The organism is Patulibacter brassicae, from assembly GCF_033949425.1.
In the GTDB taxonomy this organism is placed as follows: domain Bacteria; phylum Actinomycetota; class Thermoleophilia; order Solirubrobacterales; family Solirubrobacteraceae; genus Patulibacter; species Patulibacter brassicae.
Map to the genome: position 1 here is coordinate 1 of NZ_JAXAVX010000003.1, position 57,066 is coordinate 57,066.

At 76.3% G+C, this 57,066-nt stretch carries 49 protein-coding genes and 1 tRNA gene (1 of these 50 only partly in view); 28 read left to right on the top strand and 22 right to left on the bottom strand.

The genetic code is table 11. From position 1 onward, the window contains the following. The first annotated feature begins 101 nt into the window (after positions 1-101). Positions 102-419: a nuclear transport factor 2 family protein gene (locus SK069_RS07740; RefSeq protein ID WP_319953631.1), complete on the top strand. Its 318-nt coding sequence runs from the start codon at positions 102-104 to the stop codon at positions 417-419. 62 nt (positions 420-481) lie between these two features. Here the strand turns inward: SK069_RS07740 and SK069_RS07745 are convergent, their stop codons facing one another. The 3 genes from SK069_RS07745 to SK069_RS07755 form a co-directional block, all read right to left on the bottom strand. Next, the gene (locus SK069_RS07745; RefSeq protein ID WP_319953632.1) at positions 482-868 is read right to left on the bottom strand and encodes a DoxX family protein; all 387 of its coding nucleotides are present in this window, start codon (positions 866-868) and stop codon (positions 482-484) included. A gap of 106 nt (positions 869-974) precedes the next feature. After that, complete coding sequence (locus SK069_RS07750) at positions 975-2,888, bottom strand: ArnT family glycosyltransferase (protein ID WP_319953633.1); 1,914 nt, start codon at positions 2,886-2,888, stop codon at positions 975-977. 102 nt (positions 2,889-2,990) lie between these two features. Further along, positions 2,991-3,659 (bottom strand): metal-dependent transcriptional regulator, encoded by a 669-nt coding sequence (locus tag SK069_RS07755; protein ID WP_319953634.1) that lies wholly within the window; start codon positions 3,657-3,659, stop codon positions 2,991-2,993. An 89-nt stretch (positions 3,660-3,748) separates the two neighbouring features. Here SK069_RS07755 and SK069_RS07760 point away from each other — a divergent pair, with 89 nt between their 5' ends. Further along, positions 3,749-4,969, top strand: coding sequence for an aminopeptidase (locus SK069_RS07760; RefSeq protein WP_319953635.1), 1,221 nt, complete (start codon positions 3,749-3,751; stop codon positions 4,967-4,969). A gap of 109 nt (positions 4,970-5,078) precedes the next feature. Here SK069_RS07760 and SK069_RS07765 read toward each other — a convergent pair whose 3' ends face one another. Continuing rightward, entirely contained in the window at positions 5,079-6,626 is a 1,548-nt protein-coding gene (locus SK069_RS07765; RefSeq protein ID WP_319953636.1) for an MFS transporter, read from the bottom strand. On the opposite strand from SK069_RS07765, the gene SK069_RS07770 reads away from it, so the two are divergent. Beyond that, the gene (locus tag SK069_RS07770) at positions 6,625-7,722 is read left to right on the top strand and encodes an Lrp/AsnC family transcriptional regulator (protein WP_319953637.1); all 1,098 of its coding nucleotides are present in this window, start codon (positions 6,625-6,627) and stop codon (positions 7,720-7,722) included. The two genes, SK069_RS07765 and SK069_RS07770, sit on opposite strands and share 2 nt — an antisense overlap. A 46-nt stretch (positions 7,723-7,768) precedes the next feature. Here the strand turns inward: SK069_RS07770 and SK069_RS07775 are convergent, their stop codons facing one another. Next, positions 7,769-9,226, bottom strand: coding sequence for a DHA2 family efflux MFS transporter permease subunit (locus tag SK069_RS07775; RefSeq protein ID WP_319953638.1), 1,458 nt, complete (start codon positions 9,224-9,226; stop codon positions 7,769-7,771). Then, a complete protein-coding gene (locus tag SK069_RS07780) occupies positions 9,223-9,840 on the bottom strand; it encodes an NADPH-dependent FMN reductase (RefSeq protein WP_319953639.1) in 618 nt (205 codons plus the stop codon). Before SK069_RS07780 ends, SK069_RS07775 begins: the two co-directional genes overlap by 4 nt. Positions 9,841-9,982: 142 nt before the next feature. On the opposite strand from SK069_RS07780, the gene SK069_RS07785 reads away from it, so the two are divergent. From SK069_RS07785 to SK069_RS07820, 8 genes are all read left to right on the top strand, one after another. Next, on the top strand, positions 9,983-10,657 hold the full coding sequence (locus tag SK069_RS07785; protein ID WP_319953640.1) for a TetR/AcrR family transcriptional regulator: 675 nt from the start codon (positions 9,983-9,985) through the stop codon (positions 10,655-10,657). A 46-nt stretch (positions 10,658-10,703) separates the two neighbouring features. Beyond that, positions 10,704-10,790 (top strand) — tRNA-Ser (locus SK069_RS07790). A 133-nt stretch (positions 10,791-10,923) separates the two neighbouring features. After that, positions 10,924-11,562: a TetR/AcrR family transcriptional regulator gene (locus SK069_RS07795; protein WP_319953641.1), complete on the top strand. Its 639-nt coding sequence runs from the start codon at positions 10,924-10,926 to the stop codon at positions 11,560-11,562. Then, positions 11,559-12,179, top strand: coding sequence for a histidine phosphatase family protein (locus SK069_RS07800; RefSeq protein ID WP_319953642.1), 621 nt, complete (start codon positions 11,559-11,561; stop codon positions 12,177-12,179). The genes SK069_RS07795 and SK069_RS07800 overlap by 4 nt, the downstream gene beginning before the upstream one ends. Further along, a complete protein-coding gene (locus SK069_RS07805; RefSeq protein ID WP_319953643.1) occupies positions 12,176-13,384 on the top strand; it encodes a CobD/CbiB family cobalamin biosynthesis protein in 1,209 nt (402 codons plus the stop codon). Before SK069_RS07800 ends, SK069_RS07805 begins: the two co-directional genes overlap by 4 nt. A gap of 655 nt (positions 13,385-14,039) precedes the next feature. Further along, positions 14,040-15,833, top strand: coding sequence for a cobyric acid synthase (locus tag SK069_RS07810; RefSeq protein WP_406628271.1), 1,794 nt, complete (start codon positions 14,040-14,042; stop codon positions 15,831-15,833). 571 nt (positions 15,834-16,404) lie between these two features. Further along, entirely contained in the window at positions 16,405-17,760 is a 1,356-nt protein-coding gene (gene trkA / locus SK069_RS07815) for a Trk system potassium transporter TrkA (RefSeq protein WP_319953645.1), read from the top strand. Beyond that, positions 17,757-19,295, top strand: a complete 1,539-nt coding sequence (locus tag SK069_RS07820) for a TrkH family potassium uptake protein (protein ID WP_319953646.1) — start codon at positions 17,757-17,759, stop codon at positions 19,293-19,295. The genes trkA and SK069_RS07820 overlap by 4 nt, the downstream gene beginning before the upstream one ends. Here SK069_RS07820 and SK069_RS07825 read toward each other — a convergent pair. The 6 genes from SK069_RS07825 to SK069_RS07850 all read right to left on the bottom strand — a co-directional run bounded on the left by SK069_RS07825 (position 19,267) and on the right by SK069_RS07850 (position 26,488). Next, entirely contained in the window at positions 19,267-20,805 is a 1,539-nt protein-coding gene (locus SK069_RS07825) for an MFS transporter (RefSeq protein ID WP_319953647.1), read from the bottom strand. The two genes, SK069_RS07820 and SK069_RS07825, sit on opposite strands and share 29 nt — an antisense overlap. After that, entirely contained in the window at positions 20,802-21,296 is a 495-nt protein-coding gene (locus tag SK069_RS07830) for a MarR family winged helix-turn-helix transcriptional regulator (RefSeq protein WP_319953648.1), read from the bottom strand. Before SK069_RS07830 ends, SK069_RS07825 begins: the two co-directional genes overlap by 4 nt. A gap of 91 nt (positions 21,297-21,387) precedes the next feature. Next, complete coding sequence (locus tag SK069_RS07835) at positions 21,388-23,013, bottom strand: FMN-binding glutamate synthase family protein (protein WP_319953649.1); 1,626 nt, start codon at positions 23,011-23,013, stop codon at positions 21,388-21,390. Between the two features lie 232 nt (positions 23,014-23,245). Further along, positions 23,246-24,805, bottom strand: coding sequence for an alkaline phosphatase D family protein (locus tag SK069_RS07840; RefSeq protein ID WP_319953650.1), 1,560 nt, complete (start codon positions 24,803-24,805; stop codon positions 23,246-23,248). Between the two features lie 141 nt (positions 24,806-24,946). Next, complete coding sequence (locus SK069_RS07845) at positions 24,947-25,729, bottom strand: S1 family peptidase (protein ID WP_319953651.1); 783 nt, start codon at positions 25,727-25,729, stop codon at positions 24,947-24,949. 132 nt (positions 25,730-25,861) lie between these two features. Continuing rightward, positions 25,862-26,488, bottom strand: coding sequence for a TetR/AcrR family transcriptional regulator (locus tag SK069_RS07850; RefSeq protein ID WP_319953652.1), 627 nt, complete (start codon positions 26,486-26,488; stop codon positions 25,862-25,864). 76 nt (positions 26,489-26,564) lie between these two features. Between SK069_RS07850 and SK069_RS07855 the strand changes: the two genes are divergently transcribed. The 3 genes from SK069_RS07855 (at position 26,565) to typA (ending at position 29,950) form a co-directional block, all read left to right on the top strand. Continuing rightward, a complete protein-coding gene (locus SK069_RS07855; RefSeq protein ID WP_319953653.1) occupies positions 26,565-27,053 on the top strand; it encodes a nuclear transport factor 2 family protein in 489 nt (162 codons plus the stop codon). Between the two features lies 1 nt (position 27,054). Then, the gene (locus SK069_RS07860) at positions 27,055-27,969 is read left to right on the top strand and encodes an alpha/beta fold hydrolase (protein ID WP_319953654.1); all 915 of its coding nucleotides are present in this window, start codon (positions 27,055-27,057) and stop codon (positions 27,967-27,969) included. Between the two features lie 136 nt (positions 27,970-28,105). Continuing rightward, on the top strand, positions 28,106-29,950 hold the full coding sequence (typA, locus tag SK069_RS07865) for a translational GTPase TypA (protein ID WP_319953655.1): 1,845 nt from the start codon (positions 28,106-28,108) through the stop codon (positions 29,948-29,950). A gap of 36 nt (positions 29,951-29,986) precedes the next feature. Here typA and SK069_RS07870 read toward each other — a convergent pair whose 3' ends face one another. Continuing rightward, positions 29,987-30,145 (bottom strand): hypothetical protein, encoded by a 159-nt coding sequence (locus tag SK069_RS07870; RefSeq protein ID WP_319953656.1) that lies wholly within the window; start codon positions 30,143-30,145, stop codon positions 29,987-29,989. A 123-nt stretch (positions 30,146-30,268) separates the two neighbouring features. Here SK069_RS07870 and SK069_RS07875 point away from each other — a divergent pair, with 123 nt between their 5' ends. The 8 genes from SK069_RS07875 (at position 30,269) to SK069_RS07910 (ending at position 39,153) form a co-directional block, all read left to right on the top strand. Next, positions 30,269-31,219, top strand: coding sequence for a GlxA family transcriptional regulator (locus SK069_RS07875; protein ID WP_319953657.1), 951 nt, complete (start codon positions 30,269-30,271; stop codon positions 31,217-31,219). Positions 31,220-31,490: 271 nt separating this feature from the next. Beyond that, entirely contained in the window at positions 31,491-32,363 is an 873-nt protein-coding gene (locus SK069_RS07880; protein ID WP_319953658.1) for an ABC transporter ATP-binding protein, read from the top strand. Then, positions 32,360-33,166: an ABC transporter ATP-binding protein gene (locus SK069_RS07885; protein ID WP_319953659.1), complete on the top strand. Its 807-nt coding sequence runs from the start codon at positions 32,360-32,362 to the stop codon at positions 33,164-33,166. Before SK069_RS07880 ends, SK069_RS07885 begins: the two co-directional genes overlap by 4 nt. After that, positions 33,163-35,022 (top strand): AMP-dependent synthetase/ligase, encoded by a 1,860-nt coding sequence (locus SK069_RS07890; RefSeq protein ID WP_319953660.1) that lies wholly within the window; start codon positions 33,163-33,165, stop codon positions 35,020-35,022. The genes SK069_RS07885 and SK069_RS07890 overlap by 4 nt, the downstream gene beginning before the upstream one ends. Then, on the top strand, positions 35,019-35,915 hold the full coding sequence (locus SK069_RS07895) for a branched-chain amino acid ABC transporter permease (protein ID WP_319953661.1): 897 nt from the start codon (positions 35,019-35,021) through the stop codon (positions 35,913-35,915). The genes SK069_RS07890 and SK069_RS07895 overlap by 4 nt, the downstream gene beginning before the upstream one ends. Before the next feature lie 29 nt (positions 35,916-35,944). Then, positions 35,945-37,021, top strand: a complete 1,077-nt coding sequence (locus SK069_RS07900) for a branched-chain amino acid ABC transporter permease (RefSeq protein ID WP_319953662.1) — start codon at positions 35,945-35,947, stop codon at positions 37,019-37,021. A gap of 47 nt (positions 37,022-37,068) precedes the next feature. Continuing rightward, positions 37,069-38,352, top strand: a complete 1,284-nt coding sequence (locus tag SK069_RS07905) for an ABC transporter substrate-binding protein (RefSeq protein WP_319953663.1) — start codon at positions 37,069-37,071, stop codon at positions 38,350-38,352. A gap of 174 nt (positions 38,353-38,526) precedes the next feature. Further along, on the top strand, positions 38,527-39,153 hold the full coding sequence (locus tag SK069_RS07910) for a DedA family protein (RefSeq protein WP_319953664.1): 627 nt from the start codon (positions 38,527-38,529) through the stop codon (positions 39,151-39,153). Positions 39,154-39,196: 43 nt separating this feature from the next. Here the strand turns inward: SK069_RS07910 and SK069_RS07915 are convergent, their stop codons facing one another. Next, on the bottom strand, positions 39,197-39,826 hold the full coding sequence (locus SK069_RS07915) for a TetR/AcrR family transcriptional regulator (protein ID WP_319953665.1): 630 nt from the start codon (positions 39,824-39,826) through the stop codon (positions 39,197-39,199). Between the two features lie 88 nt (positions 39,827-39,914). On the opposite strand from SK069_RS07915, the gene SK069_RS07920 reads away from it, so the two are divergent. Then, entirely contained in the window at positions 39,915-40,880 is a 966-nt protein-coding gene (locus tag SK069_RS07920; RefSeq protein WP_406628275.1) for a carbon-nitrogen hydrolase family protein, read from the top strand. Further along, entirely contained in the window at positions 40,877-41,296 is a 420-nt protein-coding gene (locus SK069_RS07925; protein ID WP_319953667.1) for a hypothetical protein, read from the top strand. Before SK069_RS07920 ends, SK069_RS07925 begins: the two co-directional genes overlap by 4 nt. A gap of 9 nt (positions 41,297-41,305) precedes the next feature. Here SK069_RS07925 and SK069_RS07930 read toward each other — a convergent pair whose 3' ends face one another. Together SK069_RS07930 and SK069_RS07935 are read right to left on the bottom strand one after the other, a co-directional pair. Further along, positions 41,306-41,722, bottom strand: a complete 417-nt coding sequence (locus SK069_RS07930; RefSeq protein WP_319953668.1) for a VOC family protein — start codon at positions 41,720-41,722, stop codon at positions 41,306-41,308. A 150-nt stretch (positions 41,723-41,872) separates the two neighbouring features. Next, a complete protein-coding gene (locus tag SK069_RS07935; protein WP_319953669.1) occupies positions 41,873-43,516 on the bottom strand; it encodes a VanW family protein in 1,644 nt (547 codons plus the stop codon). 534 nt (positions 43,517-44,050) lie between these two features. Here SK069_RS07935 and SK069_RS07940 point away from each other — a divergent pair. Then, positions 44,051-44,848 (top strand): SanA/YdcF family protein, encoded by a 798-nt coding sequence (locus SK069_RS07940; protein ID WP_319953670.1) that lies wholly within the window; start codon positions 44,051-44,053, stop codon positions 44,846-44,848. 72 nt (positions 44,849-44,920) lie between these two features. On the opposite strand, the gene SK069_RS07945 is transcribed toward SK069_RS07940, so the two are convergent. Continuing rightward, positions 44,921-45,985 (bottom strand): zinc-binding metallopeptidase family protein, encoded by a 1,065-nt coding sequence (locus tag SK069_RS07945; protein ID WP_319953671.1) that lies wholly within the window; start codon positions 45,983-45,985, stop codon positions 44,921-44,923. Between the two features lie 105 nt (positions 45,986-46,090). Here SK069_RS07945 and SK069_RS07950 point away from each other — a divergent pair, with 105 nt between their 5' ends. Next, positions 46,091-46,906 carry a crotonase/enoyl-CoA hydratase family protein gene (locus SK069_RS07950; protein ID WP_319953672.1) on the top strand — a complete coding sequence of 272 codons (816 nt, stop codon included), beginning with the start codon at positions 46,091-46,093 and terminating at the stop codon, positions 46,904-46,906. Between the two features lie 66 nt (positions 46,907-46,972). Here the strand turns inward: SK069_RS07950 and SK069_RS07955 are convergent, their stop codons facing one another. Together SK069_RS07955 and SK069_RS07960 are read right to left on the bottom strand one after the other, a co-directional pair. Continuing rightward, positions 46,973-47,188, bottom strand: a complete 216-nt coding sequence (locus tag SK069_RS07955) for a hypothetical protein (protein ID WP_319953673.1) — start codon at positions 47,186-47,188, stop codon at positions 46,973-46,975. Between the two features lie 37 nt (positions 47,189-47,225). After that, a complete protein-coding gene (locus tag SK069_RS07960) occupies positions 47,226-49,136 on the bottom strand; it encodes a hypothetical protein (protein WP_319953674.1) in 1,911 nt (636 codons plus the stop codon). A 161-nt stretch (positions 49,137-49,297) separates the two neighbouring features. Between SK069_RS07960 and SK069_RS07965 the strand changes: the two genes are divergently transcribed. Then, complete coding sequence (locus SK069_RS07965; protein ID WP_319953675.1) at positions 49,298-50,023, top strand: TetR/AcrR family transcriptional regulator; 726 nt, start codon at positions 49,298-49,300, stop codon at positions 50,021-50,023. Between the two features lie 60 nt (positions 50,024-50,083). Here SK069_RS07965 and SK069_RS07970 read toward each other — a convergent pair whose 3' ends face one another. From SK069_RS07970 to SK069_RS07980, 3 genes are all read right to left on the bottom strand, one after another. Beyond that, positions 50,084-51,787: a hypothetical protein gene (locus SK069_RS07970; RefSeq protein WP_319953676.1), complete on the bottom strand. Its 1,704-nt coding sequence runs from the start codon at positions 51,785-51,787 to the stop codon at positions 50,084-50,086. Positions 51,788-51,933: 146 nt separating this feature from the next. Beyond that, entirely contained in the window at positions 51,934-53,004 is a 1,071-nt protein-coding gene (locus SK069_RS07975) for an alpha/beta fold hydrolase (RefSeq protein WP_319953677.1), read from the bottom strand. Positions 53,005-53,135: 131 nt separating this feature from the next. Continuing rightward, complete coding sequence (locus SK069_RS07980; RefSeq protein WP_319953678.1) at positions 53,136-54,266, bottom strand: lysylphosphatidylglycerol synthase transmembrane domain-containing protein; 1,131 nt, start codon at positions 54,264-54,266, stop codon at positions 53,136-53,138. Positions 54,267-54,674: 408 nt separating this feature from the next. Here SK069_RS07980 and cobN point away from each other — a divergent pair, with 408 nt between their 5' ends. Next, a protein-coding gene (gene cobN, locus SK069_RS07985; protein WP_319953679.1) for a cobaltochelatase subunit CobN crosses the window boundary here: on the top strand, positions 54,675-57,066 show its 5' portion. Its footprint extends 1,793 nt past the window's final position; 2,392 of the gene's 4,185 nt are visible here — the first part of the coding sequence; the start codon lies at positions 54,675-54,677; the stop codon falls past the right edge of the window.

The following is a 57,066-nucleotide window of genomic DNA, read 5'->3' on the forward strand; positions in this document are numbered from 1 at the left end:
CCCGCTCCCGCCGCCCCCCCGCCCCCCCCCACGCCCACCGACCTCGAGCGCGAACGCGCCGATCCCCAGCACCGACCCCGGAGAGACCGAGCATCATGACCGTGCCCAACCTGCCCCAGGCCATCGCGGCGTTCATCACGAGCACGAACGCCCACGACGCCGACGCGATCCTCGCGACGTTCGCCCCCGGGGCGACCGTCGCCGACGACGGCAAGACCCATGGCACCGAGGCCGAGATCCGCGCCTGGATCGCGAGCCACCTGATCGAGCCGCGGGTCGTCATCACGCCGAAGACCTACGCGGACGGTCGCCTCGTGGCGTCCGGCGACGGCGACTTCCCGGGCGGCCCGCTCGACTTCGCGTTCGACTTCGAGACGCACGGCGACGCCATCACGAGCGTCTCGATCGCGCCCGCGTGACCGTCGCCCGGCCGGGGTGGAGCGCCTGCTCCGGCCGGGCGACGTCCCCGCTCGTCGCGGCGTCAGCGGCGCGCGTCGCCCCGACCAGCCGCGAAGGCCCAGGCGAGGAAGGCGAGCTGGAACGGCAGCCGCAGCAGCAGCGAGCGGCGACCGCCCGGGATCTGCGGGTAGCGCTCGGGGTGCAGCGCCATGTGGAGGTTCGCCGGGAAGACCCCGACGAGCGTCGCGGCCGAGAACCACGCGCCGAAGCGCCGGGTGCGCGGGTGCATCGTCGCCGCGCCGCCGACGATCTCGGCGACGCCGCTGGCGTAGACGAGCTCGCGGTGGGCCGGCAGGTAGTCGGGCATGATCGCCTCGTACGTCTTCGGCGTCACGAAGTGCAGGACCCCGGCGACGACGAAGAACGGTCCGAACGCGCGACGGACCCGGGAGCGCTTGGTGGAGGGCATCGGCGCGACCCTACCCGGGCGACGGCGGCACCACGTGGGGATCGCCCGGCACCGGAGCGGTGCCGCGTCCACCCCGGACGCGCCCGCGGCGTCGGCGGCCCCCGGGTCAGTCCAGCGGGGCGCTCGGGATCACCGGCGACGGCGCCGCGCAGCGACCGCCGGTCAGCCGGTAGACCGAGACGAGCGGTCCGGGCCGGTCGTAGGCCAGCTCGTACGTCGTCGCCTGGCGGTCGATCTGGTACTTCACCGGGGCCTCGAGCGGACCGAAGGGCCCGCGCGTGCCGCCCGGTCCCGTCGCGTCGCGGGCGAACGGGCTGATCTGGTGCACGAGCGTGCCGCGTCGCGCGAGCTCGCGGTAGAAGCGCACCGCCTGCCGAGCGAGGTACGGCGTGCGCGCCGCGCGACCCGCCTGGTAGCTCGACGTCACGACCCAGCAGTAGCCGTACTGCTGGAACCGGTCCACGAGCTCGGGGTAGAGGATCCCGACCCAGCCCGAGAAGCCGGCCTTCGTCCGCGTCTGTCGCGGGTAGCGGTCGCGGTCGCGGCGCTGAACGGCCGGGATCGAGTGGTAGATCGACCAGCGCGTGAGGCTGAACCACGCCTGGCGGCCGTCGAACGTCGGCTGCCACGCCGCCGGCGACATCGACTCGAGCACCACGCCGTCGCCGGCGGGCACGTGCTCCAGCAGCCAGTCGCGCAGCACCGTGCGGGTGTCGTCGCGCCCGACGACCGCGACGGTGTGGGCGGCGTGCACGAGCGACTGCGCGCCGAGGGCCACGGTGAGCAGGGCGGCGACGCCGAGGGCGACGGCCGGCCGGCGCTCGAGCGGCGGCCCGGACCGCGCGGGGTCGCCCGCGCCGGTCGCCGCGGTCGGGGCGTCGCCGGGGTCCACCGCCACGGCATCGCGGGAGGCCGTCCCCGGAGCGTCGCCGGCCGCGGCCCGGCCCCCGCGGACGAGGCGCGCGACCTCGGCCACGGCGAAGCCGGCGGCCAGGCACATCACCGGCACGATCGGGAGCATCCAGCGGGCGAAGAACCGGTCCTGCCCGCCCATGATGAGCAGGTAGAGCGCGACGAGCGGCAGGAGGAGCGCCGCGACGGGGCGACGCCACCAGAGCAGGAGCAGCGAGCCGACGAGGGCCGCGATCGTCGGCAGCCAGCCGACGCCCCAGGTCGCCGCCCAGGCGTAGAACGCGAAGCCGCTCGTGCGCGGCTCGCCGACGTAGGGGCCGCTCGTCGCCCACTTCTGCTGGTACTCGATCGCCCGCCACATCTCGTGCGGATCGATCAGCACGTACGGGTTGGAGACGACGAACGCGACGAGCGCCACGACCCCCATGACGACGGTCCGCCGCAGCACCGGCCCACGACCGTCGGCGCGCAGGCGCAGGGCGGCGGCCGCCAGCCCGACGAGGACGACGATGCCCGCGTTGTACTTGAAGCCCGCGGCCAGGCCGACCGCGACGCCGACCGCGAGGTAGCCCCGCCGGTCGCCGTCGCGCAGGATCCAGGCGGCGCCGAGGATCCCGACCGCGAGGAAGAGCACCGTCGGCCCGTCGCTCAGCGCCAGGCGCGAGTAGGCGACCGGCAGGAACGCGACCGCCAGGAGCGCCGCGGCCACGATGGCCGCCAGGCGCCCCAGGAGGATCCGGCCGGCCCACCAGAGGACCGGGATCGCCGCCGTGCTCATGAGCGCCGCGACGAGCCGCCCGAGGAGGTAGGCCTGCGTGGGGTGCTGGTCCAGGCCCTCCGTCGGGCTGAGGCCCTGGACGCCGAACCAGACGTGGTCCAGCAGCGAGAGCAGGACCATCATCCCGGGCGGGTTGACGAGCTCGCGGTAGTCGAGCCGCTCCTGGAAGAACCGCGCCGCGTCGGGCACGAACCGGGCGTTCTCGTCGATGTTGTAGACGAGCGGCAGGTTCTGGTCGACGTTCCAGAGCCGCAGCAGCGCGGCGACCAGGACGATCGCCCCGATCGCCCACCACTCCCAGCGCCCCACCGGCTGTCGGCCCGCCGTCACGCGGGACAGGCTACGGCCGCGCCGCCCGCCGGGTCGTCACCGGCCCTCGCCGATCCGTGCCCGACGGTCGTGACGGCCGACGCACGGGCTGGGGCCCGCGCCCTAGCTCACCCGCATCGCGGCGGCGAGCTGCGGGCCGAGCGGATGGTCCTCGTCGGCGAGGCGCACCGTCAGCGGCCCGCCGAACGGCTGGCGGTCGGTGAGCGTCAGCGTCACGCCGGGGGTGATGCCGCGCGCGGCGAGGAAGCGGAGCATCGCCGGGTCGGCGTCGGAGACCCGGACGAACCGCACCTCGTCGCCGACCTCGACGTCGGACAGCCGGCGCGTGCGCTGCTCGGTCATCTCGAGCTGCTGCGTCGGGATCGGGTCGCCGTGCGGATCGAACTGCGGGTGCCCGAGCTTCGCCGAGATCCGCTCCGCGAGGTCGTCGCTCAGCGCGTGCTCCAGCCGCTCGGCCTCGTCGTGGACGCGATCCCACGGGACGTCGAGGACCTCGACGAGGAAGAGCTCCAGCAGCCGGTGGTTGCGCAGCGTGCGCAGCGCCACCCGCCGGCCCTCCTCGGTGAGCTGGACCCCGCGGTAGGGCTCGTGGTCCAGCAGGCCGAGGTCGTGGAGGCGGCGCAGCATCGCCGACACCGCGCCGGGGGTGATGCCGAGCCGCTCCGCGAGGGCCGTCGTCGGCACCGCGCCGCCGAGGCGGGACTCCAGCGCGAAGACCGCCTTCAGGTAGTCCTCGACGGCGGTCGTGGGGGGCGTCGCCGACGGGCTCACGACGGCAAGCCTAACCCTCCCCCGGGCCGGGAACGCCGCCGGGTCGGCCGTTGCGACGCGGTCCCCGCCGTCCACTAGCGTGACCGGCGATGAGCACGACCGAGCCGACCCCCGACGCCGACCTGCTGCAGCGCCTCGCGGCGCTGGCGGTCCACGCCGGCGCGAACGTCCAGCCCGGGCAGTTCGTGTCCATCAGCGCCCAGGTCGGCGGCCACGAGCCGCTCGCGCGCGCGATCGCCGGCGCCGCCTACGCCGCCGGGGCCCGCTTCGTCGACGTCGCGTGGTTCGACCCGCTCGTGAAGCGCGAGCGCCTGCTGCACTCCGCCGACGAGGACCTCGACGTCGTCCCGCCGTGGCTCGGGGACCGGATCGAGACGCTCGGGCGCGAGCGCGCCGCGAACATCTCGCTCACGGGCCAGGTGCGACCCGGCGTCTTCGCCGACATCGACCCCGCGCGCGTCGGCCGCGACCAGCTGCCGGCGCTGAAGCAGACCGCGGAGGTCATCAATCGCCGCGAGCTGAACTGGACGGTCGTCCCAGCGCCGAGCGTCGGCTGGGCGCAGCAGGTCTTCCCCGGTCTCGACCCGGCCGAGGCCCTGCGCCGGCTCGAGGCGGACATCCGCGTCGTCTGCCGGCTCGACGAGCCCGACCCGGTCGCCGCCTGGCGGGCTCGCTCCGACGAGCTGCAGGCGAACGCCGAGCGCCTGAACGCCCGGCGGCTCGACGCGATCCGGCTCGAGGGCCCGGGGACGAGCCTCACCGTCGGCCTCCTGCCGTCCTCGCGCTTCATCGCCGCGGGGATGGACACCGTCGGCGGGATCACGCACCAGGCGAACGTCCCGACCGAGGAGGTCTTCACGACCCCCGACCCGGCGCGGGTCGACGGCGTGGTCCGGGCGACGAAGCCGCTGACCCTCGGCGGCACGACCGTCGACGGGATCGAGGTCGAGTTCCGCGGCGGCGAGGTCGTGCGGCTCGACGCGACGACCGGGGCCGACGTCATGCGGCGCTGGATCGAGCGCGACCCCGGGGCCCGGCGGCTCGGCGAGCTCGCCCTCGTCGACGGCGACGGCCGCGTCGGGCAGACCGGCACGGTCTTCCACGAGACGCTCCTCGACGAGAACGCCGCGAGCCACATCGCGCTGGGATCGGCGTACCTCATGTGCCTCGACGACGAGGCCGACCACCCGCGCGCGAACCGCTCGGCGATCCACGTCGACTTCATGGTCGGCTCGCGCGACGTCGCGGCGATCGGGATCGCCGCCGACGGCACCGAGACGCCGCTGCTCGTCCAGGGCGCCTGGCAGTAGCGCCGGCCCGCCGGCGCCCGCCCGGGGCACCGGGGGCGTCTGCGCGGTGGACGGGACGTCCCGGACCGGCGGCGGAGCGGTGCCGGGCACCGCGCCCGGCACCCGTCGCTCAGTCGGCGACCGCGACCGGCTCGCGCGCCGGCGCCGGCGCCTCGTCGGCGTGGGCCCGCGGGCGCCGGACGAGCGCCACCACGAGCGCCCCGCCGAGGACGCCGACGAGCCCGGCGACGAGCAGCGTCGTCCCGAGGCCGGAGGCGACGGCGGCGTGGATCGCGTCGTCGAGCTGCGCCCGGCCGCCGCTCGGCGCCGCGTCGAGGATCCGCTGCGTGCCGCCGCTGGCGACGCCGTGCGCGAGCGCGTCGGGCCCGGCGAGCTCGTCGCCGATCCGGCTGCTGAAGACGCTGCCGAGGATCGCGATCCCGACCGCGAGGCCCAGCTGCCGGCCGGTGTTCACCGCGCCGGCGGCCATGCCGCCCTGCTGCGGGGGCACCGACGCCATCGCCGTCGAGACGAGCAGCGGGTTGATGAGGCCGACGCCGAGGCCGATGAGGGCCATGCCCGGCAGGAGGCGCGCCCAGCTCGAGCCCGCGTCCAGGCCGGCCATCACGAGGTCGCCGAGGCCGATCAGCGCGAGCCCGCCGCCGACGACCCAGCGCGGCGACAGCCGGTGCAGGTGGCGCCCGGAGGCGCCGGCGACGACGAACGCCAGCCCGCTGAGCGGCAGCGTCACGAGGCCCGCCTCGATCGGGGACAGCCCGAGCACCGTCTGCAGCCAGATCGAGGAGTAGACGAGCGACGCGAACGCCGCCGCCGACAGCGCGACCGCCGAGAGGACCATGCCGGTGAAGGCCGGGCGCCGGAGGAGGCCGAGGTCGAGCAGCGGCTGCGGCGTGCGGCGCTCGATGACGACGAACGCGCCGAGCGCGACGGCGGCGAGCGCGAGGATCCCGAGCGTCGCCGCCGACGTCCAGCCCTCGTCGTGCACGCGGACGAGCGCGTAGGTCAGGGCGCCGGCCGCCACCGTGAAGGCCCCACCGCCGGCCCAGTCGATCCGCGGGCGCTGCGGGTTGCGCGACTCGCGGACGACCCGCCGCGCCAGGAGGATCGTGGCGATCCCGAGAGGGAGGTTCACGAAGAAGATCCAGCGCCAGGAGAGCCCGCCGGTGAGCAGCCCGCCCGCGATCGGCCCGGCGGCGGCCGCGGCGCCCGCGGTCGCGCCCCAGACGCCGAACGCGACGCCGCGGTCGCGGCCGTCGTAGGAGGCGTGCAGCAGCGCGACGGTCGTGGCGAACATCGCCGCGGCCCCGACGCCCTGCACGGCGCGGGCGGCGATCAGCGCGCCCTCGCTCGGCGCGACGCCGCAGGCGAGCGAGGCGACCGTGAAGACGGCGAGGCCGACGAGGTACGTCCGCCGTCGGCCGACGGTGTCGGAGATCGAGCCGACGAGCAGGAGCAGCGCGGCGAGCGCCAGCGCGTAGACGTCGACGACCCACTGGAGGCCGGAGAACGACGCCTCGAGGTCGATCGCCATGTCCGGGAGGGCGACGTTCACGATCGTGACGTCGACGAGGAGCATGAAGGTGCCGAGGCAGACGGCCACGAGCGGCAGCCACCGGCTGCCGGGCGGCGTCGCCTCGGGGGTGTCGGGACGGGACATGCCGATCATCGTCCGCAGCGCCCGCTCGATGGCCAAGCACCCCGCCTCGACGTGCGAGAAACTTCCATCGATGGCCGATCATGCGACGGAAACCCTCACCGTCGACCGGCTGGACCGGCAGCTCGTCCACGCGCTGCTGCACGACGGACGCGCGCCGTTCCGCACGCTCGCCGCCGCCCTCGGATGCTCCGAGCAGACGATCGCCCGCCGGTACCGGCGCCTCTGCGACGCCCGAGCCCTGCGCGTCATCGTGCTGCCGAACCCCTGGACGGCGGCCGAGCGGCTCTTCCTGCGGATCTCGACGCAGCCGGGGGCCGCCCCCGCGCTCGGGCGCGCGCTGACCCGCCGCGCGGACGTCTCGTGGGTCACGGTCGCCACCGGCGCCACCGAGGTCACCTGCGCGCTGCGCGCGAGCTCGGCGGCCGACCGCGACGCGCTCCTGCTGCAGGGCCTCCCGCGCGCGAGCCAGGTCACCGGGGTCGTGACGCTCAGCGTGCTGCAGGTCCACGACCACGGGCCCGAGACCGAGTGGCACGGACTGCCCGACCCGCTCTCCCGCGAGCAGCTGCGCCTGCTCGGTCCGGGGACGCGGCCGCACGGCCGACGGCGCAGCCAGGCGGCGCAGACCCGGTTCGAGGTCGAGGACGAGGAGCTCCTGCGGATCCTCGCCACCGACGGACGGGCGAGCTACGCGCGGCTCGCCGCCCTGACCGGGCGCTCGGAGTCCGCCACCGGCCGGCGGCTCGAGCGACTGATCGACGAGGGCTCGGCGTACCTCGACGTCGAGCTCGCCACCGCCCTCCTGGGTTTCCCGTTGACGGCGACGCTCTGGTGCACCGTCGAGCCCGCCCACCTGGAGGCGGTCGGGCGCGAGGTCGCCGCGTACCCCGAGACCGCGTTCGTCGCCGCCACGAGCGGCCGGACGAACCTCATCGTGTCGGGGCTGTTCCGCGACGGCGCCGACCTCTACGGCTTCGTGACGCGCCGCCTCGGCGAGCTCCCGGGGCTGCGCGAGATCGAGACGGTGCCGATGATGGCCGTGCTGAAGCAGCAGGGGGCGATCATGGACGGCGTCCGGCTGCCGCCGGCGGCCTGACCGGCCGGAGGTCGCGGCCGCGAGGGCCGGCGCGAGGCGGGACCCGTCAGCCGACCCGCTCGCGCCGCTCGACGAGCAGGAGCCACCACGCGGAGAGCGCCGCCAGCCCCGCGGCGACGGCGAGCCACCAGAAGGTCCGGTGGACGGCGACCTCGGTCCCGTCCGGCAGTCCCGTCGCGAGGACGATCGCGAGCAGGGCGCCGCCGACCGCGCCGCCGAGCCGCTGGAGGATGTTCACGAGCGCGGTCGCGTCGGGCAGCTGCGGCCGGTCCACCGCCTGGTAGGCGGCGGTCATCGTCGGGACGAGCGCCAGCGCGATCGCGACGCCGCGGACGACGAGCAGCAGCTGGACGAGCCACCAGGGAGCGTCGAGGTCCAGCACGCCGAAGGGGATCGTGGAGAGGAGGACCGCGACGCCGCCGACCGCGCTCACGCGGCCCGCGCCCAGCCGGTCGATCGCTCGGCCGACGAGCGGCAGCGCGATCATCGACCCCGCCCCGAGCGCGATCATCGACGCGCCGGCCTGCAGCGCGTCCTGTCCGCGTCCGAGCTGGAAGTAGAGCGGCAGCACGAGCGCGCCGCCGACCATCACGGCGCCGGCGAGGGCCGACGTCACGGCGGCCGCGGCGAACCGCGGGTGCGCGAGCAGCCGCAGGTCGAGCGCGGGCCGCGCGCGGCCCGGACCCGCTGCCGCCCGGCGGCGCAGCCACGGCGCGTACGCGGCGAACGCCACGAGCGCCGCGACGCCCGCGAGCAGCGGGACGAGGACGGCGGCCTCCCCCGGCGCGCGCCCCTCGCCCGCGGCGGTCGCCGCGAGCACCACGAGGGGGATGCCGGTCACGAGCAGCAGCAGCCCGGGCCCGTCGGCGCGCTGCGCCGGATCCGCGGCTCCGCGCGGGACGAGCCGGCGGGCGGCGAGGAGCGCGGCGACGCCGACGGGCAGGTTCAGCAGGAAGAGCCACGGCCAGGCGGCGACGTCGAGGACGAGCCCGCCGACGACGGGGCCGAGGGCCGGGCCGGCCGTCACGAAGATCCCGAGGGTCGCCATCACGCGGCCGAGCCGCTCCGGCCCGACGGCCTCGCCGAGGACCGTCTGGCCCGCGGGGATGAGCAGCCCGGCCGCGAGGCCCTGCAGGACCCGCGCGGCGACGAGGAGCTCGAGCGACGGCGCGAGCGCGCAGAGCAGCGACGCGCCGGTGAAGGCGGCCATGGCGCCGATCCACACGCGACCGGAGCCGAACCGCCGACCGGCCCAGCCGTACGCGGGCAGCGCGACGCCGAGCGCCAGGAGGTACGCGGTCGCGATCCACTGGGCGTCGGCGAGGCCCGTGCCCAGGCGGACGGCCATCGTGTCGAGCCCGACGGCGACGACCGAGGAGTCGAGGCCCGAGAGGAACGCCCCGCTCGCGATGAGGATCGCCAGGCGCCAGACCGTGCCGGGGATCGGCGCCGGCGCGGCGGGGCGGACGGCGGACGGTCGCCGCGTCGCGGCCGCGGTGCTCATGCGAGGACCCCGGCCGGCCGGCGCAGGACCCGGAGCGCGCCGCCCCACCGCTCGAGCTGGTCCAGCAGGACGCCGAGCTGCGCCTCGTGCCGTGCCGTCGGCGCCAGGACGCCGCCGGGTGCGTGCTCGACGAACGACAGCCCGACCTGCTGCTGCACGGTCGCGACGGCGAGCTCGCCGAGGATCGCGCGCAGGTGCTCGCCCGCCCGGGCCCCGCCGGCGTCCGCGCCGTAGGTCACGAGGCCCGCGGCCCGGTCGGCCCACTCGTCGCTGAGGAGGTCCAGCGCCGTCTTCAGCACGCCCGGGAGGGAGTGGTTGTACTCCGGCACGAGGAAGAGCAGCGCGTCGAGCGGCGCGACCGCGGCGGCCAGTCGGCGGGTGTGGGCGTGGATCGGCGCGCCGTGGCGGGCGGGCGCGGGCTCGTCCAGCTGGGGCAGGTCGTGGTCGGCGAGGTCGACCACCGCGACGTCGAGCGCGGGCCGGGACGCGGCCCGCGGCCGGACCCAGTCCAGGACGGCGTCGGCGCGCCGCCCGGGACGGGTGCTGCCGACCACGACCCCCAGGCGGAGGGGGTCGTGGTCGGTCGGGGCGATGGCGCCGACGTCCGGGGTCATCGGGGTCTCCTGGTGGTGGGACGGGACCGCGACCGGGACGCCGCGGGCACGAGCATCGCTCGTTACAACGATCGTTGTACCACGCCCGCACCGCGAGCACAACGACCGTTGCACTCCGTCGCCCGTCTGCGACGATCCGGCCGTGGCCGTCCCCGCCGATCCCCCGTCCGACGACGTCCCGACGACGCCCCGCGGCGGCAAGCGCCGCGACCTCGTCGTCGCCGCGCGCCGGGTCTTCGGTCGCGACGGCTACGCCCGGGCGAGCATCGACGCGATCGCCGCCGAGGCCGCCGTGTCGACGCGCACGCTCTACAACCACTTCGGCAGCAAGGAGCGGCTGTTCGCCGAGGTCCTGACGGAGAGCGCGACGGAGGTCTCCGACGGCTTCGCCGCGCTCGCGGACGAGGGCCTGGCGGCCGTCGACCGCAACGACCCCGCGGCGGTGCTCGGCGCCCTCGGCCACGCGATGCGCGGCCACCGGGGCGGCAACCCGGAGCACTTCGCGATGGTCCGCCAGATCAACGCCGAGGCCGGGCACTTCCCGGCCGACGTGATCGAGGCGTGGCAGGAGGCCGGACCGCGGCGGGTCCAGCGCCGGGTCGCCGAGGAGCTCGAGCGGCTCGCGGCCGCCGGGCGGCTCGCCCTCGAGGACCCGGCGCTCGAGGCGCTGCAGCTGACCGCGCTCGTCGGGTTGCGCCGCGAGGGCGCCGCCTACGCGGCGACGGCCGACGCACCGGAGGCGGCCCGCCGCGCGGAGGACGCCGCGATCGTGGCGGCCGGCGTGCGGACGTTCCTCCACGGCCGGGCGGCGCGCTGACCGCGCCGCGCACGCGACCGCGCGCCCGCTACCCTCGTCGGTCCCTGGAGAGGTGCCGGAGTGGTTGAACGGGCACGACTGGAAATCGTGTAACGGGGAAACTCGTTCGGGGGTTCGAATCCCCCTCTCTCCGCCTCCGACCGTCGCCCCGGTCGCCCGCGACGCCGGGCGGTCCGGGGCGCGGTCCGTTCCGGGGCGGCGCGCGCGCCGCCCCACCCGTCCGGGTGGGACAACGGGACGACCGTTGCACCTGCCATGATCGGTCCGTGCCCGGGCCGGACGTCGCCACCGAGAACCTCACCGGCGACGCGGCCGCGGAGGACCCCACGCGCGACCGGATCCTCGACGCCGCGCTCGAGCAGTTCATGGCGATCGGCATCCGCCGCGCCAGCGTCGGCGACATCGCCAAGCGCGCGGGCGTCGGGCGGATGACCGTCTACCGCCGCTTCCCGCAGCGCGACGAGCTCATCACCGCCGCCGTCATGCGGGAGGCCCGGCGCGAGCTCGAGGAGATCGGCCGCCCCCTCGGCGCCATCGAGGATCCCGACGAGCGACTCGTCGAGCTCCTGGTCCGGACGATCCGCGCCGTCGTCGCCCAGCCGCTCCTCGCCCGCCTGCGCGAGACGGAGCCGGAGGACGTCGCACTGCGGGTGACCTCCGGCAGCGAGCCGCTCGTGACCCTCGGCCGGGACTTCATGCAGACGTACCTCGAGGGCGAGATCGCCGCCGGCCGGATGCGCGAGCAGGACGCCGCCACGAGCGCCGAGCTGCTCGCGCGGATCACCTTCTCGCTCTTCGCCGCCCCGGACTCCGTGCTGCCGCTGGACGACGAGGCCGCGCTGCGCACCGTCGTGGGGGCGCACCTCGCCCCGATCGTCACCGGTCGGCCGATCACGACCGCGTGACCGTCCGGCTGCTGCTCGTCCGGCACGGCACGACGAGCGCCGTCCGCGCCGCGGCGTTCCCGACGGACGAGGGCCTCGACGACCGCGGTCGCGCCGAGCTCCTCGCCCTGGCCCCGCACCTGCCCGCGCGCGTCGACGTCCGCCGGTCGCCCGCCCGGCGCTGCGCGGAGTCCGTGGCGGTCCTCGGGCACGACGGCGCCCGGGTCGACGACGCGCTCCGCGAGGCCGGGTTCGGCGACTGGGCCGGCCGGTCGCTCGCCGACGTCCACGGCGAGGACCCCGAGGCCGCCGTCGCCTGGATGACCGACCCGGCGTTCGCGCCGCCGGGCGGGGAATCGCTCGAGGCGCTCTGCGCGCGCGTGGGCGGGTGGCTCGGCGCGCTCGCCGCCGACGAGCCGACCGATCCGGTCCTGGCGATCACCCACGGCGGGGTCGTGCGCGCGGCGATCGCGGCGGCCGTCGGCGCCCCGGCGGACGCGGCCTGGCGGATCGACGTGACCCCCGGGTCGCTCACGGAGCTGCACGCCCACGACGGCCGGTGGCGGCTGACCCGCGCGAACTGGACGCCGCCGCGCGCGGACGTGCGGACGGCGCGCGGGGGCGCCGCGACGCGATGAGGGATCCGGGACCGGCGCCCTGGCCCGCGGGGGCCGGCCTGCTCGCGGGGTGGGCGGCCGACGTCGTCCTCGGAGATCCACGCCGCGCGCATCCGGTCGCGCTGTTCGGCCAGGCGATGACCGCGCTCGAGGGACGGATCTGGCGCGACGCCCGCGGCCCCGGCGTCGCCTACGCCCTCGTCGGCGTGGCGCTCGGCGCCGGTCCGATCCTCGTGCTCGACCGGCGCTGGCGCGATGCGCCGATCCGTCGCGCCGCGCTGACGGCGAGCGTGACCTGGGCGGCGCTCGGCGGCCGCTCGCTCGCCACGGCGGGCGAGGAGCTCGGCCGCCGCGTCGCCGAGGGCGACCTCGACGGGGCCCGCGCGCTGGCGCCGACCCTCGTCGGCCGCGACCCGGCGACCCTCGACGGGGCCGGCCTCGCCCGCGCCGGCCTCGAGTCGGTCGCCGAGAACACCTCGGACGCGATCGTCGCGCCGTTCGCGTGGGGCGCCCTGCTCGGTGCGCCCGGGGTCGCGCTCCACCGGGCGCTGAACACGATGGACGCGATGGTCGGGCACCGCTCGCCGCGCTACGCGCGGTTCGGCTGGGCCTCGGCGCGCGCCGACGACCTCGCCGGCTGGCCGGCCGCCCGCGCCGGTGCCGCGTTGACCGTGCTCGCCGCGACGTGGCCGGGGACGCGAGGCGCCGGCGGGGCAGGTCCCGACGGGCGGCGAGCCGCCCCGGGGAACGCCGACGAGCAGGCCGCCCCCGGGGCGGGTCCCGACGGGCAGCGAGCAGCCCCGGGGAAGGCCGACGCGCAGGCAGCCGGCGTGTGCCCCGACGGAGGGCGAGCCGACGCCGAGCCGGCCGACGACCCGGCCGCCGGGTGGCCGCGTCCCGACGGCGGGCGAGCCGAGGCGAGCCCGAACGGCGCGTCGGCGACCGGCGGGCCGCGCTCGGCGCTGCGGGCCTGGTGGCGCGACGGCGCGGCGCATCCGAGCCCGAACGCCGGACGGGTCGAGGCCGCCTTCGCCGGGGCGCTCGGCGTCCGTCTCGGGGGCCGCAACGTCTACGGCGGGCGGGTCGAGGAGCGGCCGGTCCTGCACGGCGAGGGGCGCGCGCCCGGACCAGCGGACCTTCGGCGCGCCGCGGACCTCTCGCGACGCGTCGGCGCGCTCGCCGCCGTCGCCGCGGCGGGTGCCGCCGTCCTCCTGCGCCGTCGCTGAGCCGGATCCGGGGACCAGCGCCGGGGCGGGTCCGGGCGTCGTCGTGACTCGGGGACCGGCGCGCGCCGGGGACCCTCGGGCGCTCGTGCAAGGGCAGGACCGGCTGTTCCCCGCGTCGTCACCGACCTGGCGATCGGCGGGGGCGGCGTCCCTGCCCCGGACGGTGGGCGGGGGCGGGGCCACCGGTCCGGGACCGGACCGCCCCCCGTGTCGTCCGTCGGGGTCGCCGCGCGGCGTTCGACGAGATCGACGTCGTGCAGGTAGGCCGTGCGGTTCGTCGAGGTCACCGTCAGGCCCGGCACGAGATCGACGCCGGACGTGCGTCGCCCCGCGTGTCGCCCGTCGCGGTCGCCGCGCGGCGTTCGCCGAGGTCGACGTGGTGCACGCAGGCCGCGCGGTCCGTCGAGGTCGCTGCCCGGCCCGGCACGAGATCGACGACGACCGGCCGGCACGTTCCGCGCGACGATCGGCCGGCGCGCCCACGCCGGCGCCGACGCGGACGCGGGCGATACGCCGGACACGGCCCACGGGGCCCTGCCACGGGTCGGGAGGAGGTCCGCGATCCGGAGCGCTCGATCGTCCGGGCGGTGCCGGTCGCGCTCGCGCGGGCGTCCGCGGAGGCGCGCGCGTCGCCGGCGACGGGCCGGGTGCGACGATGCCGGACGTGCCCGCTGCGTCGTCCGACCGCTCCACCGGCGCGCTGCTCGTCGCCGGGACGACGTCGGACGCCGGGAAGTCGCTGCTGACCGCGGGCATCTGCCGCTGGCTGCACCGCGAGGGCGTCCGGGTCGCGCCGTTCAAGGCGCAGAACATGGCGCTGAACGCCGCGGTGACGCCGGACGGGCTCGAGCTCGGGCGCGCGCAGGCGGTCCAGGCGGCGGCGTGCGGGCTGGAGCCCGAGGCGCTGATGAACCCGGTGCTGCTGAAGCCGACCGGGGAGCGCACGAGCCAGGTCGTCCTGCTCGGGCGCCCCTACGGGACGGCCGGTGCGCGCGACTACCGCCGCCTGCGCGCGGAGCTGCGCGACGCGGTCCTCGACAGCCTCGCGACGCTCCGCTCCCGGTTCGACGCGGTCGTCTGCGAGGGCGCGGGCAGCCCGGCGGAGGTGAACCTCCGCGAGGGGGACTTCGTGAACATGGGCCTCGCGCGCGCCGCGGGCCTCCCGGCGATCGTCGTCGGGGACATCGATCGCGGCGGCGTCCTCGCCGCCCACTACGGGACGATCGCGCTGCTGGAGCCCGCCGACCAGGCGCACATCGCCGGGACGGTCATCAACAAGTTCCGCGGCGACCCCGGCCTCCTGGAGCCGGGCGTGCGGCGGCTCGAGGAGCTCACCGGCCGACCGGTGCTCGGCGTCGTGCCGTGGGCGGACGGTCTCGAGCTCGACGCCGAGGACGGCCTGGCGCTGCGGAGCTTCGACCGCGGCGCGAGCACGGCCGACCCGCTCCGGGTCGCCGTCGTCGGGCTGCGGCGGATCTCGAACTTCACCGACCTCGACGCGCTCGCGATCGAGCCGGACGTCGACCTGCGGCTCACTCGCGACCCCGACGCGATCCGGGACGCCGACCTCGTCGTCCTGCCCGGCAGCAAGGCGACCGTCGACGACCTCGCCGACCTGCGCGCCGCGGGGCTGGACCGCGCGCTCGCCGAGCGCGTCGCCGCGGGCCGACCGGTGCTCGGCGTCTGCGGCGGCTACCAGATGCTCGGCGCCGCGATCGAGGACGCGGGCGTCGAGACCGGGACGGGCACCGTTCCCGGGCTCGGGCTGCTGCCGGTCCGCACGACGATGCACGCCGAGAAGATCACCCGCCGCCGGACCGGGGCGCTCGCGCTCGACGACGCGGGCGGGCTCACCGGCGCTCGCGCGGGCGCGGCGGCCGCCGCGCGGGGCGACGCCGGTCTCGCGGGCACGGCCCCCACGACGCAGGACGGCGCCGGTCTCGCCGGCGCGGCCCCGCCGCGGGAGCCCGGCGACGGCGCACCGGGACCGACCGCGCCCCGGGGGATGCGGAACGGCGCCGGAGCGGTTCCGGCCGGTGGGTACGAGATCCGCCACGGGCGCGTCGTCCGGCACGGCGGCGCGCCGCTCGTCGTCGGGGACCCCGTGGCCCTCGCCGCGGAGGAGGCGCCGGGGGACGTCCGCGACGAGGGGTGCGTGGTCGGCGTCGTCGCGGGCACCTCGTGGCACGGCCTGCTCGAGCACGACGAGGCCCGGCACGCGCTCCTGCGCTGGGCCGCGGCGCACCGGGGACGGCCGTTCGCGCCCGGCACGGCGCGGTTCGCCGACGTCCGCGAGCGGCGCCTGGACCAGCTCGGCGACCTCGTCGCCGAGCACCTCGACACCGCCGCGCTCCGCCGCCTGCTCGACGAGGGCGTCCCGCCGGGGCTGCCGACGCTCGCCTGCGGCCCGCTGACGCAGGGCCGCTCCCCGGAGGGCGTGGGGTCGTGACGGTCACGCGGAGTCGTGGCGGTCACGCGGAGTCGTGGCGGTCACGCGGAGTCGTGGCGGTCACGCGCCGGCGCGCGAGGAGGCCGGCCGCCCCGCCTGCGAGGCGTCCCGGGCCGTCGCGGAGAGCGGACCGCGGAAACGGCCTCGGCGTCTGGATCCTGCCTCGCCATGGGGTCGTTCGGGCGGCCCGGCGCGGCGAACCTCCCCCGCGCAGACGACGGTGCGGGCACGGAGGAGGTTCCGCACCCCACGACGCGTGCGCGAACCCCGGCACAGCCCCGGCGATCCACGCGCGCCCGACGCCGCACAGGCACACCCCGAGCGGGGACACGCAGTCGCGCAGCCCCGGTCCATGCGAGGCAGGACCCCGCGAGGGGCGGGACGACCACCTCCACGCGAGCGAGCGCCGATCGAAGGACGGGCCGACCGGTTCCACGCGAGGAAGGACCGCGCGACGCGCTGCCGCTCGCGACGGCCGCGGCGACCCCAGGAGGCGGCGTCCTCCGCACGAGGGCCCGCAGATGCCCCGGATCGACGCAGCCGTCCTCCCGATCGGGGATGGTTCCCGTCGATGCGCGCGCTGATCGTCGGGGCCGGGGAGGTCGGCTGGTACCTCGCCGGGCGCCTCGCCCGGGAGGAGCACGAGGTCGTCGTGCTCGATCGCGATCCCGATCTGCTCCTGCGCCGCTCGCGTGCGGGGCTCGACGTGCGCGTCGAGAAGGCCGACGCCACGAGTCCGCGCGGGCTGCGGGAGCACCTCGCCGGCGGCGTCGACCTGTTCGTGGCCGTGACGGCCAGCGACGCGTCGAACCTCCTCGCCTGCCTCCTCGCCCGCGAGCACCACCCCGCCGACCAGCCCCCGCCCCGGACGATGGCCCGCGTGCGGGACGCCGGCTACTACGCGCCGAACGCCGAGACCGCCGAGGGGACCCTCGGCATCGACCTGCTCGTCTCGCCGGAGCTCGCCGCCGTCGGCGACCTCTTCTCGACGCTGCGGGTCCGGGGGGCCGTCCGCGTGGAGAGCTTCGCCGGCGGCAAGCTCTCGCTCGCGGAGTGCCTCGTGACCGAGGGCTCGCCCGCGGCCCATCGCTCGCTCCCCACCCGCCCGCACGCGACCCGCTCGAAGGTCGCCGCGCTGCTGCGCGACGGCCGCGTCCACCTGGCGACGAAGGACACCACGCCGCTGCCCGGCGACCACCTCGTGCTCTGCGCGCCGCGCGACCAGCTCAAGGCCGCGTGCCGGGAGATCGACCCGACCGCGGGGCCGATCAACCGGGTGGCGATCTTCGGCGCCGGGCAGATCGGCGTGCCGCTCGCCGCGCGCCTCGCCGCCGCCGGGCGCGAGGTGATCGTGCTCGAGCCCGACGAGCACCGCGCGCGCGACGCCGCCGAGACGCTGAGCCACCGCTCGATCGAGGTCGTCTGGGAGGAGGGCGCCTCCGAGGCGTCGATGCGCGAGGCCGGCGTGGACACCTGCGACGCGTTCGTCTCGTGCGCCAGCGACGACCGCACGACGCTCCTCGCCTGCACCCACGCCGACCGCCTGGAGCTCGGGCTCGTGCTGGCGGTCCTCTCGCGCGAGGAGTTCGCACCGCTGGCCGAGGCGCTCGGCGTCGACGGCACGGTCGCCCCGCGCCTGGCCGCCGCCGAGCGGATCCTGCAGACCTCGCGCGGCGGCGGTGCCCGCAAGAGCACGCTGCTGGCCGACGGGCTCGAGGCGATCGAGTACACGATCGCCGCCGACAACCCGCTCGCCGGCCGCCCGATCGTCGGGGCCTTCCCGCGCGAGACGCTCCTCACGGCCATCGTCCGCGACGGCGAGGTGAAGCTCCCGCGGGAGCTCGAGCGGCTGCAGGTCGGCGACGAGGCGCTCGTGCTGGCCGTCGGCCAGGGCGCGACGCGACTCGGAACGGCGCTCGGCGCGTGAGCAAGGGCCGCGACGCCGACGAGGTGGCGCGGGCGCGCACGACGCGCCGGCGCCGGACCGGCCGGCAGCGGCGCCGCAGCGCGCCGATCGGCTCGCGCTTCGGTCCGCTGACCCGTCGCGCGCTCACCGCCGGCATGGTCGCGATGACCGCGGCCGGCGCGATCTGCACCGCCACCGCGGTCGTCGGCGACGGCGAGGCGGTCGGCGCCTTCGCGATCACCACCGGCGTGGCGCTGCTGGCCGCGCTCCTCCTGCGCCGCACCTGGGCCAAGCGGGCGATGCCGACCCCGACGGGTCGGGACGGGCTGATGGCCGCCGGCCTGACCTGGGTCGTCACGAGCCTCTTCGCCGCCGTCCCGCTGCTGCTCTCCGACGCCACGCCCCGGCTGGCCCAGGCGATCTTCGAGGGCACGAGCGGCATCACCACGACCGGCGCCACGGCGATCGCCGACGTCGACGGACAGGCGCACGCCGTCCTGCTCTGGCGCTCGCTCACGCACTGGATCGGCGGGATCGGCATCGTCGTCCTGCTCGTGGCGATCGCCCCGGCGGCGGGCGGCGCCGCGCGTCGCGTCCTGCTCGGCGAGACGAGCCGCGCGACCGAGGAGACCGTGGCGCCGCAGATGCGCGAGACCGCGCGGATCACCGCGCAGCTCTACCTGGCGGCGACGAGCATCGCCCTGCTCGTCCTGCTCGCCGTCGGGCTGACGCCGTGGGAGGCCGTGAACCACGCGATGTCGATCGTGTCCTCCGGCGGGTTCTCGACCCGCACGGCGTCGGCGGGCGGGTTCGACTCGCCGCCGGTCGAGGTCGCGATGCTCGTCCTGATGATCGCCGCCGGCGTCTCCTACGTCGTCTGGTGGCGCCTCGTGCTGCGCCGCGGCCTGGGTCAGCACGCCGCCGAGCTGCGCGCCTACCTGCTGTTCCTCGTCGCGATGGGCGTCCTGCTGACCGTCGCGGCCACCGGCAAGGACGCCCCGCACTCCGTCCTGGCGGGGCTCTTCACCTCCGCGTCGCTCGTGACCGGGACCGGGTTCACGACCCAGGACCCGGACACCTGGGGCGAGGAGGCCCGGCTGATCGTGCTCATCGCGATGGTCTCCGGCGGGATGGTCGGCTCGACGACCGGCGGCTTCAAGGTGCGGCGGTGGATGACGCTGTTCGGGGGCGTCCGGGCGGAGATCCAGCGGCAGATCGCACCGCAGCGGATCGTCGTCGTGCGGATCGGCGGCAAGCCGGTGAACGAGGACACCGTGCGCGCCGCCTACGGCTTCATGGCCGTCGCCTTCATCGCCCTCGTCGGCGGCGCCGCCCTGCTGGCGGCCAACGGCTTCGACCTGCTCTCGGCGTTCTCGGGCGCCGCGGCCTGCCTCTTCAACGTCGGGCCGGCGCTCGGCGAGCTCGGCGGGGTGGAGTCCTACGCCGAGGTCCCCGACTCCGGCCTGCTCGGGCTGAGCTTCCTCATGCTCCTCGGCCGCCTCGAGCTCTTCACGGTCCTCGCGCTGTTCACGCGCGGTCTCTGGCGCGCCCGCTGAGGGCCGCTGCGGCGGTCCGCCGACGGCCGGCCCGCCGCTCGCGGCCGCCGGTCTCGGCCGGGTCCTCGCAGGCGCGCGGCCGTCGCGGCCCGCGCATCGCCGCCGCCGCGACCGGCAGCTCGCCCGTGACGCCGGGCGTCCGGCCCACGCGGGGCAGCGCGCCCGTGACGGCCGGCCGGGTCGCGGCGCCGGCGACCGGCAGCGGCGCCCGACGATCGACGACCACCGGCAGCTCGCCGGTCACCGCCGCATCGGCCGGCTCGGCCGCGACCGTGGTGGGGGCGACGCCCGCCCGACCGGTCGCGATGCCGGCGCGTCGGTAGGCGACCCAGGCTCCGGCGGCCGCGACGAGCGCCGCGGCGCCGCCGAGCGCCATGCCGGCCCGCGGCCCGACCGCGCCGGAGAGCCAGCCGACGAGGGGCGCGCCGATCGGGGTCGAGCCGAGGAACACGAGCGAGTAGAGCCCCATCACCCGCCCGCGCATCTCCGGCGCCACGTCGAGCTGCAGCGTCGAGTTCACGCCGGCGGAGAACGTCACCGACGCGACGCCGAGCAGGACGAGCGGCACGAGCTGCAGCGGCAGGCTCGGCGCCCCGGCGGCGAGCAGCTGGAAGACGCCGAAGAGGGCCGCGGCGACGACGAGCAGCCGCGGGCTGACCGTCGCGCGCGAGCCGGCCGCGAGCGCGCCGGCGATCGAGCCGAGGGCCATCGTCATCGTCAGGAGCGTGAACGTCGTCGCGGTGCCCTGCCACGTGTCGTGGGCCAGGAGCGGCAGGACGACCTGGAAGTTGAAGGACAGCAGCCCGACGAGCGCCATCATCCCCAGCGGGATGCGCAGGGCCGGGGTGCGCGCGACGTAGCGCACGCCCTCGCGCAGCGCGCCGGGGCGGCGCGCCGCCCGCGGCGCCCGGTGCAGCTCGTCGGGGTCGATCCGCCACAGGGCGACGAGCATCGCGACGAACGTCAGCGCGTCGAGCACGAAGCACCAGGCGATCCCGACGAGCGCGATCGTCGCGCCGGCGATGGCCGGGCCGACGATCCGCGCCGCCTGGATCACGACGCTGTTCAGCGCCACCGCGTTGACGACCCGCTCCGGGCCGACGAGCTCGATCGGCAGCGACTGGCGCGCCGGGTTGTCGATCGCCATCGCCGCGCCCCGCACGAGCACCATCGCGTAGACGAGCAGCGGCGTCACGACGCCGAGCGCCGTCGTCGCCGCCAGCACGATCGCCGGCGCCGCCAGGGCCGCCTGGGTGCCGAGGAGCAGCCGCCGCTTGTCCACGCGGTCGGCCAGCAGCCCACCCCACGCCCCGAGGAGCATGAGCGGCAGGAACTGCAGGGCGACGGTCAGACCGACGGCGAGGCCGTCGCCGGTGAGCTGGACCATGAGCCACATCGTGGCGACGTTCTGGATCCAGTTGCCGGAGACGGAGACGACCTGGCCGCCGAAGTACCGGCGGTAGTTCGGGACCTCGAGGGCGGCGAAGGTGCGGTGCAGGGCGGCGGTCACGTGGTGGCGGGCTCCTCGGCGGGGGACGGGGCGGACGCCGGCGCGGGCGCGGCGTCCTCGAGCAGGCGATCCAGGAGCCCGGCGGCGCGCTCGAGCAGCTCGCGGTCCTCGGGGCTCAGCGCGGCGACCCGCTCGGCGAGGAACGCGGCCTTCCGCGAGCGGGCCTCCTCCAGCCGCGCCCGCCCCGCCGGGGTGATCGTCACCCGGCAGGACCGGCGATCGTCCGGGTCGGGCGCGCGCCGGACGAGGCCCTCGTCCTCGAGCTTCGCGACGATCCGCGTCGCCGACGGGCGGCGGATCCGCTCGCGGTCGGCGAGCGCGCTGGGGGTCAGCGGCCCGTGGTGCTCGACGGTCGCCAGCGCGGCGGTGAGGGTGGGGCCGAGCCCGGAGCCCGCCTCCTGCCGCAGCCGGCGCGCGAGCCGGGCGACCGTCAGGCGCAGGTGCCCGGCGAGGCGCTCGGGCGCGGCGGTATCGGAGGATATGGTTCGCACTGGTAATTACCTTAGCAAACCTTCTGCCGCCCGCGCGTGCGGTGCGACACGCCCGCCGGCGCACGGGGGCCTCCGCTGCTTCCCGCCCGCGTCAGCGGCCCTCGCGCGCCTCGAGCAGGTCGCGGTCGACGTCGAACCGCTCCGGGTCGGCGGCCTCCCACCAGGTCGCCCACGGGCCCGGCGGCTCGGTCAGCAGCTCGCCGTCGCGCAGCCAGTGGAAGAGCTCGCCGTACTGCTGCGAGTGGGCCGCGTCGATCCGGCGGCGCAGCTGGGAGCGGCGCAGCTGCGACGGCTCGGCGCACCCCATCGCGGCGGAGATCCGCAGGGCGCTGCGCACCGTCGCGTCCTGGAACCGCGCGACCCGCGGCGCCTTGTCGGACGGCACGAGCGAGCGCGACCGCTTGGGATCCTGCGTCGCGACCCCGGACGGGCAGGTGTTCGCGTGGCAGCGGACGGCCTGGATGCAGCCGACGGCGAACATCATCGCCCGCGCGCTGTTCGTGAAGTCCGCGCCCTGCACGATCCGCTTGACGATGTCGGCGCCCGTCGCGATCTTGCCGCTGGCCCCGACGCGGACGCGGTCGCGCAGGCCGCAGCCGACGAGCGCGTTGTGGACGAACAGCAGGCCCTCGGTCAGCGGCAGGCCGACGTGGTCCTCGAACTCCAGCGGCGCGGCGCCCGTGCCGCCCTCGGCGCCGTCGACGATGACGAAGTCGGGCGCGGTGCCCTCGTCGAGCATCGCCTTGCAGACCGCGAGGAACTGCACGCGCGACCCGACGCAGAGCTTGAAGCCGACGGGCTTGCCGCCGCTGAGCTCGCGCATCCGCACGAGGAACCGGACGAGCTCCCGCGGGGTCGCGTAGACCCGGTGCCCGGGCGGCGAGACGCACGTGACGCCCGCCGGCACCTCGCGCGCGGCGGCGATCTCGGCGGTGACCTTCGGCCCCGGCAGGACGCCGCCGATCCCGGGCTTGGCGCCCTGCGAGATCTTCAGCGAGACCATCTTCACCTGGTCGTCGGCCGCCTGCTCGGCGAACCGCTCCGGGTCGAAGTCGCCGTCGGGCGTGCGGCAGCCGAAGTACCCGGTGCCGACCTCCCAGACGAGATCGCCGCCGGGCTCGCGGTGGTACCGCGAGATCCCGCCCTCGCCCGTGTCGTGGGCGAACCCGCCGAGCCGCGCGCCCTCGTTCAGCGCCCGGATCGCGTTGCCCGACAGCGCGCCGAAGCTCATCGCCGAGACGTTCAGCAGCGCCATGTCGTAGGGCCGCGCGCAGTCGGGACCGCCGATCCGGACCCGCGGCGGCGGATCGCCGGGGCCCGGGGGCGCGACGGGCGCCATCGAGTGCACGAGGTACTCCCGCTCGACGCCCTCGAGGTCGAGCTCGGTCCCGAACGGCGACTCGGCCTCGTCGCCCTTGGCCCGCTCGTAGACGATCGAGCGGGTGTCGCGGTCGAACGGCCGCCCCGCGGTGTCGGACTCCACGAAGTACTGCTGGATCTCGGGTCGCAGGTCCTCGGCGACCCACCGCAGGTGGCCGGTCAGCGGGTAGGTCCGCAGCACGGAGTGGCGCCGCTGCAGCAGGTCCCACGCCGCGAGCGCGGTGAGGGCGAGGAGCGGCGCGGCGGCCCACCACCACCCCGCGCCCGACGCGAGCGCCAGCGCGGTCGTGACGAGGGCGAGCAGGGCGACGAGGGCGGCGGGCAGGAAGCGGAGCACGGTGCGGGAGGCCTCCGGTCGGGGGAAGGTCCGAGGAGAGCTTCCCCGGTCCGGGCCCCGACCCCGGCCATCCCGGCGCGTCGCCGCGCCCGATCGACGCGCCGCGACGCGACGCCCGGCCGTCGAGCGGCGCGCCGTCCGGCGGTGGCCGCCCGGTGCCGGGACGCCGCGCCGATCGCCACGGTGATCTGCGCGCGGCTCCGGGGGCCGCCGTCCGTGCGCCGGGCGCGCCTCAGTCGGGCCGGAGCTCCGGCCGGCCGTCGGGCACCGTGAACCGCGCGGCCACGCCGATCGGGGCATCGGGCCGCGAGACGTACGGCAGGTGGCGGAACTCCGCCGTCGCCTGCGCCCGGGTGAGCTCGACGTGGACGTAGCCGCGCCGGCTCTGCTGGAACTTCACCTGCGGGTTGTCGGGCAGCACCGGGCTCGGCGCGTCGGTCGTGCCGTCGCCGCCGGAGGTGATCGAGGTGCCGATGAGCTCGACGGCGACCGGGGTCGACGCGGGATCGCGGACGTCGCGGTTGACCTGGCAGGCCCACGAGGCGTGGACGTCGCCCGTGACGACGAGCGGGTTGCGCACGCGTCGGTCCGTCAGGCCCTGCAGGAAGCGGTCCCGCGCGACCGGGTAGCCGGCCCAGCCGTCCATGTAGAGCTTCTGCCCGGGACCGGCCTGCTGGTCGATCGCCGTCAGCGGGATCTGGTTGCCGATGACGTTCCAGCGCGCGCCGGACCGCTCGAGCGCCCCGAGGACGCGGCGCTCCTGGTCGGCGCCGAGGAACGTCCGGCCCGGGTCGTCCCAGCCGGCGCACGGCTCCTTGTTGCCGTCGCCGCACGCCTGGTCGGCGCGGTACTGGCGGGTGTCGAGCATCGTGAACTGCGCGAGGTCGCCGTAGGGCAGCGTCCGGTCCAGGAGCAGGTTCGGTCCCCGGTTGCGGCTGCGCCGGCGCAGCGGCATGTGCTCGTAGTAGGCGCGGTAGGCCGCGGCCCGCCGCGTCGCGAAGGCGTCCTCGGGATCGTCGTCCTGGCTGACGAGGCCGGCGTAGTTGTTGTCGACCTCGTGGTCGTCCCAGATGACGACGAACGGGTGCGCGGCGTGCGCGGCCCGCAGGTCCGGGTCCGAGCGGTACTGCGCGAGGCGACGCCGGTAGTCGAAGAGCGAGGTGATCTCGCGCCCGACGTGCTGGCGGGGCTGGGTCGGGGCGCCCGGGCCGCCCTCGTAGATGTAGTCGCCGAGGTGCAGCACGAGGTCGAGGTCCTGGCGGGCCACGTCCTTCCAGGCGGTGTAGTAGCCGGCCTCGAGGTGCTGGCAGCTGGCGAACGCGAAGCGCAGCGCGTCGGGCGAGGCGCCGAACGCCGGCGCGGTGCGGGTGCGGCCGACCGGGCTGATGTCGAGGCTCGCCGCGGTGCCGACCGCGAAGCGGTACCAGTACTCGCGCTGCGGCCGCAGGCCGTCGAGCTCGACGTGGACGCTGTGGGCGGCCTGGCGGTCGGCGACGGTCGCCCCGGTCCGCACGACCTTGCGGAAGGCCTCGTCCTCGGCGACCTCCCAGCGGACGCGGACGCGGTCGGGGCCGATCCGCTCGACGCCGAGCGCGTCGGTGGCCAGCCGGGTCCACAGCACGACGCCGTCCGGCGACGGATCGCCGGACGCGACGCCGAGCGCCCACGGCGTCGACGGGAGCGCGACGCGCGTGCGGGCGAAGGCCTGGGAGAGCGGGAAGCCGGTCGCGGCGGCGGCACCGGCGCCGGCGAGGCCGGAGCGCAGCAGGGATCGACGGGTCAGGGTCGACACGGTGGACCTCCTCATCGGGGGATCGCGGGCGGGTCGACGGCCGGGAGGACCGCGTGGGGGGCGACCCGCCCCGGGGGAACGGGCCGATCGAACCACCGGCGGGCGGGTCGCGTGTGACCGCCCGGTGATCGTCGTCCGGGTCTACGGGGCGGGCAGCGGGCCGCGGAGGAACGCGAGGAACGGCGCGACCCGGACGAACACCTCGGGGTCCCCGCGGTCGGTGCCGCACGCCAGCCCCCACGAGTCGACGCCGACGATGCGCCATCCGCCGCGGTCGCGTCGCAGCAGCGGCGCGCCGCTGTCCCCGAAGCAGCCCGAGGCGAACGGCGGACCGGTCCGGCCCCGCGTGCAGAGCATGTGCGCCCGCAGCTGGGAGCCCTGCTCGGCGTCGCGGCGGCGCAGCGCGCGGCGGCAGGTGGTGTTCGACAGGGACACGACGTCGGCGGCGCGCAACGTGCCGAAGATCGGGCGCGACGGAGCGGTCGTGCCGTAGCCGGCCAGGCGCAGCCGCTCGCCCTGGCGGACGACCCGCTCGTCGAGCTCGAGGGGCGCGACGCCGACCACCGGCCGGTCGAGCTGGGCGAGGGCGAGGTCGTTCAGCGGCTCGGCGGGGACGCGCCCGGCCTGGTAGCGGTAGCCGGGCGCGGTGACGATCCGCGTGACGACGTACCGGGCGCCGCCCGCGGCCCGGCCGGCGAACCGCACGCCGAACCCCGCCCGCAGCTGGTCGGCGCAGTGGCCGGCGGTGAGGACGCGATCCGGCGCGATGAGCGCCCCGGAGCACGTGCCGTCGAGCGCCACGACCTGCGGGTAGGCCTCGGGCGCCACGCGCCGCCCGTCGATCACCGCGCCCGCGGGCGCCGCAGCGACCAGCGCGAGCAGGAGCGTGAGGGCGGCGCCGGTCGCCGTGCGACCGGGCCGCATGGCGCGAGGGTAGCGGTCGGCGACCGACGCTCGCCCCGGTCCCGGCGCGGGCACCGGACGACCGCCGGGGAGCCGTCCCCGGGAGCGCCTCCCGACCGGCGACGGCGGGGCTCCCGAGTCGCCGGCGACTCGCTAGCGCTCGTCGTCTTCGCCGCGCGGGAGCAGCCCGTGCCGCACCAGGTCGGTCGCCGCGGTCAGCAGCCGGCGCAGCTCCTCGGGCTCCCGGCGCAGCCGGTCCGGGCGCCACCCGAGGCCGATGATCCCGTTCCACGCCGCCCAGAGCGCCGTCGCCACGAGCTCGGGATCGACGTCGCGGAGCGTGCCGCGGGCGACGCCCTCGCGGATCGCGGCCACGAGCCGATCGTTCTGCTCCGCGACGCGGTCGGCGAGCAGGGCGGCGACCTCGCGCCCGGCGGGATAGCGCCCGGGCTCGGGCGGCGCGGCGAGCAGGCGGAAGTGCTCGGGGTGCTGGAGGTAGAAGGCGAGGTACTCCTGCGCCGCGGCCTCGATCTGGTCGACGGGTCCGGCGTCCGCGTCGTAGGCGCGGTCCATGTGCGCGCGGTCGGCGTCCAGCGCCTGCTCGACGACCGCGGCGTAGAGCCCGGCCTTCGACCCGAAGTGGTTGTAGATCGATCCGACGGCCACCCCGGCACGGGCGGCGATCTCCTCGACGGTGACCTCGTCGAGCGTCCTCCCCTCGAACGCGTCGCGCGCCGCGGCGCGGAGGGCGTCGATCGTCCGGCGGCGGCGCGGATCCATCGTGCAAGCATTGCAAGAAGTCCGGCGGGACAGTACGCTCCGGCGACTTCTTGCAACCGTTGCACGAGAGGAAGCCATGCCGGCCACGACCGACCGACCCGCGCCCCGGCGCCCGACCGACGCCCACGCGTTCCTCGCCGAGGCCGAGCGCCTGACGAACGCCCACGACGCGGTCGGCGCCGCCGCGATCTACGCCGCCGATGCCGTCCTGGAGCTCGTCACGGACGGCGCGCGCGAGGACCATCGCGGCGCTGCCGCGATCCGGCGCGCGTGGCAGGTGACGCTGGGAGCCGGGGCGCGGCGCGGGTTCCGGGTGCGCAAGACGCTCGTGGCCGCCGACGACGACGTGATCGTGAACCGCTGGGAGGGGACGATCGGTCGCAGCGACCGCGTTCGCGGGATGGAGAGCTGGCGCTTCGACGACAGCGGCCGCGTCGTGGAGCACCACGCCTGGACCTTCCTCGACGTGCGGCCGGCGACCGGCCTCGTCGCGCGCCTGCGGCTCGCCGCGACCGCGCCGCGGACCGCCGTCGCGTTCCTGCGGGCCGAGCGGGCGGCGGCCTGAGATGTCGTGCTCCGAGCGCCTCGGCGCGCGCCGTCACGTCACGATCCCGCAGGGCCGGATCGAGCTCCGCGAGCGGGGCCCCCAGGACGGGATCCCGCTCGTGTTCGTGCACGGCGGCCTGGCGAACGGCGACCTCTGGCGCGATGTCGTGCCTCCGCTGGCGCAGACCGGTCGCTACCGCTGCATCACGCCCGACTGGCCGCTGGGGTCCCATGCCGAGCCGCTGCGCGCGGGAGCCGACGTCACGCCGCCCGGGCAGGCGGAGATCGTCGTCGCCGTCCTCGACGCGCTCGACCTGGACCGCGTGGTGCTCGTGGCCAACGACGCCGGCGGGGCCATCAGCCAGCTCGTCCTCGCACGGCACCCCGATCGCGTGGATCGGGTCGTGCTGACGTCGTGCGACAACCACCGCGCCTTCCCGCCGCGGTACCTCAAGCCGGTCCGCTGGCTGACCATCGTCCCCGGGCTGGCGCACCCGATCGCGCGGCTCTTCGGGTGGGGACCCGTGCGGCGGATCTTCTTCTGGTCGGTCGCGTCCCGACCGCTGCCGCCCGAGATCACCTCCTCCTACCTGGACCCGATGCGGCGCTCGCGCGCGGTGCGCGACGAGCTCGTCCGCTTCTTCCGCGACGTCCGACCCGCGCACACGACGGGCGCGCTGCCCGGCCTGCGCCGCTTCCCCCGCCCCGCGCTGGTCGTCTGGGGCGGCCAGGACTGGTGGTTCTCCCGCGGCGGCGGTCGCCGGCTCGCGGCGACGCTCCCCGACGCGCGCTTCCTCGTGCTGGACGGCGCCCGGACGTTCGTCCCCGAGGACGCGCCGGCCGAGCTGGCCCGCCTCGTCGACGGGTTCCTGCGGGAGACCGCACCCGACGGGGAGGACGTCCCGGCGGCGCCCACCGCGGTCCCGACCGGCTGACCGCGGCCCGCACGCGCCCGGCCGGTTCCGCGTGGCCACGCGGAACCGGCCGCGCGGACCTCGCTGCCGCCCGTCCAGGCGCCGCGCCGGGGCGCACGGCGGTCACCGGCGTCGCGTCCCTACCCTTCCTGGTCGCATGCCGGCCGTTCGAGAAGACCTGCGCACCGTCGCGATCGTCGCCCACGTCGACCACGGGAAGACGACGCTCGTCGACGCGATGCTGCGCCAGTCCGGCGCCCTGCAGCGCGGCGAGGACACCGAGCGGATCATGGACTCCGACGACCAGGAGCGCGAGCGGGGCATCACGATCCTCGCCAAGCACACGGTCATCCGCTGGAAGGACACGACGGTCACGATCGTCGACACCCCCGGCCACGCCGACTTCGGCGGCGAGGTCGAGCGCGGCCTGGCGCTCGTGGACGGCGTCGTGCTGCTCGTCGACGCGGCGGAGGGCCCCCTCCCCCAGACGCGCTTCGTGCTGCGCAAGGCGCTCGAGGGCCGGCTGCCGGTGATCCTCGTCGTGAACAAGGTCGACCGTCCCGACGCCCGCGTCGCGGAGGTCGTGTCCGAGGTCGAGGAGCTGTTCCTCGAGCTCGACGCCGACGACGACCAGCTCGAGTTCCCCGTCTACTACGCGATCGGCCGCGACGGCCGCGCGGGCATCCGTCCCGACGAGCTGGGCGACGACCTCTCCGAGCTGCTGGACGGGATCCTCCACGCGATCCCGGCGCCGACGCACGACCCGGAGCACCCGCTCCAGGCGCAGGTCGGCAACCTCGACGCGTCGCCCTACCTCGGGCGCCTGGCGATCTCGAAGATCAAGCACGGCACGCTGCGGCGCGGCCAGCAGGTGATGTGGGTCAAGCGGGACGGCACGCAGGTGAAGGCGAAGGTCGGCGAGCTCTTCACGACCCAGGGCCTCGAGCGCGTGCCCGCCGAGGAGGTCGGGCCGGGCGAGATCGCGGCCATCGCCGGCTTCCCGGACATCATGCTCGGCGACACGCTGACCGACGTCGAGGACCCCCGGCCGCTGCCGCCGATCGTCGTCGACGAGCCGTCGCTGGCCATGACGCTCGGCGTGAACACCTCGCCGCTGGCCGGCCGCGACGGCGACAAGCTCACCGCCCGGATGATCGAGGCGCGCCTGGAGCAGGAGCTCATCGGCAACGTCTCGCTGAAGGTCGAGCCGACCGAGCGCCCCGACACGTGGGAGGTCCACGGCCGCGGCGAGCTGCAGCTCGCGGTGCTCGTGGAGAACATGCGCCGCGAGGGCTTCGAGCTCACCGTCGGCAAGCCCCGCGTGCTCGTGCGCACGACCGAGGACGGCGGCCGCGAGGAGCCCTACGAGGCCGTCACGATCGACACGCCGGAGGAGCACCTCGGCGCGATCACGCAGCTCATGGCCGAGCGCAAGGGCCAGATGCGCAACATGGGCGGCCACGGCACCGGCTGGGTGCGCCTGGACTACCGGATCCCCGCGCGCGGCCTCATCGGCATGCGCACGGAGTTCCTGACCCAGACCCGCGGCGCGGGCATGATGCACTCGATCTTCGACGGCTGGGACGGGTGGGCGGGCGAGATCCGCTCCCGTCAGTCGGGCTCGCTCGTCTGCGACCGCGCGGGCAAGATCACGACCTACGCCGTGATCGCCCTGCAGGACCGCGGCGCGCTCTTCGTCTCCGTCGGCGACGAGGTCTACGAGGGCTCGGTCATCGGCGAGAACAAGCGCGCCGAAGACCTCGACGTGAACGCGGTGCGCGAGCGCAAGGTCACGAACATCCGCTCGTCGACCGCCGAGGAGCTCGTGAAGATCGCCCCGCCGCGCGAGATGACGCTCGACCAGGCGCTCGAGTTCATCGCCGACGACGAGCAGGTCGAGGTCACCCCGAGCTTCGTGCGGCTGCGCAAGGCCGTCCTGAACACGACGGAGCGCCAGAAGCTCGCCAAGCGCAAGGCGCGCGGCGAGGCCCCGACCGCCTGAGACGGCCGGGTCGAACCGGCCGCCCGGCCGCGCCGGTCAGCCCAGGTCGGCGCGCGCGTCGCCGATTCGCTCCTGGAGCGCCTTGCGGTCGTCATCGGGGAGCGTCCGGTCGGCGCGCAGCCGGCGGCGGAGCTCCAGCAGCGCGCCCTCGTCGGGCGCCGCGTCGATCCGCTCCAGGTACTCCTCGACGGTCATCGGGGCGCACCGTACCGCGCCGCGCCGCGTTACGACCGTGCACGCGGAACGACGACCGATCGGCCACGCGTCCGGAGCGCCAGACGGGTTCCGACGCGCCACGTAGGCTGGCGGCCCCCCGCCGTGCCCGACTGCGTCCTCCTCGCTCCCGCGACCGCGATCACCGCGACCGTGACCCTCGCCTCCGACGTGCTGGGGACGACCGCCGGCTGGGCCGGTCCGGACGCCGACCGCGTCGTGGTGGCGTCCGCCGACGGGCAGCCGGCGCGCGGCGGCGACGGGCGCCCGATGGCCGTCGACGCGGCCGCGGACGACCTGCCGCCGGCGGACGTCGTGTGGATCGGCAGCTCGTGGGGCGACCCGGCGCGGCTCCTGGAGGAGAACGCCGCCGCGATCCCGTTCCTGCGCCGCAGCCACGAGCGCGGCGCGACGATCGCCGCCGTCGGCGACGCCCCGTTCCTCCTCGCCGAGGCGGGGATCCTCGACGGCCGGCCCGCGACCGTCTTCCCGCCCCTCGGCGCGGAGCTGCGCCGACGCTACCCGGCCGTCGACGTCCAGGAGCAGCGCCACGTCGTGCTCGCCGGCACCACCTGCACCGCGTCGGGCCTCGCCGCCGCCTGCGACCTGCTCGTCCGGCTCGTCGAGCAGCGGGCCGGGCGCGCCGCGGCGGAGCGGGCCGCCGACGTCCTGTTCGTCGACCTGCGGCGCTCCTACGACGCGGGTCCCTGCGCCTTCGACGCCCAGCGCGCGCACGGCGACGCGCTCGTGGCGCGGATCCAGCGCTGGCTCGAGGAGCACTACGCCGAGCCGATCGAGCTGTGCGAGGTCGCCGACCGGTTCGCGGTCAGCCCGCGCACGCTCACGCGGCGCTTCCGGGCGGCGACGGGCGAGCTGCCCAGCGCGTACCTCCAGCGCCTGCGCGTCGAGATGGCACGCGACCTCCTGCGGCGCACGTCGCTGAGCGTCCGCGACGTCATGCTGCGCGTCGGCTACCGCGACCGCGGCGCGTTCCTCGACGCCTTCCGCCGGCACCTCGGGCACCTGCCCGCGCAGGAGCGCCGGGCCGTCCGCTGAGCCGGCGCGGGGCCGAGCGTCGGCCGCGGGACCCTCGGGCGACGCGCCCCACCCGGACCGCGAGCGTCCGAGCGGGTCCTCTCGCCCGCGGGCTCCAGTGCCAACCACCGCACCACCCTCCGCGCAAGCGGACCGGACGCTCGTCGGAGCGCCGGAACGACCGGTCGATCGTGCCCGTGACCGCCGCGTGAACGCTGTCGGTTCCGCCCGCGATCGTGTCGCGCAGCCCCGCGTTCTGGCGCGTCGCCGTCTGTTTGGCTAGCGCGCAGCGATGGGCGCTCCCCCCACCACCGGCCCGGTCCCGGACCACGGATCAACGACCCCCGGCGACGCCGCGCCGCTCCTCGCCGTCCGTGGTCTCGAGGTCGTCTACGACGACGTCGTCCTCGTCCTCCGTGGCGTGTCGCTCGACGTCCCGCGCGGCGCGATCGTCGCGCTGCTGGGCGCCAACGGCGCGGGCAAGACGACGCTCCTGCGCGCCATCACCGGCCTGCTCGACGTGCACCGCGGCCGGATCACGAAGGGCGAGGTCCTGCTCGACGGCGAGCGGATCTCCGGCCGCCAGCCGCCGGCGATCGTCCGCCGCGGCGTCGCCCAGGTCATGGAGGGCCGGCGGATCTTCGCCGAGATGACCGTCGACGAGAACCTCCGCGCCGGCGGCTTCACCCGCTCGCGCAGCGAGGCCCGCGAAGCCTACGGCCGCGTGATGGACCTCTTCCCGAAGCTCGCCGAGCGCCGTGACCAGACCGCCGGCTACCTCTCCGGCGGCGAGCAGCAGATGGTCGCGATGGGCCGCGCGCTCATGGCGTCGCCGCAGCTCCTCATCCTCGACGAGCCCTCGCTCGGCCTGGCCCCCCGGATCGTGGAGCAGATCCGCGACATCGTCGTGGCGCTCAACGAGCAGGGCACGACCGTCCTGCTCGTCGAGCAGAACGCGACGATGGCGCTCTCGATCGCGACCCGCGGCACCGTGCTGGAGACCGGTCGGGTCGTGAAGGAAGGGGCCGCCGCCGCGCTGCGCGACGACCGCGACATCCAGGAGTTCTACCTCGGCATCGGCGGCACGGCCGACGGCGAGGGCCCCGCGCGGCGGTCGTTCCGCGACGTGAAGTCCTACCGACGGCGCAAGCGGTGGGCGGCATGAGCGTCGCACCGGCCAGCGCGGCGTCGCGGAGCACGGCCGAGCCGCTGCTGGCCCTGCGCGCCGTGACGCTGCGCTTCGGCGGCGTCACCGCGCTGGACGGTGTCGACCTCGAGGTCGCCCCGGGCGAGCTGCACGCGGTCATCGGTCCCAACGGGGCCGGCAAGACCTCGATCTTCAACTGCATCAACGGCGTCTACCGCCCACAGGAGGGCGAGCTGCGCCTCGATGGGCAGGACCTGCGTGGCCTGCGGCCCGCGCGGATCGCGCGGCTCGGCGTCGCCCGGACGTTCCAGAACCTCGGCCTCTTCACCGCGCTGTCGGTCGTCGACAACCTCATGCTCGGTCGCCACCACCTCATGCGGACCGGGTTCCTCACCGGCGCGCTCTGGGTCGGGCGGGCTCGGCGCGAGGAGCTCGAGCACCGCGAGGCCGTCGAGCGGATCGTCGAGCTGCTGGAGCTCGAGGCCCACCGCCACCGGCCCGCGGGACTCCTGCCCTACGGCCTGCAGAAGCGCCTGGAGCTCGGCCGCGCGCTGGCGATGGAGCCGAAGCTCCTCCTCCTCGACGAGCCGGTCGCCGGCATGAACCTCGAGGAGACCGAGGACATGGCGCGCTACCTGCTCGAGATCCGCCGCGAGCTCGACCTGGCGATGCTCCTCGTCGAGCACGAGATGCACCTCGTGATGGACCTCGCCGATCGCGTCACCGCGCTGGACTTCGGCCGGCGGATCGCCACCGGCACGCCGGCCGAGATCCAGGCCGACCCGCGCGTGATCGAGGCGTACCTCGGAGCGGCCGCATGAGCACGACCGGCGACGCCCCGGCCGCCGCGACGTCCACCACCGGGTCCGGCGCGGGCCCGGGCACGCTGCCCGGCCTGCTGCTGCAGCGCGCGACGACGACGCCCGATGCGGTCGCGCTGCGCCAGAAGCACCACGGACTGTGGCGCGAGACGACCTGGGGCGACTACGCCCGGCGCGTGGCGGCCGTCGCGGCCGGCCTCGCACGCCTCGGCGTCGCCGCGGGCGACCGGGTCGCGATCCACGCCGAGAACCGGATCGAGTGGCCGCTCGTCGACCTCGCCGTCCAGGCGCTCGGCGCGATGACCGTCGGCATCTACCCGACCTCGCCCGCCTCCGAGGTCGAGTACCTCCTCGCCCACTCGCGCACGAGCGTCCTCGTGGCCGAGGACGAGGAGCAGCTCGACAAGGCGCTGGAGGTCCGCGACCGGTTGCCCGAGCTGCGCGCGATCGTCGTCGTCGATCCGCGCGGCGTCGACGACGCCGGTCCCGGCGTCCTGCCGTGGTCGGCGCTCGAGGACCCGGGGGCGGACCCGGCGACCGACGGGCCCGCGCTGGCGTCCGCGGTCGCCGCGCTCGACCCCGCCGCCCCGGCGATCGTCGTCTACACCTCGGGCACCACCGGCCCCCCGAAGGGCGCGCTGCTCGGGCACGCGAACCTCGACGCGGCCGGCCGCGTCTTCGCCGAGCTCTACCCCGCGACCCCGCGGGACGAGCTCCTCTCCTACCTGCCCCTCTGCCACGTCGCCGAGCGGCTCCTGTCGGTCGTCGGCAACCTCCACTCGGGCTACGTCGTGAGCTTCGGCGAGGGCGGCGAGGCGTTCGTCGAGGACCTCCGCGAGGTCCAGCCGACGTTCTTCCTCGGTGTGCCGCGCGTCTGGGAGAAGCTCCACGCGGGGATCGAGACCCGGATCGCCGACAGCTCGTGGCTCAAGCGCACGCTCTACGGGCGCCTGACCGCCGTCCGCGACCGCGCCGCGGCGCGGCGCCGGACGGGGCGCAGCGGGCCCGCCGACCGGGTCCGGGAGCTCGTCGCGGAGGCGCTCGTGCACCGCGCGCTGCGCGACCGGCTCGGCCTGCGCCGCGTCCGCCACGCCCTCTCCGGCGCGGCGCCGATCTCGCCCCGGATCCTCGAGGCGCTGTGGGCGATCGGGATCCCGGTCCGCGAGGCGTACGGTCAGACGGAGAACACCGCGATCGCGACGAGCACCCCGGCCGGCGACGTCCGGATCGGCACCGTCGGCGTCGCCTGCCCCGGCGGCGAGGTGCGGATCGCCGAGGACGGCGAGATCCTCACCCGCTCCGACGGCGTCTTCCTCGGCTACCTCGACGACCCCGAGGCCACGCGCGCCGCGGTCGACGCACAGGGCTGGCTGCACACCGGCGACGTCGGCGAGCTGGACGCCGACGGCCACCTCCGGATCACCGACCGCAAGAAGGACATCATCATCACGGCGGGCGGCAAGAACGTCTCGCCGTCGGAGGTCGAGAACCGGCTCAAGGTCTCGCCGTTCGTGCGCGAGGCGATCGTCGTCGGGGACCGGCGGAAGTTCCTCGTCGCGCTGATCGGGATCGAGCAGGACACCGTCGGCGACTGGGCCGGCCGTCACGGCGTCTCCTACACGACGTACGCCGACCTCTCGCGTCGACCCGAGGTCCGCGCGTTGCTGCAGGGCGTCGTCGACGAGGCCAACGGCGACCTCGCCCAGGTCGAGCAGGTGAAGCGCTTCGCGCTCCTGGACAAGGAGCTCGACCACGAGGACGGCGAGCTGACCGCCACGCAGAAGGTCCGCCGCGCGGCGATCGAGCGGCGCTTCGCCGACCTCATCGAGGAGCTCTACGCCGGGAGCGCGGCATGAGCGAGTTCGTCGAGCTCGCGTTCGCCGGTCTCGCGCTCGGCGCCCGCTACGCCCTGGTCGCGCTCGGGTTCGTCGTGATCTTCCGCGCGACCGGCGTCATCAACTTCGCCCAGGGCGGCCTGCTCGTCGTGGGCGCGTACCTCACCTACGCGTTCCTCGAGGGCCCCGGCCTGCCCTTCGCGCTCGCGGTCGTCGCCGCGATGGCGTGCGCCGCCGCGCTCGGGGCCGGGGTGGAGCGGGTCGCGCTGCGGCCGCTCGTGGGCCGGCCGGTCTACGCGGCGATCATGGTCACCGTCGGCCTGCTCTTCGTGCTCGAACAGACGGTTACGACGATCTGGGGGCCGGACAACAAGACCCTCGGCGACCCGTGGGGCCTGGACACCGTCGAGGCGGGCGGTGTCGTCATGGCGGTGAAGGACCTCTGGACGCTCGGCCTCGCGGCCGCCGCGCTTGCCGCGTTCTTCGCGTTCCTCCGCTGGTCGACGCTCGGCGTCGCCATGCGGGCGACCGCGGCCGATCCCGAGGCCGCGCTCGCGCAGGGCATCAGCGCGGGGCGCATCACCGCGATCTCGTGGGCGATCGCGGCGGCGCTGGCGACGGTGGCCGGCGTGACCTTCGCCGCCGGGTCCGACGCGCTCGTCCCGAGCCTCGGCACCGTCGCGCTCGTCGCGTTCCCCGCGATGATCCTCGGCGGGATGGACTCGCCGGGCGGCGCCGTCGTCGGCGGGCTCGTCATCGGCCTCGTCCAGTCGCTCACCGCCGGCTACCAGCAGGACGTCCTGCCGTGGGCGGGCGAGAACGTGTCCACGGTCATGCCGTTCGTGGTGATGATCCTCATCCTGCTCGTCCGGCCCTACGGGCTGTTCGGCACCCGGGAGGTCCGCCGGATCTGATGCTGCGCCGCGGCGGACCCTCGAGCACGATGCACCGGCGGCGCGCCGACGCGGTGCGGCTGTGGCGCACCCCCTGGTCGCGGTTCGGGCTCGGCCTGCTCGTCCTCGCCTGGATCCTCGTCCCGCAGGTCGTCACCGACGACTTCTGGCTCACCGTCCTGAACTACGCGGGGATCTCGGCGATCGCCGCGCTCGGGCTGAACCTCCTGACCGGCTACACCGGCCAGATCTCGCTCGGTCACGCGTTCTTCCTCGGCATCGGCGCCTACGCCGCGGCCGAGGTCACGCGCTCGAGCGACCTGCCGATCCTCCTCTGGCTGCCGCTCGCGACGCTCCTCGCGGGTCTCGTCGGCGCCGCGATCGGGCCGTTCGCGCTGCGCCTGCGCGGGCACTACCTCGTCATCGTGACGCTCGGGCTCGTCTTCATCGGCGAGCACCTCTTCCGCAACCTCAAGGACGTCACCGGGGGCAACTCGGGCACCTCGGTGGCCGCGACGCCGTCGGTCGGCTCGCTGGACTTCGCCGACCTCGACCTGCTCGGCCAGGCGTACTCGCGTCAGCAGGGCTGGTTCTGGCTCATCTGGGCGCTCGTCGCGCTCACCGCCCTGCTGGCGAAGAACATCGTGCGCACGCGACCGGGCCGGGCGATCCAGGCGATCCGCGACCGGGACCTCGCCGCCGAGGTCGTGGGCATCGAGGTCGGGCGGCACAAGATCTGGGTCTTCGCGATCTCGAGCGCGTTCGCCGGCGCCGCGGGCGCGCTCTACGGCTCCTACCAGGAGTTCGTTAGCCCGGACGAGTGGACCCTGTTCCTCTCGATCCAGTACATCGCGATCATCATCGTCGGCGGGATCGGGACGATCTTCGGCACGATCCTCGGGGCGCTCTTCATCGGCGCGCTGCCGTCGATCATCGAGGAGTACTCGCACTCGATCCCCGGGGTCCAGACCGGCCCCGGCGACGACGGCTTCATCAGCGTCTTCGCGCTGAACCAGGCGATCTTCGGCGTCCTGATCGTCGCCTTCCTGCTGCTGGAGCCGCGCGGTCTCGCCGCGATCTGGCTCCGCATCAAGACGTACTTCCGCACCTGGCCGTTCCGCTACTAGCGGGACGCGTCCTCCCACCCGCGGTACGAGCACCAAGGAGAGAGCAGATGGGTCACCGGACACGATGGGGAGCGATCGCCGCCAGCGCGGTGCTCGCCCTCGGCCTCACCGCCTGCGGCGGAGCCGACAACGACGACGAGGGAGGCGGCGGCGACGGCGCGAGCGCCGGTGCGCCGGCCAAGGCGCCCGGCTTCGACGGCACGACGATCAAGCTCGCGACGCTCAGCGCGCAGTCCGGGCCGGTCGCGGTCATCGGCAACCCGCTCGTGGCGGGCAACAAGACGTGGTTCGACCGCCTGAACGCCGAGGGCGGCGTCGCGGGCAAGTACAAGGTCGAGCTCGTCAACGAGGACAACCGCTACGAGGCCGACACGACGGTCCAGCGGTACAACCGCGTGAAGAACGACGTCACCGCGGTCCTCCAGGTCCTCGGCACCGCGCCGACGCTCGCGCTGCTGCCGCAGCTGCGCCGGGACAAGATCGTCGCCGGGCCCGCGTCGCTGGACGGCTTCTGGGTCAAGGAGCCGAACCTCCTGCCGATCGGCGCGCCATACGAGTTCGAGGCCGCCAACGGCCTGGCGCACTACATCGAGGCCGAGGGCAAGGACAAGACGTTCTGCACCTTCACCCAGGACGACGTCTACGGCGAGGCCGCGCTGCGCGGCGTCGACGCCGAGGCGAAGCAGGCCGGCATCCAGGTGGCGACGCGGCAGAAGTTCAAGCTCGCCGACAAGGACGTCACCGGGCAGGTCCAGCGCCTGCGCCGCGCGGGCTGCGACGCCGTCTCGCTCGCCGCCACCCCGACGGACGCCGCGACGATCTGGGGCACGGCCGCCCGGCTGAAGTTCGCCCCGCGGTGGATCGCCCAGGCGCCGGCCTGGACGGGCGCGTTCGCGAAGTCGCCGCTGGCGCCCTACCTCCAGCAGACGACCTGGGTCGTCGCGGAGGGCACCCAGTGGGGGGACGAGAGCGTCCCCGGCATGAAGCAGATGATCGCCGACCAGAAGCAGTACGCGCCGAAGCAGCAGCCGGACATCTACTTCCAGTACGGCTACAACCAGGGTCGCGCGTTCACCGCGCTGCTCGAGAAGGCGGTCGAGAAGGGCGACCTGTCCCGGGACGGGCTGCTGGCCGCGCTGAACGAGCTCGGCGAGGTCGACTACCAGGGCCTCATCGCGCCGTACACGTACGGCGCCGACGGCGACCGGACCCCGTCGCGCAGCAACGCGATCTTCTCGATCGACCCGAAGGCCCCGGGTGGCCTGAAGCTCGAGGCGAAGGACGTCACGTCGCCCGCGGCGCAGGAGATCGAGTTCCAGGCGGCGCCGTAGCGCCCGCTCTCGGGCCGGCGCGGGCTGCTCCCGCGCCGGCCGTCCGCGGCGCCGCCGCACCGGTGCCCGGCACCGGTCGCGTGGCCGCGCCGCCTTCGCGTGCCGCACTCGGCACCCGCCAGACCGGCGGGTGCCGTGGCGCGTTGACGCTCGGTGTGCGCCATCCTTCCCGGCGTGACCGTGACGCTCGCCGTCTCCTTCACCGAGATCCTGCGCGACTTCGGCTACGCCGGCCTCGCCGCGCTGATGCTCGCCGAGACGCTCTTCCCGCCGATCCCCTCGGAGGCGGTCCTGCCGCTGGCGGGCTACCTCGTCGAGCAGGACGACCTGGCGCTGCTGCCGACGCTGCTGGCCGCCACGGCGGGCGCGATGACCGGGGCGATCGTCCTCTACGAGCTCGCCCGCGCCGGCGGGCGGCCGTTCGCGGAGCGGTTCCTGCGCCGCGCCCGGATCGACGTGCGGCGCCTCGACGCCGCGGAGGCGTGGTTCGCGCGCCGCGGCCCGGTCGTCGTGCTCGCGGCGCGCTGCGTGCCGGGCGTGCGCAGCGTCATCGCCCTGCCCGCCGGGGCGCTGCGGATGCCGCGCTGGCAGTACGTCGGCTTCAGCCTCGCCGGCACGCTGCTGTGGAACAGCCTGCTGCTCGGTGCCGGCTACCTCCTCGGCGCGGAGTGGGAGCGCGTCGAGGACGTCATCGCCCCGCTCTCCAAGCCGCTCCTGGCGCTCGTGGTCCTCGGCGCCGCCGGGGCCGGCGTCTGGTGGCTGCGCCGCGCGCGGCGCGCCGACGCGCCCGCGGTCGACTGACCGGCGGCCCCGGGCGCCGCCGGGGCGGGCGACGCTCCGCGGATCAGGCCCGCAGGCCCCGCTCGATGATCGCGCGGCCCTCGTCCAGCGCCCGCCGGACCTCGTCGTCGGTCAGCCGCAGGCGGTCCTGGCGCAGCGAGAGCGCGATGACGCCGTTCCAGGCGCCCCAGAGGAACCGCATGCCGTCCTCGGCGGAGATCGGCCGGGCCTCGCCGGCGTCGACGGCGGCCTGCAGGTCGTTCCCGACCGCGCCGACGAGCCGCTCGACGCGGTCGGCGATCCGGCGCTCGACGTCGGTGGATCCCCCCTCGGCGGTCGGCTCGAGGATCCGCAGCGCGACGAGGCGGAACGCGTCGGGTCGCTCGAGGTGGAAGCGCAGGTACGCCTCCCCCGCGTCGAGCACCCGCTGCAGGGGCGACGCCGCGCCGGGCACGTCGCGCATGTAGCGCTCGTTGACCTCCAGGGCCTCCTCGACGAGCGCGAGGTGCACGCCGTCCTTCGAGCGGAAGTGGAAGTAGACCGAGCCGACGGAGACGTCCGCCCGCGCGGCGATCTCGTCGATCGTCGTGCGAGCGACGCCCTGGGCGAAGAACAGCTCGCGCGACGCCGCGAGGATCGCCTCCGCGGTGCGCGCCTTGCGCCGCTGTCCGCGGGTCGGGGTCGGCTCGTCCACGCCGCGAGTGTACGGCCGGCGCCTCCTGCGCCCCCGGCCCGTTGTTAGAGTAGCGCTCAGTTTCGAGCGCTACTCCAAGGAGGCGGGGATGCCGGACACGATCCGGGCGGCGGCGGTGCAGATGGAAGCGGAGGTCGGCAACGTCGACGCGAACCTCGAGATGGCGGACGCGCTCGTGCGCGCGGCCGCCGCCGAGGGGGCCACGTGGATCGTGCTGCCCGAGTTCTTCGCCTCCGGCGTCGCGAACCGGCCCGAGCTGCGCGACGACGCCCCGGCGATCGACGGCGCGCCGACCGCGCTCCTGCGGGACCTGGCCCGCGAGCTCGGCGTCCACCTCAGCGGGTCGACGCTCGTCCGCGACGCCGACGACCACGTCCGCAACGCGTTCCTGCTCGCAGGGCCCGACGGCGCGCTGCTCGGCCGCCACGACAAGGATCTGCCGACGATGTGGGAGAACGCCCTCTACGTCGGCGGGGGCGACCCGGGGCGCCTGGAGAGCGCCGACGGCCTGACCGTCGGCGTCGCGCTCTGCTGGGAGCTCCTGCGCACGGCGACCGCCGAGCGCCTCGCCGGCCGCGTCGACCTCGTCGTCGGCGGCTCGGGCTGGTGGAGCATCCCGACCTGGGTCCCGCGGCCGCTCTTCCGCGCCCTCGAGCGCGCGAACCACGAGCGCGCCGTGCGCGCGCCGGAGCGGTTCGCGCCGTACGTCGGCGCACCGGTCGTCCACGCCGCGCATGCCGGACCGGTCTCCTGCCCGTGGCCGCTGGCCGGATGCGTCTACAGCGGGCGCTTCGCGGGCGGCGCGGGCGTCTACGACGCCGACGGCTCGACGCTCGCCCTGCGCCGGCGCGACGCGGGGCCCGGCGTGGCGGTCGCCGAGGTCACGCCGGGCCGGCGGGCACCGCGCCCGCGGCCGGATCGCTTCTGGCTGCAGGAGCGCGGCGCGATCGCCGCCGCCGCGTGGGCGTACCAGAACCCGGTCGGGCGGCGGGAGTACCGGCGCGAGCACCGCCGGCGCCTCGACCGCGCCGCCGTCGCGGGACGCGGCCGATGAGCGCCCCGCCCGACGCGGACCGCGCGCCGGTCGCCCCGCTCGTGCGCTCCGGCCTGACGGAGCTCGCGGCCGCCGCCCTCTCCGGCTGGGTCTTCACCGCCTGCCGGACCCGGCCCGACCTCACCCGCCGGCTCGGGATCCGCAGCACCGCCCGGATCCGCCAGTGGCACCTGGACCTCGCCGCGCTCGGCGCCGCCAGCGTCGCCTGCGGCCTCGCCGTGCCGGACCCGCCACGGACCGCGGAGCGGGCCCTGCGGATCGGTGCCTGGACGAACGCGATGGCGTTCCTGCCGCTGGCGTTCCGGCCGGACCTCGATCGGCATCCGGCGTACCTCGCGGCCGTGACGGGCTCGTTCGTCAGCACGACGGTCGGGTTCTGCGGCCTCGCGCTCAGCGCGCGCCGACGCGCGCGCTGAGCGTCCAGCCTAGGCCCGCTCGGCGGCGTCGACGAGCAGCAGCGCGTTGCCGTCGGGGTCGCGGAGGAAGACCATCGTCGGGGCGCCCTGCGCGCCCTCCATCACCGGGTCCAGGTCGACGCCCGCCGCCTGCAGCGCCGCGTGGTCGGCCCGGAAGTCCGCGCTGTCGAGGACGACGCAGACGCCGCTGGCCGGCGAGAACTCGTCGCTGGGCACGGGCGGCCGGCCGAGCGCGATCGTCGCCTCGCCGCCGGGCGGCGCGACCTCGACCCAGCGCTGGGGCGCCTCCTCCGGGCCGAACGGCACGTCGGCCCGCAGCTCCATGCCGAGCACGCCGGTGTAGAACGCGATCGCGGCGTCCTGGTCGCGGACGGGCAGGACGGTCCGGCCGATGCGGCGGACGTTCTCGACGGCGGGCGAGCTCATGTGGATCTCCTGGTCTGCGCGACGCCGGCCCGATGCCGGGACGCTCGGATTGATGGACCGGCCCAGGAGCCGGAACTCATCGGTCCGGCCGCGGACGTCGCGCCGTCGGCCCCGGCCTGGCGAGCGGCCCCGCCCTCGGGCGCCGGAGCGCTACTCCGAGGGGGACTCGACCTCGTTCTCGTACCGCGTCGTCACGGGCTGGCGGACGACCCGGCCGTCGGCGTAGCGGACCGTCCGCGTGACGGTGATCTGGAAGTCGCCGCCGGGAGCCGGCCGGCGGTCGCCCGGGCTCGCGCTCACGCGGCGACCCCCGTTGTGGCCGTAGAGGGTCACGGTGATCCCGCCGTCGGTCGTCCGGGTGCGCACGAGCACCGGGGCGTCGGTGTCGTTCGTCCAGCGCAGGTCGATGTCCGGGAAGTTCAGCGTCGACTCGCGGCCCGGCGGGTAGCGATCGATGTAGAGGCTGTGGGCGGTGTGCGCGTCGAGCTGCAGCCCCGCGAAGTACGCGGCGTTGTAGACCGTCGTGGAGACCTGGGAGACGCCGCCGCCGACGGACGGCTCGATCTTGTTGCCGGCGATGAACGGCGCCTCGACGTAGCCCTTCGCCTTCGTGCGCTCGCCGGTCAGGCCGTTGAGCGAGAACGTCGCACCGGGCGCGATGACGGTGTTGTCGATCGTCGCCGCCATCCGCCGGATGTTCGTGACGCGCGGCTGCCCGGAGACGTACGGCGTCGTGAAGCTGCCGATGAGCTGGTCGACCTTCCGCGCCTGCGCGGTGGTGACCTTCGGCTGGGTCGTCGCCGTCGGGACGCGCACGGCGTGCCGACCGCTCCGGACGGCGGCGCGGATCGCCTCCGCCGCCGCGTCGCGCCGGAGCGCCCGACCCGGACGGCCGGGACGCACCCGCACGTCGACGCTGCGCGGCCGGAAGCTCTCCGAGCCCTTGCCGGTGAGGATCGCGTCGGTCGCCGGGGCGAGCGGACGCGCGTCGCGGGCGGGCCGCGCGGCGCGCGCGGCCAGGCGGTCCAGCAGCGTCGCGAGCCGTGCCTGGTCGACGCCGAGGCGCGCGCTGCGACCGCCGTCGCGGCCCTCGAGCTCGACGAGCGGCGCGAGCTCGTCGATCGTGAGGTCCAGCGGCGCGCCGGCCCCGGTGATCCGCAGCGGCTCGGAGAGGAAGCGCTCGGCGCTGCGCGCGAGCTCGTTCAGGCGCCCCGTCGGGACCGCGGCGATCGTCCGCGTCGGGATCTCGACGGGGCCCCGCCCGGCCGCGAGCAGCTCCGCGCGGACGCGCTCGGTGAGCCGCGCCTGGTTCACGGCCCGGCCGGGCCGCGAGGCCTTCGCCTCCACGGCGCCGGTGGACGCGTCGACCTGCAGCGCCCCCGGGAACGGGTCCCGGACCGCGTCGCGGGCGATCCGGCGCACGGCGGTGCGCAACGCGCGGTCGTCGACGGTGATGCGCGCCGGCACGCGGCGGGTGCCGAGCAGCGAGCCGAGCGTCGCCGGCAGCCCGCCGAGGACCCCGGTCCGCCCGGCGTCGAGCGCCTCCTGCACGGTGCGCTCGAGGTCGAAGCGGTACCCGGCCTCGCTCGGGCGCAGCTCGCGCGTGCGGCCGTCGAGGGTCAGGCGGACCGGCTCTCGGGCGCTGAGCACGGCACCGATCCGGCGTCGGATCTCGGCCTCGTCCGCGCCCCCGACGTCGACCCCGGCCACGCGGACGCTCGGCAGCGCCTTGCCGGCGTAGGCGGCGCGGGCCACGAGGGCCGCGGCGAGCAGGACGACGAGGACGCCGGCCAACGCCGCCGCGCCCAGCGCCAGCGGCCCGGCGGGGGTGCGACGCGGAGGTCGACCGGATCCGCGCGCCGTCCGCGGCCCCTGCGGCGGGCGGCCCCCGCCGGTGCCTCCCGTGGTGGGACGCCCGCCGGTCGGCGGGCCCTGCGGCGGACGCCGCGGCCCCTGGGGGCGACGCGGATCGGACGGCCCGCCGGGCGACACCGGGCCACGCGGGCGGCCGTCGGGCGCGCGCCCCGCGAGGTCGCGATCGCCTCCGGCGCGGGAGGCCTCCGGCGACCGGCGGCGTCGATCGCGCGCGCGCAGGTCGCGGGCGCGAACCTCGTCCCGGGCGGGATCCGGGCGACGGGTGCTGCGGGTGCGGGACGGGACGGACATCGGCCCACCGACGGTAGCCCGCCGGACGCGCCGAGGACCCCGGCCGGCGGCTCCTGCAACCGGTCCTGCACCCCCGTAGCGCCGTCGCGGAGGACGGCTGCGGACCTCCGACGAGCGGCTGCAGCGGTCGTCCCCCGGCGACGACGCCGCTACCGTGAGGACGTGCGCCGGCGACGACGTGTCCTCCGCTGGGCCGCGGGCGTCGTCGGGGCGGTGGCGCTCGTCGTCCTCGCCCTGAACGTCCTCGTGCTGCGCGAGGGCCGCGGCGGCGTGGACGACGTCGCCCGGATCGACCACGCCCCGGTGGCGATCGTCCTCGGCGCCGCGGTCCTGCCCGACGGGCGGATGAGCGCCATGCTCGCCGACCGCGTGCGGCAGGGCCTGGCGCTCTACCGCGTCGCGAAGGTCGACAAGCTCCTCGTCTCCGGCGACCACGGCGCCTGGCGCTACGACGAGACCGGGACGATGCGCCGCGCGCTCGTCCGCGCCGGCGTCCCGCCCCGGGACGTCTTCACCGACCACGCCGGCTTCGACACGCGGGCGACGATGGAGCGCGCCCGCCGCGTGTTCGGCGTCCGCCGCGCCGTCGTCGTCACCCAGGGCTTCCACATGAGCCGCGCGCTCTACCTCGCCCGCCGGGCCGGCATCGACGTCCAGGGCCTCACGAGCGACCTGCAGCCCTACCGCACCGGCGCCGGCAGCGCCCGCGAGGTCCTCGCCCGCGTGAAGGCGGTCTGGAGCGTCGTGACCGGTGCCCGCGTCCGCGGGGGGCCGCCCCACCCGATCACCGGCGACGGCCGCGGGAGTTGGGGCCCACCCACCCCACCCACCCCACCCTCCCCGGCGACCCCGTCCGCTGCGGCGACGCCGCCCGCCCCGTCCGCCTTGCCCGCCCCGCCCGCTGCGGCGACCCCGCTCGACCCGCCCGGCCCGGCGGACTCGCCCGGGGCGGCTCGCTGACCCCGCGACGACGGAGCGACGGAGCCACGCGCGAGGACCCGCTGCGCGGACGGACGGCCGGGTCTCCGGGTCTCAGCCCCCGGCGTGGACCGAGGACGCGAGGACGGCGCGATCGACGAAGACGAGCTTCTCCATCACCGCGGGGGCGAGCACGAAGGGGTAGAGGTCGGGGCTGCCCATGCTGCGGTTCAGGGCGTTGAGCGCGTAGGTCAGCGGCAGCCACTGCTCGAGCGCCTCGCCGAGCGCCCCGAGCCGGGGCGCGCGGATCGTGCCGGCGTCCAGCGGGACCGCCTCGTGGACGTCGAGCGGGCCCGCGACGCCGACCCGGAACGCCTCGGCGGTCTGCAGCGTGTCCCAAACGTGGAGGTAGTGCGCGAACGTCTCCGCCCAGTCCTCGGCGGGGTGCATCGTCGCGTACGCCGAGACGTGCCGCTCGGGCCAGTCGTCCGGGGCGCCGTCGCGGTAGTGGCGGTCCAGCGCCTCGCCGTAGTCCTCGCGCTCGTCGCCGAAGCGCTCGCGCGAGCCCTCCAGCAGCTCGGCGGGCCCGTCGCGCACGAGGACGTCCCAGAGGTGATGGCCGACCTCGTGGCGCAGGTGGCCGAGCACCGTCCGGTACGGCTCGCTGAGGCGCTCGCGCAGCGCCTCGCGGTGCGCGTCGTCCTCCTCGGCGAGGTCGAGGGTCACGAGACCGTCGGCGTGCCCGGTGACGACGTGCTCGTGCGCGCTGGAGAGGAGGTCGAACCGCAGGCCGTGCTCGCCCTCGCGGATCGGGATCCCGAGCTCGAGCAGCTGGAAGACGAGCCGGCGCTTGGCGGCCTCGACCCCCGCCCACTGCTCGACGCCCTCCGCGTCGTCGTCGGCGGGCCGCGTGCGGGTGAGGCGGCAGGAGCGGCAGAGCTCGCCGGCGCGCTCCACGAGCCAGTTGCACCCGACCTGCGCGAACCCGGCGCACCGCCGGTACCGCGGGTCGGGGTCCTCCGGGACGACGGCGACGAGCCCGCCGCCGGCGGGATCGGGTCGCATCCCGACGATCGATCGGCGGCCCGGCTCGAAGCCGAGCTCCGCTCCGCAGTGCAGGCACCGCACGGCCTCGAAGGGGACGAGCCGTCCGCAGACGGTGCAGGCGAACGCGCGCATCGGACCATCCTGATGTACCCCGACCGGCGGCTCGTGAACACGCCGGGGAGCGGCGCAGCGGCGGGCGCCCCTGCGCGCCGCCCGTCGAGGCGCGAGAATGCCCGCATGTCCGAGCAGCGGGTGACCATCGAGATCACCGATCACGTCGCCGACGTCCGCCTGAACCGCGGCGACAAGCACAACGGCCTCGACACGGCCATGTTCGAGGGCCTGCGCGACGCGGCCGCGCGGCTGCGCGAGGACCGCGACGTCTGGGCCGTCGTCCTGTCGGGCAACGGCCCGAGCTTCTGCGCCGGCCTCGACGTCCAGGACGCCGTGCAGAGCGGCGCGTTCTCCCAGGCCGACCAGCTCGCCGAGCGGCTCCCCGGCGAGCTCGTGAACCTCTTCCAGGCGGTGGCCTACGACTGGCGCCGCGTCCCCGCGCCCGTGATCTCGGCGATCCACGGCAACTGCTTCGGCGGCGGCCTGCAGATCGCCCTCGGCGCCGACATCCGCATCGCGTCGACCGACGCCCGGCTCTCCATCATGGAGATCAAGTGGGGGCTCATCCCCGACATGGGCCTCGCCGTGACGCTGCCGCCGCTCGTGCGGCAGGACGTCGCGAAGGAACTGACGTTCACCGGCCGGATCGTCTCGGGCCTCGAGGCCTTCGAGCTCGGCCTCGTGACGCGGGTCGCCGAGGACCCGCTGGCGACGGCGCTGAACCTCGCCGCCGAGATCGCCGGCAAGTCGCCCGACGCCACCCGCTTCGGCAAGCGCCTGCTCAACGAGGCGTGGCACGCCCCGGACGCCGACGCCCTGCTGCTGGAGTCGAAGCTCCAGAAGGCGCTGATCGGCTCGCCGAACCAGATCGCGACGGTCCAGGCGAACTTCACGAAGGAGCCGCCGGCCTTCCAGCCGCCGGTGCTCGAGGTCGACTGAGCGGCGCCCGGCCGGTGGCCCTCGCCACCGGCCCAGGCAGACCGCTGCTCGCCGGTCCCGTCCCGTTCAGCCGCGGTGCGGCGCGGGACCGCCGGGCGGCGCCACGCCGCCCGGTCCGCCGGCGTCCCGCTCGAGCTCGTCGTCCCAGTCGAAGTTCTCGTCCTCGTCGGACGGACCGTGCTTGCGCAGCCAGAGGACGACCGCGGCGACGACGAGGATCGGCGGCGCCGCGAACGCGAGCGCCAGCGCCCCGTTGAGGTGGTGCGCGAGGACGGTCGTCATCGCGACGACGATCCCGGTAAGGCCGTCGAGCGCCACGTCAGTCCCCCGTCGCCCCGCTCGCGGGCGGCCGCCGGTGCGTCACCCGCTCGAGGACCCCGCCGACGAGCTCGGCCAGCAGGCCCGGCCCGGTCGGTGCGGTGACCGCGCCGCGGGCCGCGGCCCGGCCGAGGCGCCCGGCCGCCAGGCCGGTGCCGACGAGCAGCAGCGCCACGATGCTCAGGACGGCGATGATCGCCGGGTTCCAGAGCCACGTCGGCACGTCGTCCTTGCGCTCGACCTGCAGCAGCTCGTGGTCGTAGACCATCGCCCGCGCCGCGTCCGGGCGGACCGGGACGCCCGCGAAGTCGATCGCGTCGTCGGCCGGCATGAAGATCGGCGCGGCGAGCATCGCGCGGCCGCGATGCACGCGGACGACCGACTTCCAGTTCCCCGTCAGGGGCACGCGCTCGCTCGTCGTCCACGAGCCGTCGGGCTGCCGCGTGAGCCGGTCCACGAAGCTCGCGCCGCCCTGCCAGCCCATCGCCTGGACCCAGTGGGCGTCCCGGGCGATCGACGGCGGGTCGAACGTCACCCGCACCCGTCCGGTCGGCTGCGTCGGCGTACCGCCCGGGCCCGCCGTCGGGCGGACGTCGCTGACCTGGATCCGCGCCGTCACGCCGCCGCCGGGGTTGCTGACGACGAGCGCGTTGACGCCGAGCGCCACCGCGAGCACGCCCGCCCCGCTGGCCAGGAGCACCGGCCGACGACCGGGCGCGGAGCGCCCGAGCAGGGCCTGGACGAACACGACGCTCACGACCGCGCCGGCGAGCGCGCCGAGGAGCGCGACCGGGACGCCCTCCGCCAGGAGCGACGGCGTCCACGGCAGCGGCATCGCGACGTGCGACCAGGCGTACTCGGCGGCGAAGCCGACGGTGCCGACGAGCGCGGCGGCGGCGACCGCGAAGCGCATCGGCCGGCGCGTGCCGAGCGCCAGCGCGGCGCCCTCGACGACGAGCGCCTCGACGACGAAGAGCGGCATCGACGGGTGCGTGAGGCCGAGCGGCTGCCCGACGATCCAGCTGAAGACCGCGAGCACCGGCACGTAGACGAGCGTCGCCGCGAGCGCTGCGCCGCGGCCGCCCCAGAGCCGGGCGAGCACGAGCGCCTGGGTCGCGGCGAAGGCGAGGATCAGCGGGTGCCACACCATCCGGTACTGCGGCACGCCGAGGTCGTACTCGGCCAGCAGCACGACCCAGCCGGCGAGCGTCACCGTGCCGAACGCGACCGGCAGCGGCCGCAGGACCACGCCGCGCGGGTGCTGCAGGTCGCGACCGGCGGTCCGCGCGCCCTCCACGAGCAGCAGCAGGGCGCCGATGACGCCGATGATCGCGCAGGCGATCATCTGCACGTGGGTCGGGCCCCAGATGGTCACGTCCTGCCCGAAGAGCCGGTGCCAGAGGTCGTCGAGCGGGAAGCCGAGGAACGCGAGCGACGAGGCGACGAGCATGAGCGCCGCGGCGAGCGGGACCGGCCAGAGGCCACGGACCCGCAGCGCGGTGCGGCTCGCGTCGCGGCGCGACGCGGGCGCCATGCCGACGGCCAGCAGGCCGGCCTGGAAGAGGCCGAGCAGCCCGACGAGGATCGGGTAGTGGGCGCCGGTGCCCAGCGGCCCCTCGTCCCGCCCCTGGTCCACGTGCAGCGAGACGTCCCAGGTCACGCCGAAGAGCGCGACGACCCCGAAGGCGATGCCGAGCACGGCGGGGACGCCGGCCCAGGCCGGGACGCCGAGGACCCGTTCGGCGGCGGCGCCGGCGGCGCGCAGTGGTCGGGCGTGGCTGGTGCGGTAGCGCGCGACGAGCAGCAGGACCGCGAGCGTGATGACGGTCGTCGAGACGGCGACGACGGCGATCTGCTCGAGCGGGGCGCCGCCGGCGGGCTTCGCCGTGGCCTGGGCGAGGAGCGTGGGCATCTGGGTCGGTTCCGGTGGATCGAACGGCGGGGCCGCTTCCTACGGCACCGTACCTACGGAAGCGTATACCCGACTTCCGGGGCCCGGTCACACGCCGGGCGGGGATCTCGGCGGCCCGCGCGCCCGCGCGCGGCAGCCGGTCGGCCTGTCAGAATCGCCGCGTGGCGCCCCGGCCCCGTCCTCCCGCTCGTCGTCGCCGGCCCGCGCCCCGCCTCCCGCCCGAGGAGCGCCGCGAGCAGCTGCTCGACACGACGCTCCTGCTCGTCACGAGCGAGCAGAGCTTCGACTCGGTCTCGATGGAGGCCGTGGCCCGCGCCGCGGGCGTGACGAAGCCCGTCGTCTACGACTTCTTCGCCAACCGCGCCGAGCTCCTGGCCGCCCTGCTGGAGCGCGAGGAGCAGCGGACCCTCGCCGAGCTCGCCGAGGCGATCCCGAGCCCGCCGTGGATGGACACCGACCCCGACGACGTGCTCGTGACGGCGCTCGAGACGTTCTTCCGCGCCGTCCAGGGCAACCCGAGCCGCTGGCTGCTCATCCTGCACCCGGCGGAGGGCGCCCCGCCGGAGATCCGCTCGAAGGTCGTCGAGATCCGCGAGGGCGTCGTCCAGCTCGGGCGCGAGCTGCTGACGATCGGGCTCGCGGTGCGCCGCAGCCCGGACGACATCGACGTCGACCTCCTCACCCGGCTCGTCATCGGCAACGCGGAGGAGGGCGCGCGGCTCATGCTCGTGCACCCCGACCGCTACAGCCCCGACCGGCTGCTGACCTTCACCCGCTGGCTCATGGCGCAGGTCCCGCGCGAGGCGCCCTACCCGACGAGCATGTCGAAGGCGATGGCGGAGATGGAATCCGCCGCCGCGGCGCCCGCCGACGATCGCGACGCCTGACCCGGCCCGGGCCGTCGGGCCGTCCGCCGGTCGGCGCTCCGCCGGACGACAGGGCCCGGCTCAGCGCGACGAGCGCAACGCCCGCCACGCCGCGTAGAGCGGCGTGCGCAGGGGCCGCAGGTCGGCCGGTGCCCCGCGCGCCCGGCCCAGGTCGCCGACGCCCGGCGCGTCGCGGCGCAGCAGGTACCCGGTGTTGTCGGCGCTCTCGTCCTGCCACGCCAGGAAGGTCGTGAAGAGCACGACGCCGGCCCCGAGCGGCCCGTCCCGCATCCGCTCGAAGCTCGCTCGCAGGCGGCGGACCTGCTCGTCGGCCGTCGGCGCGTCGCGGTTGCGCCGGCACCCGCCCTCGGTCAGGGCGAGGCCCGCGTCCTGCGCGCGACCGCTCGGCCACCCGCGCCACCCGCGCCACGCCCCGTCCTCGGTGGCGCCCCGCAGCAGTCGGACCACCCACGCCGCGCCGTTCGTCCGCTCGTCGGCTGGCGCGCCCGGCGCGCCCGGTGCGCCGGTCCGGTCCTGCTCGGTGTCCTTGTAGTGGTGGTGGGTCCAGACGAACCGCGGCTCGGCCGGCAGGCCGTCGCCGAGCTCCGCGACGAGGCGCCGGAGGAACCGGTCGTAGCCGAGCACGACCGCGGAGGCCTCGTCGGCGCGGTGCGCGTCGCTCGTCCCGGGTCCGCCGAGCAGCAGCGGGACCCGTGCCCCCGCGTTGACCGTCGCGCACAGCGCGACCGCGCTGCGCAGCATCTCGGCGGTCGTCGCCACGGCGTACGCGCGCCGCTCGTCCCCCGCTCGGGCGTCGGCCGGGTCCGCCACCGCCCGCCCGTCGCGGAGGGTGACGAACTGCGGCCAGCCCTCGAAGTTCGGCTCGTTCATGACCTCGAGCAGGTCGACGTGGGCGCCGAGGCGGTTCGGCGGCGCGTCGGGGAAGTGGACGGTGGCCCGGCGCGCCGGGTCGGGGTGGTAGCGACGGGCGAGGAACTCGATCCAGCGCGTCCAGGCGCCGCCGGGCCGCACGTGCCCCAGCCCGTCGTCGGCCGGGTCGCCGACGCTGCCCGGCAGCCGATGGACGGCCGGACGGCCGGGGTCCGGCTCGCCCGCCGAGCGCCAGCCGCGACGCAGGTCGTCCCAGACCGCGCCGGCGGCGGCCCGGCGCGACGGATGGAACCGCGCGACGTAGGCGACCCGCGGCTCGTCGTCCGCGGGCATCCGGAACGTCCCGTCGGCGTCGGGAGCCGCGCACCCGGTCACCCAGCCCGGGAAGCGGGCGGCGACGAGGACGATCCGCACGGGGCGCGGCGACGCCGTGTTCGCGGCGTGGATGTTCGCGTCCAGCGCCTCGAGGGTCCGCCCGTCGAAGCGGCCGGGCCCGGCGCCCATGATCTGGTCCCACGGGGCCCACAGCCGCACGACGTCCGTGCCGGTGTCGGCGAGCAGGCCCGGGGTGCCGCCCGCCCCGGTGAGCAGCCCCGGCGCCTGGAGGTTCGCCTCGATCTGGACGTTCGCCGGCCGGCCGCCCCGGACGAAGCGGCCTCGGGCCACGTCGAAGTCGCCGCCGCCCTGCGCGACGCCGAGGCCCACGAACGGCGCCAGCCCGATCGCCTTGCGCAGGTGGCCCGGCCGCAGGAGCGGGTCCGGCGCGCGACCGGGCTCCGGCGTCGCCGGCCCGTCGCCACCCGACCAGAGCGCCCGCCCGGCGATCGCGCCGCCGGCGAGCGCCACGCCGCCCGCGACGAGACCGCGGCGCGACACGCGGCGCCCGCCGCTCACGGGCGCACCGCGGGTCGGGGGCCGTCGAGGAGGAACCGCACCGCCCCAGTGTGACCGGCGCGGGCCCCGCCGGTGGGTCCGGACGCTCCGGCCAGGCGGCGCGGTCGCGGGCCACGAGCGCCCACCCCGCCTGACCGGCCGGGCCCTCAGCCCGCGGTGGCGGGCGCGGCGAGGGGCGTCGCCGCCGACGGGGCCGCGTCGCCGGCGGCGACGAGCCGGCGGATGAGGTCGGTCGTCACCTCGGGCGCCTCGAGCGGCGCCATGTGGCCGACGTCGTCGAGCAGGACGAGGTCCAGCAGCTGCGGCAGGTGCTCGGCCATCCGCTCCGTGTGGACCGGCGGCGTCAGCCGGTCGCGGCGGCCGCCGAGGACGATCGTCGGGACCTCGAGCGAGCGCAGGCCCTCGTGGAGCTCGACGCGGCTGATCGTCGAGCCGGTGTTCGCGCGGACGTCGCGGGGACAGCTGAGGACCATCCGATCGCAGAACGCGACGGTCGCGGGGCTCGCGGCGCCGCAGAGCGCGACGTAGCGCACGACGCGGGAGGAGATCGGCGTCGAGCGCTTCGGCAGCGGCGCCGCCGCGCCGAGGACGAGCTGGCCGAGCTCCTGCTCGATCCGGTCGCCGAGCCCGTGGGTCGGCAGGATCAGCGACGAGGAGATGAGGTCGCCCAGGCCGGTGCTCAGGAGCCCGACGGCGGCGACGCGCTCGCGGATCTCGGCGGCGTCGCGGTCGCCGGCCCATGCGGCGATCGTCATCGCCCCGAGCGAGTGCCCGACGAGGGTCGCCCGGCGACCCTCCGGCACCGTCGCCCGGAGCACGCGCTCGAGGTCGTCGGCGTAGGCGTCGATCGAGTAGTCGCCGCCGCTCGACGGCGCGCTGCCCCCGTGCCCGCGCAGGTCGTAGGCGACGATCCGCAGCTCGCCCGCGAGGGCCTGGAGCTGCAGCGTCCAGAACTCCAAAGCGCAGGTCCAGCCGTGGACGAGCACGACCGTCGGCGCGTCCTGCGGGCCGACCACCCGCACCCGCAGGCGCGTGCCGTCGCCGGCCGGGACGCCGAGCGTCTCGCCCCCGAGCTCGGCGAGGTCGCGGCGCAGCGCCGGCCGGATCGGATCGCGGCGGATGCGGTCGCGGTCGCGGCGGAAGGTCGCGTACCAGGCGCCGCCGGCGGTGGCGGCGGCCGCCGCGAGCAGCGGCCTGGGGAGGCGTGGGCGAGCCATGACGTGGTCCTCTCCCGCGGGCGCCGCCGACCGGCGTCCGCGCGTTCCGGGGGCGCCGCGGAACGCGGCGGAGACCCTTTCCTACGGAACAGTAGCGAACGGCTGCGCGGCCGCTCGATCGGCACCCGGGATCAGGAGCGCCCGGCCGCGGGCGATCGTCCCCCGCCGGGGTCGACGATCTCCGCGTGCTGCGACGCCTTGCCGATCGCCACGAGCGCGATCGCGCCCGGGAGCGCCGGCAGCCACGTGGAGATGAGCCGCTGCGTGAGGCTCGCCAGCAGCGCCACCGGCGAGGAGACGCCGAAGGCGATGAGCATGCCGAGGAGGCCGGCCTCGACGCCGAGGCCGCCCGGGATCGGCAGGAGGTTCGCCAGCTGGCCGAGCAGGTAGGCCATGAGGACGTCGAGCATGTTCGGCGACGCGCCGAACGCGTGGCAGGCGACCCAGAGCACGCCGGCGTCGGCGATCCACCAGAGGGCGGCGCCGACGACCGCCGGGTCGCGCTCCCGCACGAGCGTCACGACGCTGCGCACGCCGTCGTCGAGCGTCCCCGGGATCGCGGCGAGCGCCTCGGCCATCCGACCCTCCCGCTTGGCCGAGACCTTCGCGAGCCGCCGCAGGCCGCCGCGTCCGAGGACCGCCACGAGGAGGACCGCGGCGGCGATCCCGGCGGGCACGATCGTCAGCGAGGGGCTCGCGTGGCCGACGAGGAACAGCGCCAGGCCGGTGATGAGGATGAGCAGGACGAACCACGCGTAGACGAGGGCGAGCTGCGCCGCGACGGTGGCGCCGGCGGCGCGCGCGTCGAGGCCGTTGCGCCGCAGCGCGAACGCGGTCGCGGCGATGCCGCCCGCACCGGCCGTGGCCAGCAGGCGCGTCGCGGCGACGCCGGCGAGGGTGATCCGCCACGCGGTGATCCGCGGCAGCCGCAGCCCCGAGCGCTCGGCGGTCGCCGAGAGCACCGCGACGTAGCCGGCGAACGAGAGGACCTCGAGCAGGACGCCGGCGATGAGCCACTTCGGATCGCCCTGGCGGACCTTCTCCCAGGTGTCGCCGATCCAGGAGATGTGGGGCGCGAGGAGCCGGAAGGCGATGACGATCCCGAGCAGGATCGCCGTGCCGACGACGATGTGCTTCAGGACGGAGCGGCCGTGGAAGAGGCCCTCCTCCTCGGCGTCTTCCCCGTCGAGGGCGCCCACCGTGCCCGGCAGGGGCGTCGTGGCGGGCGCGTCGGGCTCCGCGACGGCGATCGCGTCGCTCACCGGGGTCGCCGCCGGCGCCGGGGCCTCCTCCGGCGCGCCGTCCTCGGCGACCGCTCCACCGCTCGGTGCCGGAGCGGGCTCCGCGTCGACCGGGGGCCGTGGCCCCCGTCCTGGTGGCCCGGTGGGCGAATCGGCGGCAGCCTCCGGCACCGAGGGCTCCACCTGCTCCTCGGGACCGGACGGGGTGTGCCGCCGCCGCTGCACCTGGCGCATCCTCGCAGGCCGACGCCGCGGCCGGGCAGCAACGTCCGTTTCGCGCCCTCGGGCGACGCGGGCGGGGCTCGCCGGCGGATGCGCGCAGGGGTCCCGCGCGCCCTCGCCGCTATCGTCCGGCGGGTCCGTTCCCGCGCGGAGGGGCCGATCCGGTCCCGGTCCCCGTCGCGCCCGTCCCCGCGAGGAGCCGCCCCGGTGATCCGCCTCATCACGACCGCCGACACCGAGATCCTCACGGTCGCGGGCGCCCGCCCGCTGCTGCCCGAGGACTTCCCGGCGGTCCGCTGCCTGAACCCCGCGACGGTCGATCCCGACGCGACGGCCGAGGCGGTGTCGCGGATCCTGGACGGGGCGCGGGTCGTGCTCGTGCGGCTGCTCGGCGGCCGGCGGGCGTGGGAGACCGGCTTCGACCGCCTCGAGGAGGCCTGCCGGCGCGACGGCGTCGCGCTCATCGCGCTCGGTGGCGAGGCGGAGCTCGACGCCGAGCTCGCCGACCGCTCGACGGTCGGCCCGGCCGTCGTCGCCCAGGCGCACGAGTACCTGCGCCACGGCGGGGTCGAGAACGTCGCGTCGCTCCTGCGGTTCCTCGGCGACACGCTGCTGCTGCGCGGCGACGACTTCGACCCGCCCCGGGCGCTGCAGGAGCTCTCGGCGTGGGATCCGGAGACCGGCGACGGGACCGTCGCCGACGTCCTGACCGCCGCCCGCTCCCGGGCCGGCACCCGCGTTCCCACGGGCGCGCCCGTGGCCGACGGCGTGCGGACCGCCGACGCGCTCGACGCCCGGCCGGTCGTCGGGATCGTCTTCTACCGCTCGCACCGCACCGCCGGGAACACCGGCTTCGTCGCCGCGCTCGCGGAGGCGGTCGAGGACCAGGGCGGCGTCGCGCTGCCGATCTGGTGCGCGTCGCTGCGTCCCGACGCCAGCGGCCGGATCGCGGCGCTCGACGCGCTGACCGGCGACGGCGGAGCGCCGGTGGTCGACGCGCTGCTGACGACCGTCCTGGCCTCCGGCGGCTCGAACGCCGGGGACGTCGTCGAGGCGGGCACCGACGGCGCCACCGACGCCTGGCAGGTCTGGGACGTCGCCCGGCTCGAGGAGCTCGGCGTGCCGGTGATCCAGGCTGCGGCGGCGACGCAGTCGCGGGCGCGCTGGGAGGCCTCGCCCGCCGGCCTCACCCCGCTCGACGTCGCGATGCAGGTCGCGATCCCCGAGTTCGACGGTCGCGTGCTCGGCGGGGTCGTCTCGTTCAAGGAGCGGGAGACCGTCGCGCTGGCCGGCGACGAGGAGCTGCCGGTCACCCGGTACGTCGCCGACCCGGATCGCGCGCGCCGCGTCGCCGGCCTCGCCGTGCGCCACGGCCGGCTGCGGCGCCTGGCCGAGGACCCGTCGGCCACGCGCCGCGTGGCGATCGTCCTCTCGAGCTCGCCGACGAAGCACTCGCGGATCGGCAACGCCGTCGGCCTCGACACGCCCGCCTCGGCGGTGCTGCTGCTGCGCGCCCTCGCCGCCCAGGGCCAGCGCGTCGACGCCACCGCGGTCCCCGAGCTGCAGGCGGCGCTCGACGCCGACGACGTCGACGCCGCGACCGCGACGGCCGCCGGCGAGGCGCTGATCCACGCGCTCGTCGCGCGCGGGGGCCACGACCCCGAGCTCCTCTCGGACGATCACCTGCGCGAGAGCCCCTACCGCCTCGGCGGCCCGGAGTACGCCGCGTGGTTCGCGACGCTGCCCGACGGCCTGCGCGCGCTCGTGGAGCGCGACCACGGCGCCGGCTGGGAGGACGGCCGCTGGACCACCGGCGGACGCGCCGCCGAGCGGCACGGCACCGACGCGCCGCTCTACGTCGACGGCGACGACGTGATCGTCGCCGGCATCGAGCTCGGCGACGTGTTCATCGCCATCCAGCCGCCGCGCGCCACGAGCGAGGAGGACGCCGCGGCGCTCTCCCACGACGCCGAGCGGGCCGCGCCGCACCACTACTTCGCGGTCTACCGCTGGCTCGAGGCGGTCTGGCGCGCCGACGCGCTCGTGCACCTCGGCAAGCACGGGACGCTCGAGTGGCTGCCGGGCAAGTCGATCGGCCTCTCCGCCGACTGCCACCCCGACGCGATCCTCGGCTCGCTGCCGCTCGTCTACCCCTTCGTCGTGAACGACCCGGGCGAGGGCGTGCAGTCCAAGCGCCGCGTCCACGCGACGATCGTCGACCACCTCGTGCCGCCGATGATGCGGGCCGAGACCTACGACGAGCTGCAGGAGCTCGAGCACCTGCTCGACGAGTACGTCCGGATCGAGGCGCTGGATCCCGAGAAGCTGCCGGCGCTCGCCCGGCGGATCTGGGAGGTCGTCGAGTCGGCCGCGCTCCAGCACGACCTCGGGCTGCACGACGAGGAGCTCGCGGCGTTCCGGGCGCAGGGCGCCGACGCGGACGCCGCCGAGATCCAGCACCGGCTCGAGCACCTCGTCTCCGACATCGACACGTACCTCTGCTCGATCAAGGACCTGCAGGTCCGCGACGGCCTGCACGTCCTGGGCCGCGCCCCCGACGAGGAGCAGCTGCGGGGTCTCGCGGTCGCGATCCTGCGCC

What these genes read in the sequence shown, in the direction of transcription:
- SK069_RS07950 (WP_319953672.1), top strand. Translation starts at nt 46,091, where the DNA reads ATGTCCGAGCAGCGGGTGACCATCGAGATCACCGATCACGTCGCCGAC.
- SK069_RS07885 (WP_319953659.1), top strand. Translation starts at nt 32,360, where the DNA reads ATGAGCGTCGCACCGGCCAGCGCGGCGTCGCGGAGCACGGCCGAGCCG.
- SK069_RS07765 (WP_319953636.1), bottom strand. Translation starts at nt 6,626, where the DNA reads ATGTCCCGTCCCGACACCCCCGAGGCGACGCCGCCCGGCAGCCGGTGG.
- SK069_RS07895 (WP_319953661.1), top strand. Translation starts at nt 35,019, where the DNA reads ATGAGCGAGTTCGTCGAGCTCGCGTTCGCCGGTCTCGCGCTCGGCGCC.
- SK069_RS07805 (WP_319953643.1), top strand. Translation starts at nt 12,176, where the DNA reads ATGAGGGATCCGGGACCGGCGCCCTGGCCCGCGGGGGCCGGCCTGCTC.
- SK069_RS07810 (WP_406628271.1), top strand. Translation starts at nt 14,040, where the DNA reads ATGCCGGACGTGCCCGCTGCGTCGTCCGACCGCTCCACCGGCGCGCTG.
- SK069_RS07930 (WP_319953668.1), bottom strand. Translation starts at nt 41,722, where the DNA reads ATGAGCTCGCCCGCCGTCGAGAACGTCCGCCGCATCGGCCGGACCGTC.
- SK069_RS07845 (WP_319953651.1), bottom strand. Translation starts at nt 25,729, where the DNA reads ATGCGGCCCGGTCGCACGGCGACCGGCGCCGCCCTCACGCTCCTGCTC.
- SK069_RS07850 (WP_319953652.1), bottom strand. Translation starts at nt 26,488, where the DNA reads ATGGATCCGCGCCGCCGCCGGACGATCGACGCCCTCCGCGCCGCGGCG.
- SK069_RS07975 (WP_319953677.1), bottom strand. Translation starts at nt 53,004, where the DNA reads ATGGCTCGCCCACGCCTCCCCAGGCCGCTGCTCGCGGCGGCCGCCGCC.
- SK069_RS07925 (WP_319953667.1), top strand. Translation starts at nt 40,877, where the DNA reads ATGAGCGCCCCGCCCGACGCGGACCGCGCGCCGGTCGCCCCGCTCGTG.
- SK069_RS07770 (WP_319953637.1), top strand. Translation starts at nt 6,625, where the DNA reads ATGCCGATCATCGTCCGCAGCGCCCGCTCGATGGCCAAGCACCCCGCC.
- SK069_RS07745 (WP_319953632.1), bottom strand. Translation starts at nt 868, where the DNA reads ATGCCCTCCACCAAGCGCTCCCGGGTCCGTCGCGCGTTCGGACCGTTC.
- SK069_RS07880 (WP_319953658.1), top strand. Translation starts at nt 31,491, where the DNA reads ATGGGCGCTCCCCCCACCACCGGCCCGGTCCCGGACCACGGATCAACG.
- SK069_RS07945 (WP_319953671.1), bottom strand. Translation starts at nt 45,985, where the DNA reads ATGCGCGCGTTCGCCTGCACCGTCTGCGGACGGCTCGTCCCCTTCGAG.
- SK069_RS07905 (WP_319953663.1), top strand. Translation starts at nt 37,069, where the DNA reads ATGGGTCACCGGACACGATGGGGAGCGATCGCCGCCAGCGCGGTGCTC.
- SK069_RS07920 (WP_406628275.1), top strand. Translation starts at nt 39,915, where the DNA reads ATGCCGGACACGATCCGGGCGGCGGCGGTGCAGATGGAAGCGGAGGTC.
- SK069_RS07960 (WP_319953674.1), bottom strand. Translation starts at nt 49,136, where the DNA reads ATGCCCACGCTCCTCGCCCAGGCCACGGCGAAGCCCGCCGGCGGCGCC.
- SK069_RS07860 (WP_319953654.1), top strand. Translation starts at nt 27,055, where the DNA reads ATGTCGTGCTCCGAGCGCCTCGGCGCGCGCCGTCACGTCACGATCCCG.
- SK069_RS07855 (WP_319953653.1), top strand. Translation starts at nt 26,565, where the DNA reads ATGCCGGCCACGACCGACCGACCCGCGCCCCGGCGCCCGACCGACGCC.
- typA (WP_319953655.1), top strand. Translation starts at nt 28,106, where the DNA reads ATGCCGGCCGTTCGAGAAGACCTGCGCACCGTCGCGATCGTCGCCCAC.
- SK069_RS07870 (WP_319953656.1), bottom strand. Translation starts at nt 30,145, where the DNA reads ATGACCGTCGAGGAGTACCTGGAGCGGATCGACGCGGCGCCCGACGAG.
- SK069_RS07760 (WP_319953635.1), top strand. Translation starts at nt 3,749, where the DNA reads ATGAGCACGACCGAGCCGACCCCCGACGCCGACCTGCTGCAGCGCCTC.
- trkA (WP_319953645.1), top strand. Translation starts at nt 16,405, where the DNA reads ATGCGCGCGCTGATCGTCGGGGCCGGGGAGGTCGGCTGGTACCTCGCC.
- SK069_RS07955 (WP_319953673.1), bottom strand. Translation starts at nt 47,188, where the DNA reads ATGACGACCGTCCTCGCGCACCACCTCAACGGGGCGCTGGCGCTCGCG.
- SK069_RS07900 (WP_319953662.1), top strand. Translation starts at nt 35,945, where the DNA reads ATGCACCGGCGGCGCGCCGACGCGGTGCGGCTGTGGCGCACCCCCTGG.
- SK069_RS07780 (WP_319953639.1), bottom strand. Translation starts at nt 9,840, where the DNA reads ATGACCCCGGACGTCGGCGCCATCGCCCCGACCGACCACGACCCCCTC.
- SK069_RS07775 (WP_319953638.1), bottom strand. Translation starts at nt 9,226, where the DNA reads ATGAGCACCGCGGCCGCGACGCGGCGACCGTCCGCCGTCCGCCCCGCC.
- SK069_RS07890 (WP_319953660.1), top strand. Translation starts at nt 33,163, where the DNA reads ATGAGCACGACCGGCGACGCCCCGGCCGCCGCGACGTCCACCACCGGG.